We start from the raw sequence: 56,077 nt of genomic DNA, 5'->3' as shown, positions 1-56,077 counted from the left end.
CCGACAGCCCATGGTACAAGGATTCCTACAAGCTCCTGCAGAGCAACGGGCTTGCGCCGCGCGAGAATGCCGGCTCGTGGATATCCAAGGCCGGGAAACTGATCACCGGCGCCTGATGCAGGCGTAACGATGCTTTCTAGGCTGTCGATCCGCGATATCGTCCTGATCGAGAAGCTGGATATTGACTTCCAGCCCGGTCTCTCGGTGCTGACGGGCGAGACCGGCGCCGGAAAATCCATCCTGCTCGACGCCCTGTCGTTGGCGCTTGGCGCTCGCGGTGACGCTTCCCTGGTGCGCCACGGCGCGGCACAGGGCCAGGTGATTGCCGTGTTCGACGTGCCGCCCAACCATCCGGTGCGCGCGCTGCTCGCCGAGAACGCCATCGAGGACGACGGCGACATCATCCTGCGCCGCTTGCAGACGGCAGACGGCCGCACCCGCGTCTTCGTCAACGACCAGCCGTCCAGTGTGACGCTGATGCGCGAAGTCGGCCGCGCGCTGGTCGAGATCCACGGCCAGCACGACGAACGCGCCCTTGTCGATCCCGGCGCGCATCGCGACGTGCTCGACGCCTTCGGCGGCCATCTCGGCGCCGTCCGGTCGACGGGCGAGGCCTGGCGGCACTGGCGTGCCTGCGAGCAGGAGCTTTCGCGCCATCGTGCCAAGGTGGCGGCGGCGGCGCGCGAAGCGGACTACCTGCGCGCAGCGGTCACGGAGCTGACCAAGCTCGATCCGCAGCCGGGTGAGGAGACGGAGCTTGCCGACTTGCGCGCCCACATGATGCGGGCCGAGAAGATCGCCTCCGAAATCCACGACGCGCAGGACGTGCTTTCGGGTCCGTCCTCGCCCTTGCCGCAACTGGCCAGCCTGCTCAGGCGGTTGCAGCGCAAGGCCGGCGAGGCCCCCGGGCTGCTCGACGAAGTGGTCAAGTCGCTGGATGAGGCGATGCTGTCGCTCGACGCGGCGCAGTCGGGTGTCGAGGCGGCTTTGCGCGCCACCGAATATGATCCACAGCGGCTGGAAAAGGCGGAAGAGCGATTGTTTTCGCTGCGCGCGGCATCGCGCAAGCACAGCGTTGCCGTCGATGATTTGGCGCAATTGCGCGACACGATGGTTGCCGATCTTGCCGATCTCGATGCCGGCGAGGAGCGCCTTCATGGGCTGGAAAAGCAGGCGGCCGCAGCGCGCGAAGCCTATGACATCGCCGCCGCGCGGTTGTCCTCGCTTCGCCATGCCGCGGCGGTCGGCCTGACCAAGGCCGTGATGGCCGAACTGCCGGCGCTGAAGCTCGAACGCGCCGCCTTCATCGTCGAGATGAAGAGCGAGGCCGAGAGCCGCATGGAAGAGGGCATCGACCAGATCGAGTTCTGGGTGCGCACCAATCCCGGCACGCGACCCGGGCCGATGATGAAAGTTGCTTCCGGCGGCGAGCTTTCGCGCTTCCTGCTGGCGCTGAAGGTGGCGCTGGCCGACCGGGGCTCGGCGCCAACGCTGGTCTTCGATGAAATCGACACAGGGGTAGGCGGCGCCGTCGCGGATGCCATCGGCCAGCGGCTGGCAAGATTGTCCAGGCGCGTGCAGGTGCTCTCGGTCACCCATGCGCCGCAGGTGGCGGCCCGCGCGGCGACGCACTTCCTGATCTCCAAGTCCGGCAGCACCGACAAGGTCGCGACCGGCATCGCCGAAATGGACCGGGCGGCGCGCCAGGAAGAGATCGCGCGCATGCTGGCCGGCGCCACCATCACCGACGAAGCGCGCGCGGCCGCCGAGAGATTGCTGCGGGAGAATACGGCGGCTGCCTGAAAGCTCGTTTCCCGTGAAGGCGAGTCAGGATATGGCTGCATCCTGCTGTTCAGGAATGATTTTTTCGCAGGCCGGCTCCCTCCTGCCAAATCCTGATTTATAGTGGCGCCCAACCAAAGTGCGCCGCGCCTTGGTTATTGTTTTGCGCATGTCGTTGCCCCAAAATCGCACCGTATTTTGGGCGGCGTGCATTGGTCAGGGAAGCCGTGCGATGTCTGAAAGACCAGTCGATTCACTCAGTGAGAGCGAAGCCGAAGCGGAGCTGAAGCGCCTGGCGCAGGAGATCGCGGAGCACGACCGCCGCTACCATACCGAGGACGCGCCTGTTATCACCGACGCCGCCTATGATGCGCTGACCCGGCGCAACTTCGCCATCGAGCAGCGCTTTCCCGCCCTGGTGCGCGAGGATTCGCCATCGCGCAGGGTCGGTGCCGCGCCGGCGGAGGGCTTTGCCAAGGTGCGCCATGCGGTGCCTATGCTCAGCCTCGCCAAGGCCTATACCGACGAGGACGTCGCCGATTTCATCGAACGCGGCCGGCGTTTCTTCGACCGCGACAAGGATCTCGACATCGCTTTCACGGCCGAACCCAAGATCGACGGCCTGTCGGCGTCGCTGCGTTACGAGAACGGCGTGTTCGTGCAGGGCGCAACGCGCGGCGATGGCGCTGTCGGCGAGGACATCACCGCCAATCTGAGGACCATCGCCGATATTCCCGGCAGGCTGAAAGGCTCGGGCTGGCCCGAAATCATCGAGATACGCGGCGAGGTCTACATGACCTATGCCGAATTCGAGGCGCTGAAGCAGCGCTCAGCGGCCGCCGGCGGCCAGGACTATGTCAATCCGCGCAATACGGCGGCTGGGTCGCTGCGCCAGAAGGATCCATCGGTCACCGCCAGCCGGAACCTCAAATTCTTTGCCTATGCCTGGGGCTACACGACAGCCGACCCCGCTCCGACACAATACGATTCGGTGCAGAAATTCGCGGAATGGGGCTTCAAAGTCAGCCCGCTGATGGTGCGGGCGAGGTCGGTCGGCGAACTGATCGCGCATTATCACCGCATCGAGGAACAGCGTTCTTCCTTGGGCTACGACATCGACGGCGTCGTCTACAAGGTCGACCAGCTGGAGTTGCAGCGCCGGTGGGGCTTTGTCACCGGCGAACCGCGCTGGGCCATCGCGCACAAATTTCCGGCCGAACAAGCGATGACGACCGTGCAGAAGATCGACATCCAGGTCGGACGCACCGGCACGCTGGCGCCTGTGGCAAGGCTTGCGCCGGTGACCGTCGGCGGCGTCGTAGTCGAGAACGTCACGCTGCACAACGAAGACTATATCAAGGGTTTCGACAGCAACGGCCAGCCGATCCGCGACGGCATCGACGTGCGCATCGGCGACACCGTGGTGATCCAGCGGGCAGGGGATGTCATCCCGCAGATCGTCAGTGTCGTCGTCGACAAGCGTCCGCCGGATGCCGTACCTTACGAATTCCCACATACTTGCCCGATCTGCGGCTCGCCGGCGACGCGCGAAATCAACGAGAAGACCGGCAAGGAGGATTCCCGCAGGCGTTGCACGGGCGAACTGATCTGCCCCGCGCAAGCCGTGGAAGGGCTGCGCCACTTCGTGTCGCGCGGGGCCATGGATATCGAGGGACTAGGCGCGGAAAACATCGACCTGTTCTTCAATGCGGGCCTGGTCAAGACGGCCGCCGACATCTTCACGCTCAGGGATCGGCGTCCCGCCGTCACCAAGGCGCTGGCCGAGCGGCGCGAGGAGCAGGCGAGGCAGCGCGAGGCGGCGTCGGGCAAGACGCGCAAGAATGTGCGCAGCGTCGAGGACCGCAACTATGAAGGGTTGGACAAGCTCTTTGCGGCGATCGATTCGCGCCGCGAACCCGAGCTCGACCGCTTCATCTTTGCGCTTGGGATCCGCCATATCGGCGAAACGACGGCGGCCGTGCTTGCCCGGACGTTTTCGACAATCGAGGAACTGATCCGCGTCGGCAAGGAGACCGCGGCGGCTGACGATCCGCATAGTGTCTTCCCGTCGATCAACGGCATCGGCGATACGGTGATCAACGCGCTGGCCGATTTCTTCGGCAATGAGCGCAATGACGACGTGCTTGAGGCGTTGCTTAAACAGGTCAGGCCGAAGCCGTATGTCGTCACCGTCTCGGCCGACAGCGTGGTCGCGGGCAAGACCGTCGTGTTCACGGGCTCGCTGGAAAAGATGACGCGTTCCGAAGCCAAGGCGATGGCCGAACGGCTGGGCGCCAAGGTGGCGGGCTCGGTTTCGGCCAAGACCGATCTGGTGGTGGCGGGGCCCGGCGCGGGCTCGAAACTCAAGCTTGCCAGTGAACTCGGCATCGAGGTCATAGACGAGGACGCGTGGCTGCAGCGGATCGGCAAGGCATGATGTCAGGCGAATTCAAGGGGTTCGGCCAGAAGGCTATTCCGTTCCTGAAGGCGCTTGATTTCCACCAGAGCCGCGAGTGGTTCGTAGAGAATCGTGACCTGTTCGAACAGGAATTGCGCGATCCGCTGGGCGATCTGGTGGAGACGCTCACACGCCGTTTCGGCGAGGCCGGGCTCGGCCTCAAGGGCGACCGCAAGAAATCACTGTTCCGGATCAACCGGGACGTGCGCTTCGCCAAGGACAAGCGGCCTTACAACCGGCATCTGTCGGCGATCCTGTCGCCCGACGGCACCAAGATGGAGCAGGGCGTGTTCTATGTCCATGTCGGGCTGGAACGCTGCTTCGCCGACATTGCCTGGTGGCAGCCCGCCCCGGAACTGTTGCTCGCCATGCGCAAGGCCATCGCGGCAAGGCCGGACAGGTTCCGCGCCCTGGTGGCCGCCTTGAAGAAGAACGGTCTTGAGTTCGAGACGGAGGGCCGCATGAAGCGCACGCCGCGGGGCTTCGAGCATGTCGGTGATTCCGATCTGGCCGAGGCCATCCGCAACCGTCATTTCTACGTCCAGCATGTCATCGATCCGGCGGGGATCCACACGGCGGCGCTGGTCGACGAGCTGGTCGATTTCACCATGTGCGCCAAGCCGCTGCTCGACTGGGGCAGGGCCATAGAGGGCAAGGTGGCGCAGGGCTAGGATTGGTCCTGGCAATCATTTCCGCTGATTGTTGGGCTCAACCGAATTCGTGTGACAAGGCGGACCACGCTACCTAGATCAGGCCATTCTCCTGGGAGTTATCCATGGTGTCGGACGCAATCTCCGGGCACGGCGCAAAGAGCGATTTCTGGCAAGGCGTGCGGCTTTCCATGCCCGTCGTTGTGGCGTCGGCGCCGTTCGCGGTGCTGTTCGGGGCGCTGGCCGTCGACAATGGCTTCTCGGTGTTCGAAGCCTTCCTGATGAGTGCGCTAATCTTCGGCGGCGCCAGCCAGATGGTCGGCATCGAGCTGTTCGGCCAGCATGTCGCGCCGTGGCTAATCGTGCTGTCAATCTTCGCCGTCAATTTTCGCCATGTGCTCTATTCCGCCGGTATTGGCCGGCGCATAGCGCACTGGCCCGTGGTCAGCCAAGCGCTCGGCTTCTTCATCCTCACCGATCCGCAATTCGCCGTCGCCGAGGCGAGGGCGCAGTCCGGCGAGACGGTCGGCTTCGCCTGGTATCTCGGGCTCGGCCTGCCGGTCTATGTATTCTGGGTGATCGAAAGCGCGCTCGGCGCGGTGTTCGGCAAGCTCATCCCCGACACGCATGCGCTGGGCATCGATTTCCTGCTGCCGATCTATTTCCTTGGCCTGGTGATGGGCTTCCGCAAGCGGCCGTTGTGGCTGCCGGTGGTCGTCGCCAGTGCGTGCGCCTCGATCGTCCCCTACAAGACGGTAGGTTCACCCTGGCACGTCTCGATCGGCGCCATCGCCGGCGTGCTGCTGGCCGTCATCCTGCCGCCCCACCACTCAGGCGTGAAGGCACGGCCATGAGCACGACGTTCTGGATCATCATCGCCGGCGCGATCGCCACTTATCTTACGCGGATCGGCGGGCATCTGGTCATCTCGCGCTTCGACAATATCCATCCGCGCGTCGAGGCCGGCCTCAACGCGGTGCCGGCGGCGGTGCTGACGACATTGGTGGCGCCGGAACTGTTGAATGCCGGACCGGCGGAATGGGCGGCATTGGTTGTCACCGCCATGGTTTCGCTGCGCGGCGGGCTGATGGCGATGTTTTTGGCTGGTGCGGCGATGCTGATCCTGGCGCGGCAGTTCGTGGGGTAGAGTTCCGGGCGCGATCGTTCGAACGCTGTCGCCGCCTTAGACGCACTCAAATCTTAGCGCCATGCGGTAACGGCGCCGTTGCCTTTTGCAGCCAGGCCAGCGTCTCGCCGTCGAGCATCGGGCCGATCTCGGCCAGCACGCGGGCGTGGTAGGTGTCGAGCCAATGCAGCTCGTCGCGGGTCAACAAATCCGAGCGCACCAGCCTGACATCGATCGGCGCCAGGGTCAGCGTCTCGAAACCGTGCATGGCGATGTCGCCGCCGTCGATCTGCTCGGCCGGCGTCACCAGGATGAGGTTCTCGATGCGGATGCCGTAAGAACCTTCCTTGTAATAGCCCGGCTCGTTGGACAGCATCATGCCTTCGAGCAGCTTTTCGGTGCCCGTGCGGGCGATGCGTTGCGGGCCTTCGTGCACCGCCAGATAAGAGCCGACGCCATGGCCGGTGCCGTGGGCGAAGTCGCAGCCGTGCTTCCACAGCGCCATGCGGGCGACGGCGTCGATTTCCGAGCCGCGCGTGCCGGCGGGGAAACGCAGCGTGGAAATGCCGATCATGCCTTTCAGCACGAGCGTGAAGCGTTCGCGCATTTCCTCGGTCGGCTGGCCGATCGGCACGGTGCGGGTGATGTCGGTGGTGCCGTCCTGATATTGGGCGCCGGAATCGAGCAGGAACAGCTCGCCGGCCTGGAGCTTGCGGCTGGTGGCGCGTGAGACGCGGTAGTGCATGATGGCGCCATTCGGGCCGGCGCCCGAAATGGTGTCGAAGGAGACGTCGCGCAGCGGCATTTGCGTTTCCTCGCCGGTCTGCCGGCGCGTCTCTTCCAGCCGGGTGACGACCGCGATCTCGTCGAGCGAGCCGGGCTTCTGGCGGTCGAGCCAGCACAAAAGCTTCGCCACCGCCGCGCCATCGCGCCGATGCGCGGCGCGCGAGCCGTTGATCTCGGCCTGGTTCTTGGTGGCGCGCGGGATGCGGGCCGGGTCGGGAGCGGCAATCACCTCGCCGCCGTTGTCCTCGACCAGCATGCGCAGCCTGTAGGCGGCCAAAACGGGGTCTAGCGCGATTTTCGCGCCGCTCTTGGCCAGCGCCACGACCGCGGCCTCGAATTCACCGGGCTCATGGGGCTCGGCAAGCTGGGTGAGATACGCCGCAACCTGGCGCGAGAATTTTCGGCTGTCCATGAATAGCCGGTGCCGTCCGTCGGCAGCGAGGACAGCGAAGCCGAGCGCCAGCGGCGTGTGCGGTACGTCGCCGCCACGGATGTTGAAGGCCCAGGCAATCGAGGAGGGATCCGTCAGCACCGCATGGGTGGCGCCCTCCTTGCCGATCGCCGCCGCCAGCCGCGCCAGCTTGTCCTTGGCGAGCTCGCCGGCAAAACCGATGGGATGGAGTTCGATGGGAGCGACCGGTGGTTCCGGCTGATCCTTCCAGATTATGTCGATCGGGTTCGTCTCGAGCGGCACCAGCACAGCGCCGGTCTTTTCGGCCGAGGCCCGCAGCGCCTTGACCTCGCCGATCGTGTGCAGCCAGGGGTCGAAGCCGAGCCGCGCGCCCTTGCCGAGGTTATCCTTGAGCCAATTTGCAGGCGGATTGTCGACCAGGCTCTCGATCGAGAAGATACTGAGATCAACCTCGCCGCGCACCTGCAGCGTGTAGCGTCCGTCGACGAAGATGAAGGCGCGGTCGCGCAGGATGATGGCAACGCCGGCGGAGCCGCTGAAGCCGGTCAGCCATTTCAGCCGCGCCGAGCGGTCGGCGACATATTCGCCCTGATGCTCGTCGGCGCGGGGAACGACAAATCCATCCAGGCCGTTTTCCGCCAGCCATTGGCGCAGCAGCGCCACGCGCGGTCTGCCGACGGCCGGATTGCCAGCGGAATCAAAGGTCTGGAACATGGTGGCGTCTCCCTCGATAGTGCCCGACCGTAGCGCATGGAGCTGGAAACCGGAATCGATTTTCAGCAGGGCCAGACGGGGCTGCGTCACCGTTTGAGATGGATCGTCACCCAGCCTTCGCGGTGCAGCGTTCTGACATGGCGAAAACTCTGGCCGACATAGGCGGAGATCACCGCGTCGCGCTGCCGGTCGAGAATGCCTGACAGCACCAGCGAGCCGCCGAGGCTGATGTGTCGCGCCATTTCCGGAGCAAGCCGCATCAGCGGCCGCGCCAATATGTTGGCGATGATCAGGCCGAAAGGCGCACGCCTGGCAAAGATCGGATGGTGGAATCCGGGCGCGGTCACCGTCTCCACCAGCGCCTTTACGTGGTTGAGCCGTGCATTGGCGGCGGCAACGCTTACCGCCACCGGATCGATGTCGGTCGCAAGCACGGGAATATGGAAGAGCTTGGCCACAGCGATGGCCAGCACCGCGCTGCCGGTGCCGAGATCGAGCGCGTTGCGCGGCCGCTCGCGCCGCGTCACCTTTTCCAGCATTTCCAGGCATCCGGCGGTGGTGCCGTGGTGGCCGGTGCCGAAGGCCAGCCCCGCTTCGATCTCGATGGCAAGCTCGCCACTGTGGCGTTTGCGGCGATCATGCGCGCCATGCACGAAGAAACGGCCGGCACGCACCGGTTTCAGCCCTTCCAGCGAGCGCGCCACCCAGTCGATATCGGGCAAGGTCTCGCGCTCGACCGGCCTGGACAGGGCTAGCCCTGCCAGAATGTCCTTCACCCGCGCCTCGACCGCATCCACATCGCCGTCGGCATAGAGAGAGACTTCATGAATGTCCGCGTCCTCATCGACCTCCAGCACGGCTATCGGCAAGCCTTCGTCCTCAAAGGCGGCATCGAGGGCGGCGAAAATTCTGGTGGATTCGATCTTGCCGGCGGTGAAATGGAGCCGCGTCTGGGTCATGGATTCGCATCAGCCCTTGGCCGCGAGGCGTTTGAGCTTTTCCACCGCGGTGTCGGCGCTTTCGCCATAGGCGATCGTGCCGGCGAAATCGCCCTTGCCGTTGAGCAGCAGCACCGAGGCGGTATGGTCCATCGTGTAGTCGCCGTCGCCGGTGTCGACCTTCTTCCAGTAGATGCCGAAGGACTTCGCCATGGCGTGGACTTTGTCCGGGTCGCCCGATATGCCGGTGATGCGGTCAGAGAAATTGCTGACATAGGCGTTCATGACCGCGGGGGTGTCGCGCTCCGGATCGACCGAGACGAAATAGGCATGCAGGTTCTTGCCATCGTCACCAAGCGTCTTCAGCCAGCCGGACAGTTCGAACAGCGTGGTCGGGCAGACCTCTGGGCAATGGGTGAAGCCGAAGAAGACGACGCTGGGGTGGCCCCGGAAGGCGGCTTCGGTGATCGGCGCGCCTTTCTGGTCGACCAGCGTAAAGGCGGCACCGAAAGGCTCGCCGCCATAGTGGCCGCGATACCAGTCGAAGGTCAGCCAGCCTATGCCGGCCGCCATCAGGACGAGAATGCCGACCAGTATTGAGCGCATCATCAGTAGGATTCCGTCTTGTAATTTCATCGGCATGCCGGCCATGGCCAGGCAGCCCTTGGTTCGGCGAACAGTCTTAGCGGTTCGACCGGGTACACGCAAAGGTGCCGCGTTGACGCAACCGGCCGTGACCTATCCCGGCGTTTTGATCGGGACCGGCGGCTTGCAATGCAATGTCCTTCGCCCCACCTGAGACCGGCAAACTCGAACCTCGGAGGCTATCTTGCAACGACTGATTGGGCGAAATCTGATCGGCGGCGCTCTGGCCGCGTGCCTTGTCCTTGGCGCCGGTGCCGCAGTCGCCGATGAAGTCGGCAAGGTCGGCGTCGACTGGCTCGGCAACGACATCATCGTCGAAGCGATCAAGGACCCGAAGGTGGACGGCGTCACCTGCCACGTGTCCTATTTCGACCGCGGCATCATCGACCGCCTGCACAAGGGCAACTGGTTCGAGGATCCTTCCGATTCCTCGATTTCGTGCCGCCAGACCGGTCCGATCACCATCGGCGACATCGACATGAGCGAAGGCGGCGAGGAGGTGTTCAAGCAAGGCATCAGCCTGATCTGGAAGAAGCAGGTGGTGAACCGCATCTACGACAAGGCCAACGAGACGCTGATCTACCTCTCGCATTCGCGCCAGGTGCAGAACGGCTCGGCCAAAATGTCGGTCACCACCGTGCCACTCTACGGCCAGAACGTGGTGTGGACCAAGGGCAAACCGAAATAGATGGATCCGTTTTTCCGTGCAATTGACCCGACCGACAATTGCTCCCGACTTGCGGGAGCTATTGCCCTGACGTAAAGCCGCCCGTATGGACCGTTCCGAAAATCTCGTGCTGAAAGATCCTGAGCCGCGTATCCATCCGACGGCGGAGCTGAAAGCATGCAAGCTCGGCCGCTACGCCTCGATCGGCGAGCGGGTGGTGCTGCGCGAAGTGAGCGTCGGCGATTTTTCCTATTTCGACCGGCACGCCGAGGCGATCTACACGAACATCGGCAAATTCTGCTCGATTGCCGCCAACAGCCGCATCAATGCGCTGGATCATCCGATCGAGCGGCTGACCCAGCACAAGGTCAGCTACCGGCCCAACGAATATTTCCGCTGGCTGGGCGTCGATGCCGCATTCCGCGAACGGCGCCAGGCGAAGGCCGTGAGCATCGGCCATGACGTGTGGATCGGCCACGGCGCCGTCATCATGCCCGGCCTCACCATCGGCAATGGCGCCGTCATCGGTGCCAATGCCGTCGTCACGCATGACGTGCCGCCCTATACGATCGTCGCCGGGGTGCCGGCCAAGCCGCTTCGGCCGCGCTTCGCAGCCGATATCGCGGCGCGGATCGAGGCTCTCGCCTGGTGGGACTGGCCGGTCGAAAAGCTCGCCAGCGCCGTTCCCGACATGCAGGCCATGACCATCGAGACCTTCCTGGACCGCTGGGAAAATCACGCCGCGTGAGTGACGCCGGCGCGGCTGAAGAGCACGCGCATTTGCGCCAAAGGCGCGCTTCAGGGAACCACTGTGCGAGCGCTCCGGACTGAACCCCTTCCGTCATGCGGGGGTGGCGCAACGGAAGGGGCTGGAGGTAAACCGCTGTGAAGCGGAAGGAACAGGCCTGTTTTGCCTGCACCGTTACTGTGACACCAAACCGATAAAGTGTGTTGTCCTTCCGATTCCCTTGATGCGTGCATTCGATTGCGGCGGTTGTATTTCTTTCCGATGGGAACCCGATATGGCCGCCGGTTGTTCCTTCCGGCGTACCGCACGGCGCGGCGCTGTTTGAGGGACCCCATGATCGAGAAGCTCTTCACCAAAATCGCCAACCGGGTAGCCCACCTTGCGGGGCTGTCGCCGACATTCGCACTCTGCTGCCTGATCGTCATCATCTGGGCAGTAAGCGGCCCACTCTTCGCCTTCTCGGACACTTGGCAACTGGTGATCAACACCGGGACGACGATCATCACCTTCCTGATGGTGTTTCTCATCCAAAACACCCAGAATCGAGACGGCGCGGCAATCCAGGCCAAACTGGACGAGTTGATCCGGGTCAGCGAAGCCAAGAACACCTTCATCGGTATCGAGCATCTGACCGAAGCCGAGGTCCAGGAGATCCGTGCCAAATGCGAGCGGGCAGCGAAGCGGCATGACGAGAAAATCGCGGCCGTAGCTGCCAAGAAAGCCGTGGCGTCAAAGAGCAAACCGAAAAAGCAGGTGGCTCGAAGCACCGGCTGAAACCGGTTAACCCCCAAGGGTTCCGTCGTTGCTCGAATGCGACCCGATCCGAACACCGGCTCTCATTTTTCGGACATGCTCATTGCTTCATGAATGCCGCGAAGGCATCCTTGTGGTCGGGGTGCCAGCGCGACAGAGCAGGGCGGTTTTCGATGATGTCGCCGATCGCCCAGGCCATGCGTTTCTCATCCAGCGGACGCGTCACCTCGTTGTCAGGGCACAGGATGTAGAAGTCGCGCTTTGTCAGGGATTCCAGCATGAAATCAATGACCTGTTCGCCGGTCCAGGCGTCGGCCGGCTTCTCGGTCGCACCCTCGGTCAGGCCGGTATAGGTGAAGCCCGGGATCAGCAGATGCGCCGACAGATGGGCACCCGGTTCGTTGCGCAGGGCATGCGCCAGTCCCTCGGTAAAGGTCTTCACGCCGGCCTTGGAGACGTTGTAGGCAAGGTTTCCAGGCGGCGTGGTGATGCCTTGCTTGGAGCCGGTGTTGACGATCAGGCCCGGCTGGCGGGCCGCCAGCATGCGGGGCACGAAGGCTTCGACGCCATGCACGACACCCCAGAAATTGATGTCCAGCAGCTGCTTCCAAGCGTCGCGGTTCTCCCACGGCTTACCCGGGTTGTTGCCGACACCAGCATTGTTCATCAGCAGCGACACATTGCCGAAGGCGCCAAAGGCTCTTTCGGCGAGACGATCCACGTCTTGTGCCTTCGAAACATCGGCGGCGACGGCCAGCACGGCATCGTCGCCGGCGATCGCGGACACAATACGGGCCGCATCCTCAAGACGCGGGCCGGCGACATCGGCAAGCACGATCTTCATGCCCATGAGAGCCAGCCGCTTCGCGGCGGCAAGACCAATGCCGCTGGCAGCGCCGGTAATGACTGCGGCATTGCCCGAACCAAGCGCGGGCAAAGCGGTCTGGAGTTCTGCGTCGGTCAGCATGGGCGGCGGATTCCTTCTTGCGATGGCGCCGAACTTAGCGCCGGAGCGGGCTGGCGCAAGCCTCCACGCGCCTGGCTGCGCTTCAGCAGCCGGCATGGGCCGGGTTGACCGGTCCAGCCGAGACTGCGCATGGTGCCTCGCAAAAAGGAGATTTCCCGATTGACGGACTGGATCGAAATCCTGAAGCAGCAGACCACCATCGGCGATCAGATGAACCGCGAAGTGCCGCAGATGCTGGCAAACCCCGAGATCAACGAAGCACAGGTGAAGACGCTGTTTTCCGCCTTGGAAAAACAGGCGGATTTCGTCGAGAAGCTGCGCATGGCGCTGGAAAAGTTCGGCCATGACTTTGCGGTCATCAAGGCGGCGGAACGGCTGGAAGAGCGCTACGCCGATCTTGCCGCGTCGGTGGCCGAGAAGCTGAAAGCGATGCGCGAATAGATCCCTATTTTTCGATCACGCGTGCGAAACGCCGGTCCGGCACAAGCCAGACCAGGGCAACCAGTACATAGATCGCGACGCCGATCCACTGGCTGATGAAGGTCAGCGGGATGGCGCAGAGATAGGCGACAAGCGAGATCTTGCCCTTGCGGTCGTTGCCGATCGCCCTGGCAAAGGCCGTATCGTTGCCGTGCAATCGGTGAAGCGTCACGACGAGAATGAAGTAGGCGATGGCGCACAGCGCAAGATCGGCGCCGTAGACGGCGACCGGCACCGGCGCGAAATGGTTTTCGCCCATGAAGGCCGTCGTCACCGGCATCAGCGACAGCCAGAACAGGAGATTGAGGTTCGCCCACAACACGCGGCCGTCGACCCGCTGCACGGTGTGGAACATATTGTGCAAATTGTTCCAGTAAAGGCCGACGTTGATGAAGGACAGCACGTAGCTGAAGAAGATCGGCCATAGCGGCAGCAAGGCCGAGAGATCCTCGCCGTGCGGCACCTTCAGTTCAAGCACCATGATGGTGATGATGATGGCCACGACGCCGTCGGTGAATGCCTCGACCCTGCCTTTGCCCATGATTTGCGCCCTATGTCCGGTGTCGATCGTTGAAGATGGTAAATCGTTAGCTGATGTTGTCAGGCCGATAAACGCCATCCGGGGAATTTCTCAACTATATCAGGGGAAACTCTCCCGCCAGGCCGGCTCGCGGCAATGGTTTGCTGTGGCAAATTGTTGACTTTTCTTGCCACAGTCCTCCATCGAAGACAGCCTCGGCTGAATCACATAAGGCCGAGCGATCGAATGGAGTGACTGATGAGATTTCGATTTCTGCTCTGCCTCGCGACCATTCTGGCCGCCATCCTCGGCACGTCGGCCGCCGCGTTCGCCTACAGCGCCCACACCACCACCAACCTCAACGTGCGCTCCGGGCCCGGGGCGGGATATGCCAAGGTGGGGACGCTGCCAGTCGGCTACAGGGTGAACGTCACCGGCTGCCAGCCGGGTTGGTGCAGAATCCATGGCGGCGGCCTCAGCGGCTGGGCCAGTTCCGGCTATCTCTCGCGGGCCCATGTCGTTCGCCCGCCAGTGATCATCGTGCGCCCGCCGCATCGTCCGCCGCACTGGCAGCATCGGCCGCACCGTCCTCCGCACCATCGCCCGCCGCACAAACCGCGTCCCGGGAAGTGCAAGATCGCACCGGGTTTCTCCTGCAAATAGCGGATTTTAGCGGGGTCACACGACAGGATGTCGTGACGGATCGGAACCATCGGCTCCGATTCGGGCCTGTTCAGGCGGCGGGTTTCGGGGCAACGTCCGTCATGCTGTCAGGAGCCCGCCGGCCGGCCGGAACGTCGGGAGTAAGGGCGCGTTAAGGTCGCGATCCCTGAACCGATGAAGAGGTTTGGCCATGGCCATTCGTGACTTGGCGCATACGCGCAACGAAGCAGGCGGCGAGGCTCTCGCAATTCCGGTGGTTGCCACAATGATCGCCGTTCTGTTTGCCGGCAGCACGGTGCTGACGCCGCTGTACATCATCTACAAGCAGCAATTCGGCTTTTCACAGATCACGCTGACGCTGGTCTACGCGGTCTATGTCGTCGGCAATCTCGGCGCCCTGCTGATGTTGGGCGGCGCGTCGGATGTCGTTGGGCGCCGGCCTGCCGCTCTCGCGGCCATGATCGTCGCCGTCGCCAGCGCGCTTGTCTTTCTGTTCGCCAACAATGTCGTTCTGCTCGATGTGGCGCGCGTCCTGAGCGGGCTTGGCATCGGTGTCGGCGCGGGGACCGGAACGGCATGGATCGCCGAGCTTCTCCCCGGCGCTGACAAGGCGCGCGCCAGCGTCATTGCTACCAGCACCAATTTCCTGGGCCTCGGTTTCGGCGCACTCGTTTCGGGACTGTTGGCGCAGTATGAACCGTGGCCCTTGCGCCTGGTCTTCATCGTTTATCTGGCGGCGCTTGTATTCGTCTTCATCCTGGTCTGGCGTACACGCGAAACGGTGGCGGAGCCTGGCGGCCTCGGGCAGATTTCCATGCGGCCGCACTTTGCCGTGCCGGATGAAATCCGCGCGCGCTTCGTCGCGCCGGCGGTGACCGGTTTCGGCGCCATGGCGCTGGTCGGCTTCTATGCCGCGGTGGCGCCAAGCATCCTGGCGCAGCAACTGCATGAGACGAACCATGCTGTCGCCGGTGCGCTGTTCTTCGAATTGGCGATCGTCACCGCGCTCAGCATCGTAGCGCTGAAGCAAATGCAGAGCGGCAAGGCCATGCTGACCGCGCTGGCGTTGATGATTCCCAGCATCCTCATGGTGGTGGCGGCGCAGATGCTGGCGTCGATGGCGCTGATGATCGCCGCCACCGCCTGCTGCGGCGTGACGGCCGCACTCGGCTATCGTGGCAGCCTGCAGGTGGTGAACGAGATCGCACCGGAGGATCGCCGCGCCGAAGTGGTATCCAGCTTCTTCATCTGCTGCTTTATCGGCAATGCCTTGCCCGTCATCGGCATTGGCATCATCTCGACCTATGCCAGCCCCATCGCGGCCAGCCTGGCGTTCGCCGGCATGATCATCGTGTTTGCGCTGGTCGCGCTGGGCTTTGGGTTGAAAAACAGGCCTTGAGAGCGGCCAGCTTCAGCCGTTCGGCGTCTCTGGGGAAAAATGCGCGCGCTGGCGCGGCACGCCGAGCCCGGTGTCGGGCGGCTCGCCGGCGGCCGGCCGGTTCTCGATCATGTGCAGGGTGCGCCAGCCGCCGAGACGGTAGTAGGCCGCGGCCAGCAGCAGGGAGGTGATCGAGCCGGCGGGGAAACTCCACCACAGCGCCTCCTCGCCGATCACATCCCGCATGAAATAGGCAAAGCCGGTGCGCACGACCAGTACCGAGATCACCAGGATGACCAGCGGCGGCATCACGGCGCCCGTGGCGCGCACGGTGGCGAACAGCACGATGGTGACGCCGAACAGGATGAACGACCAGGACGCGACGTTGTTGATGTGAGCGGCGATGTCTATCGCCGCGCTGTCGCGGCTCAGGAACAGGCTGAGGATCGAGCGATCGAAGACCCATAGAAGTGCCACGAGAGCACCGGTCAGCACCAGGTTGAAGCCGACGCCTGACGCTGCGATGCGGCTGATGCGGTCCCAGCGGCCGGCGCCGACGTTCTGCGCCGCCATCGAGGACACGGCCGCGCCGATGGCGAGCGCGGGCATCTGGATGTAGGTCCATAACTGCGCGGCGATGCCGTAGGCGGCGGCCACCTGCGAACCGTAGGAATTGACGATGCCCATCACCGTCAGGGCCGCGGCCGAAATCACGATCATCTGCAAACCCATCGGAACGCCCTTGAAGACGACGACGCGCAGCAAGGCGGGGTCCGGCCGCAGCAGCGCCAGATTGGCGCCGGCCAGACGCAGCGGATGCTTGCGGACATAGAGCACGATCAGGATGGCAATGACGCTCACTGTCTGGCCGACAAGCGTCGAGGTCGCCGAGCCGGCGATGCCGAGCTCGGGGAACGGCCCGATGCCGCGGATGAGCAGTGGGTTCAAGATGATGTCGAGCACGACGGCGAGCGCCATGAAAAAGAACGGCGTGCGCGAATCGCCGGCGCCGCGCAGCACCGTCATGACAAAGGACAGAAGGTTCATCATCGGCACGGCGACGAAGATGATGCGCAAATAGGAGCGCGCCAGCGGCAAGGCGTCGGGCGGTGTGCCGAGCGCGCCCAGAATGGTGTCGACCCAGATCCAGCCGCAGACGGCGAACAGCACCGAGACGAAGAAAAAGAAGGTGGCGCTGGTGCCGACGATGCGGCGTGCCTCGGGGAGATCGCGGGCGCCGACCGATTGCGCCACCAGTATGGTGGCCGCCATGCCGATGCCGAATACCGTGCCGAGGATGAGGAACAGCACCAGATTGGCATTCGAGGTGGCGGTAAGCGCGGATTCGCCGAGGAAGCGGCCGACCCAGACAGCGTTGACCGAGCCGTTGAGCGATTGCAGCACGTTGGAGCCGAGCACCGGCAGGGCGAACAGCAGGAGCGTGCGCGGAATGGGGCCGCTGGTCAGGTCACCGGTGCGCCGGCGCGCGGGCATCTTTTCATCCATGGCGGGCATCCGGCAAAGCTGGTTCTTTTGAGTCCGGCACGCAGGATACCGCAGGCCCGACCGGGATGCACCCTTGCGAAAGGAGCGACGGCGGGCAAGGCACGCCGTCGTGCATCCGATCAAGCTTGTCGGGCAGGAGGCGCCAGGCGGCGCCTGCTGCAAGATGCTTACTTCCTGGCGAGGCCGGGAAGCGTGACCTGATAGACAAGGAACATGGTGTCGACATCGGCGCCGTCCTCGGCCTTGTAGGGCGCGCCGACCTGGAAACCGTCCTGGGCGAGGAAATCGTTGTCGTTGGCGACGAACAGGAAATAGTCGTCGGGCAGCTTCGGATCGAGCACGCTCGCCAGCGACATCGCTTCCCACTTTTCCGAGAGGTTGTCCTTGTCATTGGGCGCGCCATTGTGCAGGCCGAAGCGGGCAAGCTCGGCCTTGTCGTTGATGTCGATGAACGGCGTCAGCCTTGCCGGCGTCACCGACGGATCGAGCACGCCCTTGGGCGCCACCGGCTTGTCGGCGGCATCGAAGGCACCGCCGGCGATGTCGGTCGCGCCGGAAAGGTCGACAATGTCGATCTTGCGATACAGCGACTCCTCGCCCTTCAGGCCCTGGCCGTTGCCGCTGTCGCGCGCCAGCATCAGGAAAGCGGTATCCGACAGCGCCACGATCTCGCTTTGCGCAGCCACCTTGGTCTTGCCCTTGGCGTCCTTGAACACCGGCAGCGGCACGACATATTCATGTGCCAGCTTGAGATGGGCAAGATCGGAGGCGTCATAGATCAGCGCCCTGGTGTTCTGGCGCGTCGAGGCCGAATCGCCGCCGTCCTGCCGGGTCGCCGACTGCAAGACCGCGATTACGAACTTGCCGTCCGGCGTCATTGCCATGCCTTCGAGGCCCTGATTGTTCTGGCGGCCGGTTTCGGGATCCTTTGGGTCGGGTTCGGCAGCACCTGGGCCCGGATTGTCGGAAGCAAAATTGGCCGTGCCGTGGCGCATCGGCACGAGCGCGGCCGGAGGCTGGGTCGCCGACATCAGACGGCCGTCGGCGGAGAAGCGGTAGATGTCGGGACCGTATTCGTCGGAGACGAGCATGGTGCCGTCGGGCAGCCGCACGATCGCCTCGTTGTCGAGCGCGAGCTTGCCATTGTCGGCCTGCGGCAGGACAGGCATGTCGCCGGCGGCGGGACGCACGCCGTTCAGCGGGTCGAGACCGCTGGCGTCGGCGCCCTTGTCGTCGGTCAGGAGCATGGTGTCGGCGAGCGTCGCCTTGACGCCGGTCTGCTCCTGGCCGGCCGCGGGCGCGGCACCTGGCGCCACCGGGGCGAACTCGATGTTGATCGTGTTGAGGCGCGGCCGGTAGTCGGTGGTACCGACGACGTTATAACCGCGGTCGGGCAGCAGCCACAGCGAGCCTCTGTAGGTGCCGGCATCATGCGTCCAGCCCGCGGTGTCGATCGACATGCCGGAGCCGGAGCCGAAGGTCTCGCCGAACCTGTCGCGCTGGCCGGCCGGGATGCGGCCAACCCCCACCAGCCCCTTGTTGACGAAACTGGCGCCGCCGACGCTGGCCGAGCTGTCGGCGAAGGCGGGCAGCGAAACGGCCGAGGCCGCCAGCGCGGCGACCAGCAGCCGCAACGAGAATGAGCGTAGATGCGTCATGGAATCCCCTTGATGACAAAGCGCCGGGACGGCGGAATTCTGAGGTTGCCTGGCGGCGGCGAGGCTGCCGCCCTGGAGGGCCGCTTGTGCCCTCGGCAAGCGGTCTAAGGCGCGAACATGATGCTTGCATGACAGTTGGTGACGCATTCGCGTCGGCCCGCCGCGACGCTGCTGGGGAAGTGCGGCCGCGCCAAAAAATCGATCGTTCCGACACAGGTTCGACAGCGTCCAGGAGCTGTTCGTAGTACTAGACACTCATGTACAGTACGTATATGGTTCCGGTTTCGAACAGTCCGTGGAGGAGGGAAGCCTTGAAGTCTCACTACCGCGCAGTCGTCATCGGGGGAGGAGTGGTGGGCGCTTCGGTGCTCTATCACCTGGCGCGGTTCGGCTGGTCGGATGTGGCGCTGATCGAGCGCGCCGAACTGACGGCGGGGTCGACTTGGCATGCGGCGGCGGGGTTCCACGCGCTCAATGCCGACCCCAATGTCGCCGCGCTGCAGGATTACACCATCAACCTTTACCGCGAGATCGAGGCCGAATCCGGCCAGGACGTCGGGCTGCACATGACTGGCGGCGTCAACATCGCCAGCGATCCGGCGCGCTGGGAGTGGCTGAAATCGGCCTGGGCGGTATTCCAGTCGGTCGGCATCGAGACCGCCCGGCTGGTGACGCCTGACGAGATCATGGCGATCTGCCCGATCGTCGACGTCACCGGCGTGCTTGGCGGCCTATACGATTCCAACGAGGGCCATCTCGACCCTTACGGCACGACGCATGCGTATGTCGGTGCCGCCAAGAAGCGCGGCGCCGACGTGATCCTGCGCAACCGCGTGGTCGAGCTGAAGGCGCGCGCCGACGGCCATTGGGATGTCGTCACAGAGCAACGCACCATCACCGCCGAGCATGTCGTGAATGCCGGCGGGTTGTGGGCCAAGCAACTCGGCCGCATGGCCGGGGTTGAACTGCCGGTGACGCCGATGGAGCACCATTATTTCGTCACCGAGGACATTCCGGAAGTCGCTGCCCTCGACAAGGAGATCGGCCTGGCCGTCGATCTCGACGGCTTTTCCTATCTGCGGCAGGAGCGCAAGGGCGTGCTGCTCGGCGTCTACGAGCAGAACCCGAAGCACTGGAACATGGACGGCGCGCCGTGGGATTACGGCATCGAGCTCATCCCCGAAGACATCGACCGCATCGGCCCGGAACTTGCCAAGGCGCATGAGCGCTTCCCTTGCCTGGCGACGGCAGGCATCCGCAAATGGGTCAACGGCGCCTTCACCTTCACCCCGGACGGCAATCCGATCGTCGGGCCGGTCCGCGGCCTGAAGAATTACTGGGTCGCCTGCGGCGTCATGGCCGGCTTCAGCCAGGGCGGCGGCGTCGGCAAGTCGCTGGCCGAGTGGATGATTTACGGCGAGCCGCAGGCCGACATTTTCGGCATGGACATCGCCCGCTACGGCGCCTTCGCCGCAAACCGGGAATATCTCAGGCAGACGACGCGACAGTTTTATTCTCGTCGTTTCGTCATGACCTTTCCCAACGAACGGCTGCCTGCGGGCCGGCCGCTGAAACGCCCCGGCGCCTATGACGGCATGAGTGCGGCGGGCTGCGAATGGACGGCCTCCTGGGGGCTGGAAATCCCCGCCTATTTCGCGCCGATGGGATTCCGCGAGGAGACGACGCTCAGGCGTTCCAACGCCTTCGACATCGTCGGTGACGAGGCGCTGCAAGTCCGGCGCGCCGCCGGCCTCATCGATATCTCGGCCTATGCGCGCTACGCGACCTCGGGACCGGGCGCGGAGGCTTGGCTCGACAGGCTGCTGGCCTGCAGGCTGCCGAAGGCGGGACAGGCGAGGCTGGCGCCGATGCTCGGGCCGGACGGGCGGCTGAAGGGCGATCTCACCGTCTTCAACTGGGGCAATGGCGACTACTGGCTGATGGGCTCCTACTATCTGCGCGAATTCCACATGCGCTGGTTCGAAGCGCATATGGCTGAAGGCGTTTGCGTCACCGATATTTCAGATGCGATGTCGGGCTTTCTGGTCACCGGCCCCAATGCCAGAAAGATCGTCGAGCGCACGACGCACCAGGACATCTCCGCCAAAGCCTTGCCATTCATCGCATGCGGCGAATTCGACATCGGCATGGTGCGGGCAAGGATGGCTCGCCTCTCCATCGCCGGCGAACTCGGCTTCGAGATCAACTGCCCGGCCGCCATGCATGCCACATTGCGCGAAACGCTGCTTGCCGCCGGCGAGGATCTCGGCCTCGCCGAGATTGGCTATTACGCACTCAACGCGCTTCGGCTGGAAAAGAGCTTCGGCATCTGGTCGCGTGAATTCACGCAAGGCTACACGCCCGGCCAGACAGGGCTCGACCGCTTCATTGCTTTCGACAAGGGCGATTTCATTGGCCGCGAGGCGGCGCTGAAGGAACGCAAGGCCGGTGTTGCACGACGGATCGTGACGCTGGAAGTCGATGCCATCGACGCGGACGCCAGCGGCTTCGAGCCGGTCTGGCACGGCGCTCGGCGCGTCGGCTTCGTCACCTCCGGCGGCTTTGGCTACACGATCGGCAAGAGCGTCGCGCTGGCGTTGGTGGATGACGATTTTGCCGAGGAAGGAACGGCGCTTTGCGTGCACATTGTCGGCACCGAGCGGCCGGCGCGTGTCATTCCGGCTTCGCCCTACGATCCCTTGGGCAAGGCGATGCGGCAATGAGGAGGTTTCCGGATGATCGATGACGCGGCACGCGAAGGCAGGCGCGAGCGCCGGCGAGGACGCATCGGCGAGGCCGGCAGCGAGAGCAGCCGCCGGCCCAATTACCGCTCTCTGAAGAACCCATTCCTGCCGCAGCCAATCTTTTCGGACGACCACGTCGCTTCGATCCACGACACGGCGCTGCGCGTGCTGGAAGAGCTGGGCATCAAGGTTCTGCTGCCGCAGGCGCGCGACCTGCTCGCTCGCGCCGGCGCTCTGATCGACCCCGAAACCGACATGGTGCGGATCGGCCGCGACATCGTGGCGGCCGCACTGGCCTCGGCGCCAAAATCGATCCAGACCCATGCCGGTGACCGCTCCCGCGATCTGACGCTGGAACTCGGGTCGATGACCTTCCTGGCAGGGTGCGGCGCGCCGAACGTCACTGACCTCGAACGCGGCCGCCGACCAGGCACACTGGCGGCCTTCGAGGAGTTCATCAAGCTGGTGCAGCATTTCGACGTGCTGCACATGCTGGGACCTTGCGTCGAGCCGCAGGACATCGACAACCGTTTTCGCCACTACGCCGTCAACCGGGCGCAACTGACCCTGTCGGACAAGCTTCCCTTCATCTTCGCGCGCGGCACCCCGCAGGTCGACGATAGTTTCGACATGATCAGGTTGGCGCGCGGGCTGTCCGAGGACGAGTTCCGCTCGGGCGCCCATTGCTACACCGTCATCAACACCAATTCGCCGCGCCAGCTCGACATCCCGATGGCGCAAGGCATCATCGACTTCGCCAGGGCGGGCCAGGTCCTGATCATCACGCCCTTCTGCCTGGCGGGTGCGATGGCCCCGATCACGGTGGCCGGCGCGCTGACGCTGCAGCATGCCGAGGCGCTGGCCGGGTTGACGCTGGCGCAGATCGTGCGGCCGGGCGCTCCTGTCGTCTACGGCTCCTTCTCCTCCAATGTCGACATGAAATCGGGCGCGCCGGCCTTCGGCACGCCGGAGCATATCAAGGCGACGCTCGGAGCCGGCCAACTGGCGCGCTTCACCGGCCTGCCGTGGCGTTCGGGCGGCGGCAGCGCGGCCAACATCTCCGATGCGCAGGCGGCGCATGAGACGCAGTTTGCGCTGTGGGGCTCGGTGCTGGCAGGCGCCACCGTGTGCATCCATGCCGCCGGCTGGCTGGAGGGGGGGCTGAGCGTTTCCTTCGAAAAGCTGGTCACCGACATCGAGGCGTTGCAGACGGTGGCTGAACTGTGCGCCGCCACGCCCGGCGACGACGATGCCATCGGCTTCGAGGCGATCGCCGAAGTGCAGCCCGGCGGCCATTTCTTCTCGGCAGGTCACACCATGGCGCGCTACCGCACCGCTTTCTACGAGCCGCTGGTGGCCGACTGGTCGAATTTCGGCAACTGGACGCAGGCCGGTTCCAAGACCGCAACCGAACGCGCCACCGGTATCTGGAAGCGCATCCTCGCCGATTTCGAGCCGCCGGCGACGGCCATTGCCACGTCGGCTGTGCTCGATGAATTCATCGCGCGCCGCACCGAACAGGGCGGGGCGGCGCCGGTCTCGTGAGATAGCTTATTCCTCTCATCGTCCTGAATTGTGGGTGCGATCCGGAACCTGCTGCACCTCTCATGCATTCATGGCACGGCCGGTGCCTGCTCGCATTGCGAGCCATTGAGGGAGGACGACCACATGGGTTTCGACCAGTACCACGAACCGCCCGAAGAATTGTCGCAGGAGGTGCGAACCTTCGCCCGCATGATCACCTCGCTGATCGAGGAAGCGGAAGCGATCTCCTGGTATGAACAGCGCATGTCGGTGGAGAAGGACCCGCAGGCCCGCGCCATCATGAAGAACGCGCAAGGCGAGGAGTTCAAGCATTTCGGCATGGACCTCGAATTCCTGCTGCGTCAGAAGCAGGACTGGCGCGCGGAACTGAAGGAAATCCTGTTCACTACGGGAGATATCGTCAAGGCCGGCGAGGCGGGCGAGAAGAAGGTGGATTGAGCGGTCCGGCCCGGGTGACTACCGAAAGTTCCGTTCACTTCGGACGTCCACGCTATTGGAATTCATTCCAATCAATTTTGGCTGTGAAATCGCAAATATAATTAGGGTCAAAATCTACTTCGATTTTCACAAGAAAACCTCAGGATTTTTGACCAGCTCCTTACGCGAGTGAGTGTCCATTTTTTCTCACACAGCCGCGACAAACCCATCCAGCACGCGTTTCTGGCCGGCCTTGTCGAAGTCGATGGTCAGCTTGTTGCCTTCGATGGCCGCGATGTTGCCGTTGCCGAATTTCTGGTGGAAGACGCGGTCGCCGACGTTGAAGGGGGACGGCGTGTCGGCGACGGATTTGGCGACCAACTCGCCATCGATGGTGCGGCCCTTGATGCTCGTGCGGCCGGCGCCGTAGCCGCTGTCGGTCTCGCCATAGCCGATGCGCTCGACCTGGTGGCCGGAGCGCGAGCCCCAGTTGCGATCGGTCGCTTCGGTGCGGTTCTGCTGCGCCCGCTGCCAGCCCGGCGTGGCGTAGCTGTTGGAGAAGGCGCCGGATTTTTCGGCGCCGACATTGTCGAAGCGCGAGGCGCCATAGGGGTTCTGTCTTCCTGCCCCCTGGCCGCCCCGGCCGGAAGCGAACGAGCCGCCGCCATAGGAATTGCCGTAGCCGCCATAGGAGTTGCCGCTTTCGGCGACTTCGACATGGGTTTCAGGCAGTTCATCGAGGAAGCGGGAGGGAATCGTCGATTGCCACAGGCCGTGGATGCGGCGGTTGGAGACGAACCAGATGTGCAGGTTCTTCTTGGCACGGGTGACGCCGACATAGGCCAGCCGGCGCTCCTCCTCCAGGCCGGAACGGCCGCCTTCGTCCAGCGCGCGCTGGTGCGGGAACAGGCCTTCCTCCCAGCCCGGGAGAAAAACGGTCTCGAATTCGAGGCCTTTGGCCGAATGCAGCGTCATGATGTTGACGGCGTCGAGTTCGGCGTTCTGCTCGGCGTCCATGACCAGAGCGACATGTTCGAGGAAGGAGCGCAGCGATTCATACTCCTCCATGGAGCGGATCAGCTCCTTGAGGTTCTCCAGCCGGCCGGGCGCTTCGACCGAACGGTCGTTCTTCCACATGTCGGTGTAGCCGCTCTCTTCCAGGATGGTCTCGGCCAGTTCGGTGTGCGGCGTGGTTTCCAGCGCCTTCTGCCAGCGTTCGAAATTGGCCGCGACCTCGCGCAATGCGGCGCGCGGTTTGGGCTTCAATTCATCGCTCTCGGCGAGCTTGGCGGCGGCTTCCAACATCGGTACGCGCAGCGCGCGGGCCGTGTCGTGGATCTGGCGGATGGTGGTTTCGCCGAGGCCGCGCTTGGGCACATTGACGATGCGCTCGAAGGCGAGATCGTCGGCGCCTTGCGCGACGACGCGGAAGAAGGCAAGCGCGTCGCGGATCTCCATGCGCTCATAGAAGCGCGGGCCGCCAATGACGCGGTAGTTGAGACCGAGCGTGACGAAGCGGTCCTCGAACTCGCGCATCTGGAAGGACGCCCGCACCAGGATCGCCATGTCGTTGAGATTGTGCTTCTGGCGCTGATAAGCCTCGATGGTCTCGCCGACAGCGCGCGCTTCCTCCTCGGAATCCCAGGCGGCGTGGACGTTGACCTTGCCGTCCTCGGGATCGTCGCGATCGGTGAACAGCGTCTTGCCGAAGCGGCCTTCATTGTGGGCGATGAGGTGCGAAGCGGCGCCGAGGATATGCGCGGTGGAACGATAATTGCGCTCCAGCCGGATGATGGTGGCGCCGGGAAAATCCTTGTCGAAGCGCAGGATGTTGTCGACCTCCGCGCCGCGCCAGCCATAGATCGACTGGTCGTCGTCGCCGACGCAGCAGATGTTTACTTTGTTTTCGCTCACGGGCTGTTCCGCGCCTGCCGGCGCGGGCCCGACCCCTCTTTTCTGCGCGCCTTCGGTGTCGCGGGAGGGGCCTCGCGAAGGCTCGGACGCCCGGTCGGGCTTGCGGCCTTCGGCCGAATGCAAATCCGTAGACGTCGCGCTACGCCCGCTATTTGGCCGCTGTGCCAGGAGTCGCAGCCACATGTATTGCGCGGTGTTGGTGTCCTGGTACTCGTCGACCAGGATGTATCTGAACCGCTTGTGATACTCCTTCAGCACGTCCGGATTGGCGCGGAAGATGCGGATAGGGTGGCAGAGCAGATCGCCGAAATCGCAGGCGTTCAGCGTCTGCAGGCGCTCCTGATAGGCCTTGTAGAGCTCGCGGCCCTTGCCGTTGGCGAAACTACGCGCATCGCCCTCGGCAATGTCGTCCGGGCCTTGCCCCTTGTTCTTCCAGCCGTCGATCATCTGCGCGAACTGCTTGGCCGGCCAGCGCTTGTCGTCGAGGCCCTCGGCCTGGATCAATTGCTTGATCAGCCGCACGACGTCGTCGGTGTCGAGAATGGTGAAGTCGGATTTCAGCCCGGCAAGCTCGGCGTGCCTGCGCAAGAGCTTGACGCCGATCGAGTGGAAGGTGCCGAGCCAGGGCATGCCCTCGACATTGCCTTCGCCGATCAGGATACCTATGCGCTGCTTCATCTCGCGCGCGGCCTTGTTGGTGAAGGTCACGGCTAGGATCTGCGAGGGAAAGGCTTTTCCGGTCGCCAGGATGTGGGCGATGCGGGTGGTCAAGACGCGCGTCTTGCCGGTGCCGGCGCCGGCCAGCACCAGAACGGGACCTTCGGTGGTTTCCACCGCCAGCCGCTGCTCGGGGTTCAACCCCTTGAGATAGTCGGGCGCGTTGTTGTGGCCGCCGCGGGCAGCCATGGCGCGCGCGGCGATGCCCGACGGGGCGGTGGGCCGCGCATCGGGTTCATCGAAAAAGGGCATGTCTTCGGAAAAGCCGGACATCGCCCCCGAATGTAGTGATTCGGTGGAGAAAGACCAGAACTGTCTACGTTTTGTTCCACTCCTGATTGTTTCCGGCCTGCTTGACAGGCAGGGCGGGTGAGGGAAAGCTGCGCAAAGGGCAGGGAGGGGATCCTGTTGCCCACGGCCGCCTCGAGGCGCGCAACAGTCGAAGGAGTATCATCTTGGCTGTCACCATCACCTCCCTCATTCTCCTCCTCATCGGCCTCGCGCTTGGCGCCGGCGGCATCTGGTTGGCTTCACTGGGAGGCAGCTGGTACTACATCATATCAGGCATCGCCTTCCTCATCGCAGCATGGCTGCTCTACCGGCGCAGATCCACCGCGCTCTGGCTCTACGCCGCGATCGTGCTGGGCACGCTTGCCTGGGCGGTCTGGGAAATCGGCTTCGACTGGTGGGAACTCGGGCCGCGCGGCGGCATCATCGTGCTCGTCGCGTTGTGGCTGCTGACGCCGTGGGCGAGGCGGGGCCTTGTTGGTCCCGATGGCCGCGCGCCGCTCATTCTCGCCGTTTTGGCGTCGCTGGCGGTCGCCGGCTATTCAATGACGACCGATCCCAAGGATATTGCCGGCAATCTCGACACCGACAAGGTGACCCCGGCGGCCGATCTAGGCGGCGACATACCTGCCGGCGAATGGCACTTCTACGGCCGTACGCCCTATGGCCAGCGCTATTCGCCGCTCGACCAGATCACGCCGGAGAACGTCGCCAACCTGCAGCCGGCCTGGACTTATCGCACCGGCGACGTGAAAGGTCCCGACGATGTCGGCGAGACCACCTACCAGGTGACGCCGCTGAAGATCGCCGATACGCTCTACATCTGCACGCCGCACAATTTCGCCATCGCCATCGACGCCGCCACGGGCAAGGAGAAGTGGCGCTACGATCCCCAGGTCAAGCTCGACAAGGACCGCCAGCACCAGACCTGCCGCGGCGTCTCCTACTACGCCGACGCCAAGATCGGTGCCGGGCAGCCTTGCGCCGCGCGTGTCTACCTGCCGACTTCGGACGCGCGGCTGATCGCGCTCGACGCCGCCAACGGTCAGGTCTGTCCGTCCTTTGCCGAAGGCGGCACGCTGAACCTTCTGACCGGCATGCCTTATCCCAAGTCCGGCTATTACTATTCGACCTCGGCGCCGCTGATATCAGGCGGCAAGATCATCGTCGGCGGCGCGGTCAACGACAATTATTCCACGCAGGAGCCGTCCGGCGTCATCCGCGCCTTCGATGCCTCCACGGGCGCGCTGATCTGGAACTGGGATTCCGGCAATCCCGACCAGACCACGCCGCTGGCGGCAGGCCAGACCTACACCGCCAATTCGCCCAACATGTGGTCGACGCCGAGTGCCGACGAAAAGCTCGGCCTGCTCTACATACCGCTCGGCAACCAGACGCCGGACCAGCTCGGCGCCGGCCGCAGCGCCAACGTCGAGAAATTCTCCTCCTCGATCACCGCGCTCGACCTCAATACGGGGCAATTGAAATGGGTGCGCCAGACCGTGCATCATGACCTTTGGGACATGGATGTGCCGGCGCAGCCGAGCCTTGTCGACATCACCAAGACCGACGGAACGGTCGTGCCGGCGCTGGTCGGGCCGACCAAGCAGGGCGACCTCTACGTGCTCGACCGGCGCACCGGCGAGCCGGTCATCCCGGTCAAGGAAGTGCCGGCGCCCGGCGGCGCCATCGAAGGCGACCACACATCGCCCACGCAGCCGGTGTCGGACCTTTCCTTCAATCCGCCGCCGCTGACCGATGCCGACATGTGGGGCATCACCATGTTCGACCAGCTGGCGTGCCGGATTGCGTTGCACAGGCTGCGCTATGAGGGCCGCTACACGCCGCCATCGCTGCAGGGCACGCTGGTCTATCCCGGCAATTTCGGCGTCTTCAACTGGGGCGGCGTGGCGGTCGATCCGGTCCGGCAGGTGCTGTTCGGCATGCCGACCTATCTCGCCTTCACCTCCAGGCTTGTGCCCCGCGCGGACGTGCCGCCGCCAGGCGACGCCAAGGGCAGCGAGCAGGGGCTGAACCGAAATGACGGCGCTCCTTATGCGGTGGTGATGGGACCGTTCCTGTCGCCGCTCGGCATTCCGTGCCAGGCGCCGCCATGGGGCTATGTCGCCGGAGCCGACCTCAGGACCGGACAGATCGTCTACAAGCACAGGAACGGCACGGTCTATGACATGACGCCGCTGCCTTTGCCGCTGAAGGTCGGCGTGCCCGGCATTGGCGGGCCGATGATCACCGCCGGCGGGGTGGCTTTCCTCGGCGCCGCGGTCGACGACTACCTGCGCGCCTACGACCTGACCTCAGGCAGGCAGCTCTGGCAGGCGCGCCTGCCAGCCGGCGGGCAATCGACGCCGATGACCTACACGGTGGCTGACGGGCGCCAGTTCGTGGTCATCGTCGCCGGCGGCCATGGCTCGGTCGGCACCAAGCCCGGCGATTATGTAATGGCATACGCACTGCCGAAGTAAGGAACGGGTTCGGTCCCGCAGGATCGCGCCCTAGCTGATTCCGAGATGGCTCTTCAGGCTTGGCACCGAGCCGAGCACTTCATTGGTGAGGTCAGGCCCGGCGGCGGCTTCGGCCTGTTGGATCAGCGCGGCGCCGGCCTGCCTGATCTGCGCCATATCGAGGCCGGAGGCCTTGAGCGCGGCGACGCCGTTGATCAGTGCGCCGGCCTTTTCGCCGAGAACACCGCCCAGCGCGCCTTGCAGTGACGACAGCAGGCCGCCACCGCCGGCCGCGCCGGCGGCCATGACGTCATATTGGCGGGCGAGATCGTCGGCGCCGGGAATCTTGGCGAAGAAACCCGAAACGTTGGTGTCTTCCGCCTCGTGCTCCAGCACCGAGAAGATGGTGCCGACGACTTTCTCGGTAGTTGCCTGGTCGAGGCCCGCCTTTTGCGAGACGGTGTTGACAATATCCTGGACGTTCATGGTCTCACCTCAAATTTGGGAATTTCGGGTCCGTGCAGTGGTCCCGGCCGATGCGAAGCTCGATCATCGACCGCCTGCCTGCGTCCGCAAGCCTGAAGCGTAATGCCTGAGCAGAGGCCAGGGCAAGGACGAACGCGCTGGTGAGGATCGGCATGGTCATCGGCGGCGCTCCTTCTGGTCGAGACGGGATGGCACGGCGCATCGGTAGCACGCAGTTTCCCTTATTGTTGTGGCAGGTGCCTGCAGGATTCATGGCGATGACCAAAATGTGATGTGGGCGCCGACATTGCCGGCTGCGGCCGATGCTTGCCGCTGCGCTCATCCAGGCTGGACCGGGCCAGCCGCGCCCCTATGTAGCTCCGGTGTTGAAGCCTGAAGCCGAGGAATGCGCCATGACCAAAGCAGCCGCCACGAGACCCGCAAAGCCTGGGATCACCCAGGCGATGATCGACGCCTATGACGAATACACGCATCTGACACTCGATCGCCGCCGCTTCATGGAGCAGCTGACCCGGCTTGCCGGGTCAGGGGCGGCGGCCGCGGCGATCGCACCGATGCTGGCGGCGAATTCCGCCCAGGCGGCCATCGTCGCCGAGAACGATCCCCGCGTGAAAGGCCAGGACATCACCTATCCCGGCGCCGGCGGCGAGATGAAGGGCTATCTGGTCAAGCCGGCGGACCAGGCGGGCAAGCTCGGCACCGTCATCGTCATCCACGAAAACAGGGGGCTCAACCCGCATATACGCGACGTCGCCCGGCGCGTGGCACTGGAGGGGTTCGTGACGCTCGCTCCGGATTTCCTGTCGCCGCTCGGCGGCACGCCCGCCGACGAGGACAAGGCGCGCGACATGTTCACCAAGCTGGATCCGGCGCAGACCGTCGCCAATGGCGTCGCGACGGTGGCTTTCCTCAAGGCCGACAAGGACGGCAACGGCAAGGTCGGTGTCGTCGGTTTCTGCTGGGGCGGCGGCACGGCCAACATGCTCGCCGTCAACGCGCCTGATCTGGCGGCAAGTGTCGCCTATTACGGCATGCAGCCGAAGGCCGCGGACGTTTCCAAGATAAAGGCGGCGCTGCTGCTGCACTATGCCGGATTGGACGAACGGACCAATGCCGGCATCGACGCCTTCAAGAAGGAACTCGATGCCGCGCATGTCGAATACACGGTCTATGTCTATGAAGGCGCCAATCACGCCTTCAACAATGACACTTCGGCAGCGCGCTATGACAAGAAGGCGGCTGATCTCGCCTGGGGCCGGACCGTCGCCTTCCTGAAGGAGAAACTGGCTTAGCGGAGGATCTACTGCGTGCTCGCAGGCCTATGCAAGGCGACGCCGGCCACCACCAGCGCAATACCGATGCAGTCGCTGATGCCGGGGATCTGGCGCAGCACGAGGATGCCGATCAGCGTCGCGGTGACCGGCAGCAGCGACAGCATCAGCGCGAAGCTCGACCGCGGCAGCCGCGCCATGGCGAGCTGGTCGCAGATATAGGGGATGACCGAGGAGCAGATGCCGACGCCGATGGCCGCCAGCAGCAGCGGCGCGGAGAAAAAGGCGGGCAACGCGTCGGTGAGGCCGATCGGCAGCACGACCAGGAAGGCCACGGCCATGGCGGCGCCGAGCCCGGCAATGCCGCCGCCGGCGCCTGAAGCGGCGACGCGGTGGCCAAGCACGATATAGCCCACAAACAGCGCGCCGTTGAGGAAGGCCCAGAACAGGCCGATGGGATCGCTGGACCATTTGACGTCGATCAGCAGCAAGGTGCCGGCCACGGCGACGGCAAGGGCAGCGAGATTGCGCGCGCTTCGGAGACCGACCAGCGCGACGCCGATGGTGCCGACGAATTCGATCGCGGCCACCAGCGAAATCGGCAGGCGGTCGAGCGCCAGATAGAAGGAGCAGTTCATCACTGCCAGACAGGCGCCGAAGGCGAGCAGCAGCAGCCGTGTCGACCAATCGGCCTGGGCGAAGGTTCGCCACGGACGCGTCAGCGGCGCGAAAATCAACGCGGCGGTGGCGATGCGCAGCCAGGCCATGCCCAGCACGCCGATCTGCGCAAACAAAAGCACGGCGACGGCAGGGCCGAGATAGTGGAACACGGCGCTGACGCAGAACCACACATGCGGCGGCAGCGATGTCGCCAGGCTGGTGAAGGCCGCACCTGCGGGCGTGGTTTGGACTTGCGTCCGATCGTTCATCGGATCAGTATCGCAGGTATTTTTTCCGTCTGATATGGGTAGTGGTCGTTCAGGGACCTCGGTCGCTTTCCGGATGCAAGGAGTTTTTGATGAAGCGCCTTCGAAACGAAAATCTCGACCTCGACGCGGTCGATCTGAAGATACTGCGCCTGCTGGAAAAAGATGCGCGCGCCAGCACGGCCGAGCTGGCGCGCGCCGTCGGCCTGTCGGCGCCGAGCGTGTCCGAGCGCATCAAGCAGCTTCAGGAGAGCGGCGTCATCGAAGCCTATTGCGTGCGGATCAATCCGGCGGCGCTTGGCCTGAACCTGTCGGCATGGCTGCGCATCAGACCGGTGCCGGGGCAGCTCGCCGTCGTGGCCGAGATCATCCGCGACCTACCCGAGATCGCGCAATGCGACCGGGTAACCGGCGAGGACTGTTTCATCGCGCTGGCGCATGTCGGCTCGGTGGCCGAGCTCGAACGGGTGATCGACCGTATCATTCCCTACGCGATGACCAACACGGCGATCATCCAGTCTTCGCCGGTGGCGGCGCGCTCGCCGCTGGCGGCGATCAGGCGACAGGGTTGAGGTCAAACCCCTGGAATGTCGTCAACGGAAGTGGCCGCTCTACCCGCAGCGTCAGGCGTGGCCGCGCTTCATGCGGGCCTGCTTAAGGATGACGCGCCAGCGGATCATGTCGAAGGGGATCGGCTCATTGTTGTTGGCGATGTGGAAGATCTCGTTGTTGACGTTCTTCAGCGAGCGCCAGAAATCATAGTCGGTAATGCGCGGATCGGCGGCGAGCCTGTCCACCTCGACTTTGATATCGGTTTTCATGCACGTCCCCCGAATCGGCTATGCCCCGCCGCCCGTGTCGCTACTTCGATGCGGATCGTTTTCGAACGGCCCGCTGAGTCGCGCAACGGTCCAATCGGCTTGTTCCCGTTAAAACCTCGGTAAGGTTAACGCGGGCCCCGAGCTGGTTCAAGCCGTCTTGCGTTTGATGCCGATCGAGCGGCCGGCGCGCTCGGGCATCGGCAAGGCTGCGTGGGCGGCGCGCATCGCTTCGATCTTGGCCAGCACGTCGGCGGGAAAGGGGGCTACCTTGGGGCCGGACATGTCGACATGCAGTGCAAGCTGCTCGGACGTCGCGGCGAGCCAGCCGTCGGCATGGCGGATTTCCTGGTAGAACCGCAGCCGCTTCTCGTCATGGTCGATGAGCTGGAAGGAAACTGTGACCTTGTGGTCGAGATGCAGTTCCTGCACGTAGCAGACATGGACTTCGGCGGTGTAGATGGTGAGGCGGCGGTTCTTGACATAGTCCAGCCCCATGCCCATCGCCTCAAAGGCTTCATCCGAACAGCGGTCGAACAGGACGTTGTAGTAGGCCATGTTGAGATGGCCGTTATAATCGATCCAGTCCTTCTCGATAGCCATTGGCTGAGAAACAAAAGGGGCGGGGATCGGCATGGCAACTTCCTTGTTCTGGTGCTGGACAGAGCGTGGTTGTAAGAGCGGTTCATCGTTTCACGGAAACGTCGGACCGCCTCTTTGATACAATTCCCCAGGGAAAGCGCTAGGCGCTTTTCCGGGGAAAACCGCTTCACACTTTTCCTGGAATTGCGTTAGGCATCATCCATAAATGCATGACAAGCATGGACACTGGTCCATTCGCGGAGGAATTCATGGCCCTGAGCGACCTCAATCCGGTCGAGCGCAACGAAGAAGGCATCGCCGCCGTGCTCGGCATCCTCAAGCAACGGTTTGGCGAGCGCTTTCAGACCGGCCAGGCGGTTCGCTCCCAGCATGCGCATACGACAACCTACATCCCGACGCAGGCACCGGACGGCGTCGTCTTCCCGGAAACGACCGCCGAGGTACAGGAGATCGTGCGCGCCTGCGCCGCGCACCGCGTGCCGGTGATCGCCTTCGGCGTCGGCTCCTCGCTCGAAGGCCACACCAACGCGCCGGGCGGCGGCATCTCGGTCGACACTTCCCGGATGAACCGGATCCTATCGGTCAATCCGCAGGATCTCGACTGCACGGTCGAGCCCGGGGTGACTCGCGAGGATCTCAACCGGCATCTGCGCGACACCGGCCTGTTTTTTCCAATCGATCCCGGCGCCAATGCCTCGCTGGGCGGCATGGCGGCGACACGGGCCTCAGGCACTAACGCGGTGCGCTACGGCACGATGCGCGAGAACGTGCTGTCGCTGACGGCCGTCATGGCAGATGGCGAGGCGATGACCACCGGCAAGCGGGCAAAAAAGAGCTCGGCCGGCTACGACCTGACACGGCTGCTGGTCGGCTCGGAAGGCACGCTCGGCATCATCACCTCGCTGACCTTGAGGCTGCAAGGGATTCCGCAGGCGATTTCCGGTGGTGTCTGCCCGTTTCCGAGCGTCGAAGCGGCTTGCAACGCCGTCATCGCGACGATCCAGATGGGCATTCCGGTGGCGCGCATCGAACTGGTCAACGCGCTGCAGATGCGGGCGATGAAGACATATTCCAAGCTCGACTATCCCGAAAGCCCGTGCCTGTTCGTCGAATTCCATGGCAGTGATGCCGGCGTTGCCGAGCAGGCCGAGACCTTCGGCATGATCGCCGAGGAGAATGGCGGCGGACCGTTCCTGTGGACCAGTGTCGCCGAGGAGCGCACCAAACTTTGGAAGGCCAGACATGACGCCTATTGGTCGTCGCTGACGCTGCGGCCAGGCGCCAAGGGCCTGTCGACCGACGTCTGCGTTCCGATCTCGCGTTTTGCCGAATGCGTCACCGAAACCGAGGCCGACATCGCCGAAATGGGGCTTGTCGCGCCGATCGTCGGCCATGCCGGCGACGGCAATTTCCACGTGCTGGTGCTGATGGACGTGGACGACCCGAAGGAAATCGCGCTGTCGGAGAAATTCGTGGCGCGGCTCAACATGCGGGCCATCGCCATGGAGGGCACCTGCACCGGCGAGCACGGCATCGGCCAGGGCAAGATCGGCTTCCTGCGCCATGAGCTCGGCCACGGCGTCGACATCATGCGCACGATCAAGCAGGCGCTCGATCCGCTCGATATCATGAACCCGGGCAAGATCCTGCCGGCTGCCGAGTAGACTCCGTCATCGGCTCGTCTTGACCCCACCTCCAATCGGGCCGAGACTCCGTGTGCTGAAGGCCCAGAAGACGGGCAACCCAAGCGGAGGAGTGGTGTCATGGCGATTTCACGCAAGGAAGAAGCGCGCGCGCTGAGTGCCGACGAACACGAGCTGGTGGAAAAATCGCACCATCCGGCGGTCCAGGACCTTTCCGACGCCGATCTGTCCGGCCTCGTCAAACGCCTTCGGGAGCGGCGCGACAAGGCGCAGACCGAGGCGCATCGACGCCGGCGCGAAATCCGGGGCAAGGGCACACCGAAAGGGGCTGTCGCTTCAAAGGCCGATGGCGGCTCTCAGTTGAAGCTTGCGATGCTGGCGACGGCCATGCGGCGGTTGAATGGCGAGGCCGAACGGCGCCGCCAGTTGACGGCGCGCGTCTCATTGGTCGACAGCGCGCGCAAGGCGCTGGCCCTGAAGCAGAAAGCGCCGACGGATGGTCCAGCGTTCAACGCGCGCACTGCGCACAAGGGCATGCGAGCGGTGGCAAACCAGAGGACGCCGAATCTGGTTCGGCCGGCTGAGCTCGGCCGACAACGCAAAGCGGCCAAGGTGGCGCAGGCAAAGCGCGACGCGCGTTGAATTCGCACTGATGACGCCGATGATCGCGTGCTGATCTCCGCAGCACGCCGAAGCACGACAAACGCTTCTCCGCCGGCACGTGGTCGACAGGCCGCTTTGCTGTGTGCGTCGTTTACCGAGTGGCCAACTTCTCTGGCGCTGCTTCGGCAAGCACCTGCAGCATCGGCCGTGTAGGTGCGAAGAATGTCGTGCCGGTGTGAGGGGTGGAGAAATCAAGCAGCCGGTCGTAAGCGCCGGGCGGGTCGCCGATATACATGCGCTGCAGCATCTTCTCGATCACCCAGAGATACCTCGAATAGCCGATGAAGTAAGTGCCGAATTCCCGTTGCCCCGGCCGGCCGAACGGCATGTTGTCGCGCAATATGTCATGTTCGGTGCCGTCGGCATCCTCGATGGTGGCGAGCGACTTGTGCGATTTGCGCGGCGCTTCGTCATCGTCGATTTCGATGTTGTCGATCTTGGTTCGGCCGATGATCGCCTCCTGCACCGGCGTGGGGATTCGCGCCCACGCCTGGAGCTCGTGCAGGTATTTTTGAACGACGACATAGCTGCCGCCGGCAAAATCGGGATCTTCGTCGCCAACGAGCGCCGAGGCGGGCAGATCGAGGCCGGTGGGGTTGGCTGTGCCGTCGACGAAACCGAGCAGGTCGCGGGCATCGAAATAACGGAAGCCCGAGACTTCGTCGGCGACGGTCACGCCGGGACCAAGCCTGTCCAGCAGGATACGCTCGAACTCGAAGCACATGTCGGGCCGCTCGGAGCGGATATGGAAGAGAAGGTCGCCCGGCGTGGTGGGCGCGGCGTGAACCGCTCCCTTGATCGGCGCGAACCGCTTCAACTCCGCCGGCCGCCGGCCGGGGCTGAGCCGGTTCCATAGATCGTGGCCGATGCCGGCGATGCAGGACAGGCGGCCGCCGAGGTCGCGGAACCCGACAGTCTTGACCATGTCGTCAAGGTCGCCGAGCACGGAACAAACCCTTGCGAGAACCGGCTGTTCATCGGCTATGGTGACGACAAGGAAAATCGCTGATTGCGAAAGCGGCGCGTCGACGCTCTGCGCATCGATCGGCACACGGTCCCAGTTCTTCCCCGACATCCCCAATTCTCCGCTTTTCCAGGATTGTTTCAGACGATCCCGGATCGGAAAACGCCGCGACCGAAACAGGGCGAGGACGCCCAAAGCAAGGTATCGCGATCAAGAGCGACCGCGCAACATCGAACGCCGTCCATGGTTGTCGCCGACGACGATCGAATTGCCTCTTTATCGACACGCGGATGCAGGTAGAGTGCGGCTGATTTCAACCAAACCGTTCGGAACTGATGCTCGCACGCCTGTTCGTGATCTTTGGTGGCCTGTTCGTGCTGGTGCTGTGCGCGGCGCTGGTGGGGCCGTATTTTGTCGACTGGTCCGGCTATCGGGCGCAGTTCGAGCGCGAAGCGAGCGCCATTCTCGGCCGCAAGGTGACCGTGCAGGGCGACGCCACGGCGCGCTTGTTGCCGTTTCCGTCGGTAACCTTCTCCAATGTCGCCGTTGCCGGCGGCCCCGCCGGCCAGCCGGCGATGACCGTCGAGACGTTTTCGATGGATGCGGAACTGGCGCCGTTCCTGCGTGGCGAGGTGCTGATTTTCGACATGCGGCTGGTGCGGCCGAAAGCGACGATCGACATCGCCGCCAATGGTACCGTCGACTGGGCGATGCGGCCGTCCTCGCCCTTCAATCTCAACCAGATCTCGATCGAGAAGCTGACGGTGACGGAAGGGCAAATCGAGTTGCGTCATGCCGCCGGCGGACGCAGCCACACCATGTCCGAGATCAATTCGACCATTTCGGCCAAATCGCTGGCGGGCCCGTGGCGCATGGATGGCACGTTGAGGTTCGACGGCCTGCGCACGACGGTTGCCGCCACGACCGGCAAGGCCGAAGCCAACGGCCAGATGCGGTTTCGGCTCAAGGCCGATCCCGACGCGTATCCGCTGGTCATCGAAACCGACGGCAACGCCGGCATCGTCAACGGTGCCGCCATCTACTCCGGACAGTTCAAGATTTCCGGCGCCGATAAGAACTCAGCCCAGTTGCGGGGCACCGATGGCGAGACGGTGAAGGTCGGCACCGGCAAGTCCAATCCCGGCTTTCGGGTTAACGGCAAGTTCGCGCTCGATCACCAGAAGCTCGGCATCGATGAATTCCGCTTCGAGACCGGACCCCTCGACAATCCCTATACCGCCGACGGCAAGGCCTCGATCGATCTCGGCCAGAAGCCGAGCTTCGCCATCGAGGCCAATGGCGCGCAGGTGCAGTTCGACGAGGCCGTGGGTGCGGCAGGCGCCGGCCTGACACTGGATCAGCGCATTGCCGGACTGGAACAGGCCTTGCTCGACCTGCCCAAGCCGACTATTCCCGGAACGGTCGAGGTCAGGTTGCCGGCCGTGGTGGCCGGTGACACCACGGTTCGCGACGTTCATCTTTCCGCCGAGCCGGTCGATGGCGGCTGGTCGGTGAAATCGCTCGCCGCGACACTGCCCGGCCGCGCCACGCTGGAGGCCGACGGCCTGCTCAGCGTCGAGAACCATTTCGGCTTCACCGGTTCGCTGCTGCTGGCGGTGGCGCAGCCTTCCGGCTTCGCTGCCTGGTTGTCCAAGGACGTCGACGAGGCGATCCGGCGTCTGCCCGCCGCCGGCTTCCGGGCTAAAGTCGATCTCTCCGAAAAGCGCCAGGCCTTCAGCGATCTCGAACTGGTCCTGGGCAAAGCGATGTTTTCCGGCCGCATCGATTCCAGCCAGCCCGACGACGCCAGGCCCTCGGTGCTGATGCGGCTGGAAGGCGGCGATCTCGATGTCGACGGGCTAGCGGCCTTCGCTTCGATCTTCATCAGCGACAAGGGCGCCAACCGATTTGCCGACCGCGACCTCGATTTCCAGATCAAGGCGGGACCGGTCAGTGCCGGAGGCTTGACCGCCGACACGGTCGACACCGCGCTCAGGCTGCGCGACGGGCTGCTTGAGATCGACCGACTGTCGGTGGGCGGGCTGGCCGGCGCGTCGATCAGCGCCACAGGCCGGATCAAGGATTTTCCGGCGAGCCCGACCGGCAAGCTTGACGCCTCCGTGGTCGCCGTCGACCTGAAGCCGCTGATAGACGTGGCGGCGCAACACTATGCCGACAACGCCGTGCTCAAGGGACTGGCTAGCCGCGCCGCAGCCTATCCCGACCTGTTCCAGGATTCGCGCGTCGATCTTGTGGTGAGTGCTGCCGACAATGGCGACGGCACAACAGGGCTTGCTGTGAGCGGGCAAGGCAAGGCCGGCGGATCGTCCTTTTCCGCCTCGCTGTCGGGGAAGGGAGCGGTCGACAAGCTTCTTGAAGCGCCTGTGGCGCTGACCTTCAATGCCAGGAACCCCGACGCCACAGCGCTGCTGGCACTTTACGGCTTGCCGGCACTGCCGCTCGGCATGCTCGGCGAGGCAAGCACCGACATCCAGGCCAAGGGCACGCTGGGCGGCGGCCTGGCGACGAGCTTCAGCCTTGCCGGCAACGACTTCAACGCCGGTTTCGACGGCACCGTAGCCGACACGCCGCAAGGTCCGGTCGCGAAGGGCAAGGTCAGCCTCGATGCGGCCGACATCGAGCCCTGGCTGATGACATCGGGCATAGGTTTGCCAGGCATGGGGACAGGCACGTCGACGTCGCTCACCGCGCAGGCCGATTACGGCAACGGCCTACTGGTGCTCTCCGGCCTCAACGCCGCCATCAACGAAGCTGCGGTGTCGGGTGACGTGAACATCGACATCAAGGAGGGGATTGACGGCAAGGATGGCGCGCCGCATCTGGCCGGCTCGCTGGCGCTCGACGAACTCGATCTCGACCCGATGGCGGTGGCGCTGTTCGGCGATTCCGCGTTCACGGACAAGAGCGGAGACAATAAAGGCGGTGTGTGGCCGTCGGCCCCTTTCAGCCAGAAATCCAGCCTTCCATTCACGGCCGATCTCGACTTGACCACGGCTTCCCTTGCCGCAGGGCCATTCGCGACCGCCTATGACGCGGCCTTGTCGCTGAAGCTCGACCGGGAAGGCATCCGCGTGTCCGATCTCAAGGCGAAATTCCTTGGCGGTGCGCTGACAGGCCTGTTCGAATTGAAAAACAATGACGGCACTGGGCTTTTCACCGGCCAGATGAAGCTCGCGGGCGCCGATTTGCCAGCCGTGCTGCCGGATGCCGGCATCGACGGCAAGGGGGATGTCTCGGCGGCGTTTTCGACAAGCGGCAAATCGGTCGACGCGATGATTGCCGCTCTGTCGGGTTCGGGCACGGCGGCGCTGAAGGGCATCACGGTCGCCGGCGTCAATCCGGATGCGTTCAGCACCTTCCTCGCCAAGGCCGACGCGATCGGCCGCGATATCGATGCAGCCAAGACAGCCGGCTTCGCCCCTGCTATCGCGGCAGATGGCAGTTTCGCGGCAAAGGATACCGACATCGCCTTCACCATTGCAGGTGGCACGCTACGGGCGCCGCCGATCAGCCTCGAAAATCCTTCGGCGACCTTGTCCGCCGACATCACGGCGGACCTCAATGCCGATACGGTCTCCGCCAAGGGCGCGGTCACCTACCGGCCCGGCGACGAAGCGCTCGTCGGTTCCGAACCGGCGATGAATTTCAGCGTCGAGGGGCCGTTCGGCGCCGTCAAACGGCAGTTCGACAGCGAACCGCTGGCGCAGTTCCTGACCCAGCGCGCGCTCGAGAAGGAGCAGCAGCGGGTCGAGGCGATGCAGGCCGCGTTGCTGGAGAAGCAGCGGCTGCGGCGCGAGGTGCGCTACTACGCTGCGTTGCAGGACCAGCGCGACAAGGCGGCCGAGGAGCAGCGACAGCAGGAGGAGGCGGCGCGGCTGAAGGCCGAGGCCGACGCCAAGGCGAAAGCCGAGGCGGAAGCTCAGGCGCGGGCCGAAGCAGAGGCCAGGGCCAAGGCGGATGCCGAGGCAAAGGCCAAAGCCGAGGCGGATGCCAAGGCAAAGGCCGAGGAGGCGATGCGGACCGCCTCGCAGGAGAAGGCAAGGCTGGAAGCAGAGCGCAAGGGCGCCGAGCAGGCGCCGAACCCGGAACCGGCGGCACCGCCGGTGGCCAATGACAATCCGCCTCCGGCCAAACCGCAGTTCAATCCGTCTACGATCGACAATTTGCTGAAGTCTTTGCAGTAGGGCAGTAGGGCAGTAGGGCAGTAGGCAGTAGGCAGTAGGCAGGGGATTTCCCTCGATCGTTCAAATAACGAGCAGTTCGGCGCTGTCGGCGACGTAGCGGGCGTGACGAAAATCGCGGATGGCGGCAAGCTTGCCCTCCTGCCAGACAAGCAGGATGAAATAGGCTGGTCGCGCAGCCGGATCGTTGCCGTCGTGAACGAGGACCACCGGCCTGTCCTCGACGAATCCCGGCACGAAACGCCAATCGCGGAGGCGGGAATAGTTGTGGAAATAGGTGGCCACTTCCCTGGGTCCGGTAAACCGCGTCCTGGCCACCAGCTCCAGGCGAACTTCATCGGCGAGCATGTCGCGCACGGCGTCGAAATCACGGGCGTTGAAGCGATCGATATAGGCTTCGAGCAACAGGCGTTCGGAGACGCCCAACCTGGGAACCGGCCCATCCTCGGGCTCGGCGGCGAGCTGGCGCAAGCGGCCGCGGCCACGATGCAGCGCCGCCTTGACGGCCGGGACGCTGGTGTCCAGCGCGGCGCTGATCTCTTGCAGCGAATAACCCAGAACGTCCATCATGATGACGCTGCTGCGCTGCGCGACGGGCAGGCGCATGAAGGTGTGCAGGCCGGCGGCAGCGGCCTGACGGTCGAAGGTGGCGTTGGCCGGGTCGACGATCATGTCCGGATCCTCATCGGAAAAGGCCTTTTCGCGGGCTCGCCGGCGCAGAAAGTCGAGTGCCGTGTTGTGCGCGATGCGGAACAGCCAGCCCTCCGGATTTGCGATCTGGCCGGCGTTCGGCAAAGCCTCGAACGCCTTGGCCAGCGCTTCCTGCAACACGTCCTCGCCGTCGAAGACGGAACCCGTCATGCGCGCGCAATAGCGGTGCAGCTTTGGGCGCAAGTCCCCAAGCAGGCGTTCGATGAGCGCGCGGTGCCCGCCAGGAATGAGGATGTTCATACGCCCGCCGTTCTCCACATCGCTTGACCGCGCCTAGTGGTCCAGCATCCGGTAACTGCCCACTACCGTCATCGCCTCGCGATGCGGAGGCTCGATGCAGCGATCCCTGATGCCGTTCTGAAAAGTCGCGAATGCCGCTAGCCCCGGAAGGGTGCCGGCCTGCTCCTCGGTTGCCGCCTCGACCAGATGGAAGAAGGTACCGTCGCCGGACCGCCATGTCATGTAGCGAAACCCTTCGGGCGATTTATCCCGCAATTCCTGGAACACGGCCTTGACCAGCCGCTCGTTCTCGTCGACCAGCTCCGGTTTGGTCCTGTAACGTATCAAATGGTGTTTCATCTTGTCTGTTCCTTTGCCGGCCCTGCACCTTGCAGGTCGCTCATGTCCGAGACGAAGCGGCGGAGCCAAAGGATTCGGGGTTTCCGGAATTTTTTTATGCGGCCCCTTATGTCCCATCTTCCCGATGGTAGCCGGGCTTCGCAAAAGTTGAATGGACGACGGCGCGTTGCTGACGGCTGTCGCGATCTCATCGTGCGCTCACCGTCGATCGAGGACGGTATGTCGGGCCTGTGGTTGGGCCAACAACGCCCAGGACATGCGCGGCAGTTATTCGACCAGAATGCGCGCTTCCCTCGCGGCTTCGACAAAAGCATCCCTGGCGGTATCGGCCGATACGCCGCCGTTCATGGCCTGTCGGCACGCCCGCAGCGCAGCCTTATGCTTGATGCTTCCCGCATCGCGCCAGTGATTGGTAAGAAGGTCGAGAGCTTGTTCGGCATTGGACAGATTTCGAACGTCGCCAGTAACGCCTGTGGAAACCGGGACTGCCTTGGAAAACCAGATGTTGTACATGGCATAGCCTCCATTCAGCTAGGTTGCGAAACTTGTCTCTGGAGCGTGTCGCGGTCCTTTCGGGCGAGCACGCTCCTCAGCATGGGTTCGATGCGCGAAAGCTCGTCGAGATGCACGGCCGACAAGTCGGCGAGGCAGGCATCGGCCCGCTCGGTCAGTTGCAGCAGCACCTTGCGCTGGTCGTCCTTGTCCTGATCCCTGACGATCAGCCCGGCCTCGCACAGGCGGTTGACCAGTTCGACGGCGCTATGATGACGGATGCGCAAGCGTTCGGCGAGGTCGCCGATGGCTACCGGGCCTCCGCCCGGAAAACCCTTGATGGCGAGCAGTGCCTGATGCTGGCGCGATGTCAGACCGGCGTCTTCGGCCTGTAGCTGGCTGAATTCCAGGAAGCGGCGGATCAGATAGCGGAACTCCGACAGCCGCTGGTAGTCGGCCTGGCTGATGGCGGGGCGGGGTTTTTGCGGATGCGACATATCAGACATGTGTTGTCATTCCAGCCAAAGCTCAAACGATTTCGGGCCAAGTCCGCTTGAATATTTATATCGTATTACGATACATAGCCGCCGGCAAAGCCGTTTTGACGGTTTGCCGATCCTCCAACAGCGACACGCCACGGAAAGCAGGCAGGCAATGAAGACCGAACAGGGCAGTCCCGGACATCTGCGCGATTTCACCACCGACGCCAGGGTGTTGCTGATCGCTGGCATCGCGGTGGTGGTGGCGACGGCCGCGCTGTTTGCCGGCATCATCCTGCTGAAATTGATCCGGCTCGCCACCAACGTCGCCTATTTCGGTCAATTCACGCTCGCCGATCTGAGGCTGGAGGACACGCCGCTTGGCTATGCCGCCGTCGCCGTGCCGGTGATCGGCGCACTCATTATCGGCCTGATGGCGCGCTACGGCAGCGAGAAAATCCGTGGCCACGGCATTCCAGAAGCGATCGAAGCGATCCTGCTCGGGCGCTCGCGACTGGACGCCAAGGTCGCAGTGCTGAAGCCGCTGTCGTCGGCGATCTCGATCGGCTCCGGTGGACCGTTCGGCGCCGAGGGCCCAATCATCATGACCGGCGGCGCCATCGGCTCGCTGATCGCGCAGATGCTGCCGGTCAGCGACAATGAGCGCAAGACGCTGCTGGTGGCGGGCGCCGCCGCGGGCATGACCACCGTGTTCGGAACGCCGATCGCCGCCATCATGCTGGCGGTGGAGCTGCTTCTGTTCGAATGGACGCCGCGCAGCTTCATTCCGGTGGCGGTGGCTGCCATCGTGGCGGAGGTCGAGCGCACCATGCTGCACATGCCGGGACCGATCTTTCCGTTTCAGGGCGGCATGGCGATTTCCTTTGCCGGTCTTGGCGGTTGGGTCCTGATCGGTATTGCGGCCGGCCTCCTGTCTGCCTTGCTGACGCAGATGGTCTATGCCTGCGAGGACGGTTTCCAGAAACTGCCGATCCACTGGATGTGGTGGCCGATGCTCGGCGGCCTCGTCGTCGGCATTGGCGGCCTGATCGAGCCGCAGGCGCTCGGCGTCGGCTACGACAACATATCCAACATGCTGGACGGCCGCACGATTGCGACGGCAGCACTCCTGTTGTTGGTGGTGAAAGCGGTCATCTGGTCGGTGGCGCTGGGCTCGGGAACGTCGGGCGGCGTGCTGGCGCCACTGCTGATCATGGGCGGCGCGATGGGCGCGGTGCTCGCCGGCTTCCTGCCGGCGGCCGATCCCGGCTTCTGGGCGCTGCTGGCGATGGCGGCGACCATGGGCGGCACGATGCGCGCGCCGCTGACGGCGACCTTCTTCGCGGTCGAATTGACCGGCAACACGCATGTGCTGGTGCCGCTGATCGCGGCCTGCGCCGCCGCCCATGCGGTGACGGTGCTTTTGATGAAACGTTCCATCCTGACCGAGAAGATCGCCAGGCGAGGGCATCATCTGGTGCGCGAATACCGGGTCGATCCGTTCGCGCTGACCAGGGTGCACGAAGTGATGACCACGCAGGTCCAGAGCGTGCCGGCGACGATGACGCTGCATGGCGCAGCGGCATTCCTGACTGCGCCGGAGACGCGTCATCCGAGCTTCCCGGTCATTGACGGCAACAGGCAGGTGCTCGGCCTCATCGATCCACCGGCGATTCTGCGCTGGCGGCGTGCCGGCAAGCACCGGACGACGACGCTCGGCGACTTGCTGGCCGGCAGCAAGGTGACGCTTGCCTATCCCGATGAATATCTGGAAGGCCTGTCGGACAAGCTCCTGACGGCCAACGTGTCGCATCTGCCGGTCGTGGCACGCGACGACGGAACGCTGGTCGGTTACGTCGGCTGGAAGGACCTGATGCGCGTCAGATCCAGGAAGCAGGCGGAAGAGCGCGATCGCACGGCCCTCCTGGGGTTCGGCACCCGCCGCGGGAAACAGGAAGGCACTGCCTGACGGAGCCAGGCGTCAGGCGCGGCCGCGCTTCGCCCAGGCCAGTACATGGATCCGGAGCGCCGAGGACAGATTGGTGTCACGCGGCCGGTTTTCGTCGACTTCCGCGACCAGCGCGGCAAGGGTCAGATTGCGCGCGGCGGCGATGGCGACAAGGTCGTCAAAAAACGGCTTTTCGAGCGAATAGCTGGTGCGGTGGCCACGGATCGTCACCGAGCGTTTTTCGACCGGGCTCACCTGGAGCTCATTTGGGGTCCGGATCGGGCGACGGTTGACGCCGATGGCCCGCGACGAAGAACTCGGCCTTTTCGGCAACCAGGCGGTCGCGTTCCTTCTCTGCCCCGGAGCGGCCGTACAGGGCGCGGTTCTGGCTGGCAGTGCGTTCCTTCTCCAGCCTTGCCTTCTGCTTGCGAGCCTGGCGCAGATTGACGATGTCGGCCATGACGCGCGACCCGAAGGCTTATTTCTTGCGGAAGGCGTCGAGCGAGACGACTTCGGCGCCCTTGGCGGCATCGGCATCGGCCGCCTTCTTCGAGGGTTCGGCGGCCTTCTTCTCCGCCTTCGGCTTTTTCTCGGAGACGATGGCGAGCGGTTCGGACGCCGGCTGGGAAGCTGGTTCGTCATCTGACTGGCCTTCGGTCTTGACGTCGAATTCGAGTTCGAAGTTAACCGACGGATCGTAGAAGCCGCGCACCGCCGAGAACGGGATTTCGAGTTTTTCCGGCACGTCCGAGAAGGAGAGCCCGACCTCGAAACCGGTCTCGGTGACCTTCAGGTCCCAATACTGGAACTGGATGACGATGGTCATCTGCTCCGGATAGCGCTCGCGCAGCCGCGAAGACACGCGCACGCCCGGCGCGCCGGTCAGGAAGGTGATGAAGAAATGATGGTTGCCGGGGAGGCCGGTGCGCGCGACCTCGGCCAGGACCTTGCGCATGACGCCGCGCAACGCCTCCTGGGCCAGAATGTCATAGCGGATGTGGTCGTCGGCCATGTGGCGGTCGGGTTCCGTTGAATCGTCCGCATAGCTGTAATCAAGCTTGAGCGCGGCGTAAACCGCATATAGACCGCCGCCGCGAGGAAGCGAGGACGATTGCCGAGATTTGATCGCGGAAGCCGGCTTGCGTCACCCGCAAATGTCACGCGTTGGCAAGCGCGGCGTGTTTCTTGACGCTGGTCGGGGAGGGGCGCTTGCCGAAAGCGCGCAGGAAGGTGCGCACGCCATTTGTCGCCGATTGCACGACCTCGTCCTCGGCCGGGGTGCCGCCGAGCATGAAGGTCGTCTGCAATTCAGCATTGACGAGGCCGAGGAACTGCCGCGCCGCGACGTCGGGGTCGTCGATCGCGAGGTAACCGCCATAGGCAAGGCGGGCGAAGCGGGCGGCGATTGCCGGCCAGGTCCGCCCCGGGCCCTGTTCGCGCCATTCGGCGAACAATTCAGGGTAGCGTTCGCCTTCGGTCTGGATCAGCTTGCGCAGGAATTTTCCGTCGCGGTTGCAGATGCAGTTCTGGTTCAGGCGCACGGCAAAGCCGATCAGATCCGCTTCCAGATCCCTCGGCTGGTCCGGGAACGTGGCGATGGTGGCGAAGATGCCGGCATTGCAGCGCTCGGTGAGATCGCGGACTACGGCGATGAAGAGCTTTTCCTTGTCGCCATGGTGGTTGTAGACGGTCTGGCGCGAGACACCCGCCTCGGCGGCGATCAGGTCGATATTGGCGCCGGCAAAGCCCTCGCGGCAGAACACGGAAGCGGCGGCGTCGACCACCGAGATGCGCTTGGCCTCGTGGCTGCGTGGCGGGAAACTGTCAGGAGAAACACCCGGTCTCATGAAAATCTATATAGAGGTGATTGACGATTTAGACAAGACTGTCTAAATTTGTGGACACGCTATAAGGGGTTCACCTCTGGACAGGCGAACAATTCGCTCTCGGAGAGTCGGAATCCCACGGGATCGAACGTCCTGGGGTCAGACGTCGCCTTGCGGCGGCAACCAGATTCGAAAGAAGCCAACATCATGAGTCCCAAATTCCTCCGCATCGCGGTCGTGCTCGGCCTGTTGTCCGCCATCGGGCCCTTCGCCATCGATATGTATCTGCCCGCATTGCCCTCGATCGGCGCGGATCTCAACGCCGGCACCGCAGCCGTGCAGATGAGCCTTTTGATCTTCTTCCTGTCGATGGGCTTCGGCCAGATCGTCGTCGGGCCGATCTCCGATATGGTCGGACGCAAGCTGCCGCTCTATGGCGGTCTTGCGCTGTTCATGGTCGGCGGCGTCGGTTCGGCATTGGCGCCGACGATCGAATGGCTGATCGCCTTCCGTTTCCTGCAGGGCCTTGGCGCCAGCGCCGGCATGGCCATTCCGCGCGCGATCGTGCGCGACCTGCACACTGGCAACGAAGCCGCCAAGCTGATGTCGTTGCTGATGCTGGTGTTCTCGGTATCGCCGATCCTGGCGCCGCTGACCGGCAGCCAGATCATCGAGAGTTTCGGTTGGCGCGCCGTGTTCTGGACCGTTACGGCCGCAGCGGTGCTAGCAACCATCCTGCTCGCGACCTCGCTCAAGGAGACGCGGCCGGCTGAAGAACGCGCCGGTTCTTCCTTTGGCACCGCCCTTTCAGGCTACCGTTTCCTGATGGGGGACCGCAATTTCCTCGGCCTGGTGGCGATCGCGGGCTTCGGCATTGCGAGCTTCTTCGTCTATCTGTCGAGCTCGTCCTTCATCCTGATCGACCATTACGGCCTGTCGCCTTCGGTCTATAGCGTGTTCTTCTCGATCAATGCCGTCGCCTTCATCGGCATGTCGCAGCTCACCGGCCTGCTTTCCGAGCGTTTCGGGCTCAAGCGGGTGGTGTGGGTGGCGGTGACCGGCTACGCCACGACGATGGTGGCACTGTTCGCTGTCATGGCTTCCGGTGTGGACCGGCTGGATGTGATGGCGGCGCTGCTGTTCGTCGGCTATGGCTTTCTCGGCCTGGTCATTCCGACCACCTCGGTATTGGCCATGGAGGAGCATGGCGAGATCGCCGGCACGGCTTCGGCGCTGATGGGCACGCTGCACTTCGCCATCGGTGCGCTCGCCATGGGTGTCGCCGGCATCTTCTTCGATGGCACACCGTTGCCGATGGTCGCCGGTATCACGCTCTGCGCGGTGATCTCCTTCACGTTGGCCAAGATCACCCTCGGCCGTTCGCGCGCGGTTGAAGCGCCGGCGGAGTAGGCAATCGCCAATAAATTGAAAGAGGCTGGGAAATTGAAAGAGGCCGGGCCGATCCCGGCCTTTTTCATGCCAATCCCGTTTCGTCCAGCATGAAGCGCAGCCGTGTCTCGACAGGCGCCAGGGGCAGCCGTACCAGTTCATAACCGAGTTCGGCATAGACGCCGACCAGCGCGTGACAGGTACGCTCGGCTTCGTCGAGCGTTTGCTTGCGCTCTTCATCCTGCGTGAAGATTTCGGGCCAGGGCGGGGCAACGAAGACACGAGGGTTGTAGCGGCAACGCTTCGCTGCGATGCCGACGTGATCGGGAACCGGCAGGCCGCAGAGGCGGAGATAGCCCAGCGTGTCGGGCACGCCACGATCGAAGAAGACCGGTCCTTCCTGTTCGATCGCAGCTCGGTAGGAGCGCATCTCCCACGACAGCATCAACTCGGCAAACAATGCGCGATCGCTCCACGGCAAGGCGGGGCCGCCAATGGCGGACTGGTCGCGAATGATGCCGCGTCCGGCCTCGACCGAGGTGGCGAACCCTGCACGGCGCAAGGCTTCGATCAGGGTGGTCTTGCCGGAGCCCGGACCGCCTGTCAGCACGAAGAATCGGTCGGAATTGTTTTGCATTCTTTGCCCATGGCGAAGGAGGCACGCGGCTCCACTGCGTCGCCTCCCATGGGCCGAGCGAAGTCTGGCCGGCGCGAGCCTGCCGTTGCGCGTGATGCAGATGAAAAAGGGGAGAAGTGGAGGTTTCTGTTGCCAGGTACCTCCGAACCCCGCCTAGAAGTGCGAACCCCTAGGGCTTGATTTGAAGCTATCGCACTGCATTAAGCAGCGAGACGTGCTTCCGCATAGTTGTCGTTGGCAACTATAAGTTTAGCCCGATGACGGTGGTACAATGCCGGGCAAAAGTACGATCTTTACACCTTCGTCGATCCTATTTCGCCCCCAGCAAAAGCCGCTCCGTCTTCCAGAGCGGTTTTTGGTGGAGGCGCCGGGTACCGCCCCCGGGTCCGAACGGCTTATTTCATCGCCAGTTTATCGCCATAGTCGGTCAAGCCGACGAAGCGAATATAAGGGTCCGTCGCCAGAAATGAAAGACCGCAATGGTGCTTTGTCCCTGTGTCAAAATGCGACGCGGCAGGGTTGACTTGGGAACGGTCTCAACCGAAGCTTTGCCGCGGTGAGGAGTTACCGACCGAGCGCACGAGTTGCGGAGCGCGCCACAGCCCTCATCGATCGGATCCGTGGCGCCGACGAGGGGAATTTTGATGGCCGACTATCTTGCAGACGTGAAGAAATACGACGCCGCGGCAAGTGCCGAAATTGTCGAGAAGATCGTCAAGCATCTGGGCATCGCGCTCAGGAACCGCGATTCCTCGCTGGTGTCCTGTACCGATCCCAAAGAACTCGAGCGCGTCCGGGAAAACTGGGTCGGCAAGAAGCTCGGCGTCGCCGATGCGGCGAAGGCAGATGCTGCGATCGAGAAGACCTGCAAGGCGATGGCCGCAGACAACACCAAGAATCGGGTAACTTTTTACTACCTCGTTGCCAAGGACCTGGGAAAGCTCGGTTCGCTCTGAGAATTCCGTGCTCGCGCGGCTGCTGAAGCGCGCCGCTGGTTTGTAACGGGCACGGCTTGTGCTGCCCCTCATCTGGCTGCCGCCATCTTCTCCCCGTATAGAGACGGGGAGAGGAATGCTGTCACCGATGGTTTCGCCAATTGCCGGCGTTGCAAGACGGACACCGAGGCTGCGGCCAGTTTGCTTGGATGTCGGCGCAGACGCCGAACAGTGATGAGGCAAGCGTCGCCTGCGCCGTTTTGATGTGTTCGGCCGCCTGTCTAGCAGCTATAATGCTCGCACAATCGAATCGAGCCGGACCGATGCGCCAGTATCTCGACCTTCTGCAGCACGTGCTGGATCATGGCGCCGACCGCGGCGACCGCACGGGCACGGGCACGCGCTCCGTGTTCGGCTACCAGATGCGCTTCGATCTGGCGCGCGGCTTTCCCGTCACCACCACCAAGAAGCTGCACCTGAAATCGATCATTCATGAGCTTTTGTGGTTCCTGGCCGGCGAAACCAATATCAAATATCTGACCGACCATGGCGTTTCCATCTGGGACGAATGGGCTGACGAGAATGGCGACCTTGGTCCCGTCTATGGCAAGCAGTGGCGTTCCTGGCCGGACGGCCATGGCGGGTCGATCGATCAGATAACCAATCTTGTGAAAGAGATACGCCGCAATCCTCAATCGCGGCGGCTGATCGTTTCGGCCTGGAATCCGGCCGAGGTGGAGGCGATGGCGTTGCCGCCATGCCATTGCCTGTTCCAGTTCTACGTCTCGGAAGGCCGGCTTTCCTGCCAGCTTTACCAGCGTTCCGGCGACATCTTCCTCGGCGTGCCGTTCAACATCGCCTCCTACGCCCTGCTGACGCTGATGGTGGCGCAGGTGACCGGCCTGAAGCCCGGTGATTTCGTCCATACGCTCGGTGACGCGCATCTTTATTCGAATCATTTCGAGCAGGCGCGCGAGCAGCTGCGGCGCACGCCAAGAACGCTGCCGACCATGTGGATCAACCCTGAAGTGAAGAATCTCTTCGCCTTCCGCTTCGAGGATTTCCGGCTGGAAAACTATGTCGCCGACGCGACGATCAAGGCGCCGATCGCGGTCTGAACCGCCGGCGCAGTCGTTGCCGACCTGATGTCTCGAGGCCGTGGCGATGGTGGTGCCTCGCCGGTACGTCGTTTTGATATCTTTTCGACAAGATCGGTCGACCTTACCCTCAGGCCAGGAGATTTCCGGGGGAGGCGTCCATGCGACTGTCAGCAGCGGTATTTGCGCTCGTCTTTGTCTTCGCTTTCAATGCCCACGCATTTGCCGAGTGCGGGTGTGAATGCATCAACAACAGCATGAAGCCGTTCTGCGACGATCCAGCTGCGAAGCTGCCAAACTGTCCCCGCGCGACTTGCAAGCCCGCTGACGCAGAGGGGAATGACCTTCCCGCAAGCACCATATCAAGCGAGACGCGGTATGTCTGCAAAGTGCGGATGGTGAAGACGCCGGAAGGCTCGTTTCGACACACACTTATCTGCATTTAGACATTGTCTCGCCTCTCCCAATAGATCACGGCGGCGACAGCTATGTCGCCCAAAAGTGACCGCGGTTTTGGGGGAACGACGCGCTTTAGAAGATTTCAGCCTTGGTTCCGTCGAGGGCAACGGGCGCCGATTTTCTTGTGACGTCTTCGTCTGCCTTTCGCTGTATCCGTGCTGGTCTATCGCAGGTCGCGATGACGCCGCGCATTCAATGGCGACGCTGGGCGAAAAACCTTTCCTTGTTATATTCATCCGGATATATCGGATGGCAGGCTTCGAGCAGGCCGAATGTCAACTCAGGGAGAGTTTCATGACGCGCAACGGTTTTGCAGTGGCGGCGGTCGCCATTGGTGGCTTCGCGGCGGCGTGGACGGCAGCAGTGCCGGCGGCGCGCGCGCAAGACGAGGTCGTGGTGTTTGCGGCCGCCAGCCTCAAGGACGCGCTCGACGCGGTCAACAAGGCCTGCGCGGCAGATGTCGGCGAAGCGGCGACCATCTCCTACGCGGCGAGTTCGGCGCTCGCCAAGCAGATCGAAAGCGGCGCGCCGGCGGACGTCTTCATCTCGGCCGATCTCGACTGGATGAAGTATCTTTCCGACAGGAAGCTGACCAAGCCCGATACCGAAGTGAAGCTGCTCGGCAACCAGATCGTGCTGGTGGCGCCGAAGGATTCGGGCGTTGAAGCCAAGATCGAAAAGGGTTTTGATCTGGCCAAGCTGGTCGGCGACGGCAAGCTCGCCATGGGCGACCTCAAGGCTGTGCCGGCTGGCAAATACGGCAAGGCCGCGCTTGAATCGCTCGGCGTCTGGTCCTCGGTCGAGGGCAAGGTGGCGCAGGCCGAGAATGTGCGTGCGGCACTCAAGCTGGTCTCGACGGGCGAAGCGGCTCTCGGCATCGTCTATGCCACGGACGCGCATGCCGAAAAGGGCGTCAAGGTGGTTGGTGTTTTCCCCGAGGATTCACATCCGCCGATCATCTATCCGGTTGCCCAAACGGCTGATTCGAAGGACAAGGACACGCCTGCCTTCCTGAAGTGCCTGCGGACGGCAAAGGCATCGGATCTATTCAAGGAGCAGGGTTTCACGGTCCTTGCGCCCGTCAACTAGGATAGCCACCTGCGCATGAACTGGCTGCTGGACCTCACTCCCGACGAATGGAATGCGGTCCGGCTGTCCATCAAGGTGGCGACAGTGGCGATGATCGCCAGCCTGCCGCCGGGCATAGCGATAGCGCTGCTCCTGGCGCGCGGCCGCTTCTGGGGCAAGACGCTGCTCAACGGGCTGGTGCATCTGCCGCTGATCCTGCCGCCCGTGGTGACCGGCTATCTCCTGCTTCTGACCTTCGGCAAGCGCGGGCCGGCCGGCGCATTCCTGGCCGAGCATTTCGGCATCGTTTTTTCCTTTCGCTGGACGGGTGCGGCTCTTGCCTGCGGCGTCATGGGTTTTCCGCTGATGGTGCGGGCGATCCGATTGTCGATCGAGGCCGTCGACCGCAAGATGGAGGCGGCGGCCGGAACGCTCGGCGCCAGCCCGCCATGGGTGTTCGGCACCATCACCTTGCCGCTGATCTTGCCTGGGCTGATCGCCGGCGCCATCCTCTCCTTCGCCAAGGCGATGGGCGAGTTCGGGGCGACGATCACCTTCGTCTCCAACATCCCGAACGAGACGCAGACGCTGCCGTCGGCAATCTACACGTTCACCCAGGTGCCGGGCGGCGATGCCGGCGCGCTTCGGCTGACGCTGATCTCGATCGTCATCTCGATGGCCGCCCTGGTGGCCTCGGAAGTGCTGGCGCGGCGCGTCGGCCGGCGGATGGACATCGAATGACGGTCGTTGTCGACATCCGCCATCGGCTCGGCGATTTCCCGCTCGACATCCGCTTCGAGAGCGCCGGGCGGCTGACGGCGCTGTTCGGGCCCTCTGGCTCGGGCAAGACGACGCTGATCAATATGATTGCCGGGTTGATCCGGCCCGATCAGGGACGCATCGAGATCGATGGGCGTGTGCTGGTCGACACCGCCAAGGGCATTTTCGTGCCGAAGCACAGGCGCCGGATCGGCATGGTGTTCCAGGACGCGCGTCTGTTTCCGCATCTGAGCGTGGCGAGCAATTTGCGCTACGGCCGCTGGTTCACGCCGGCGGCGGAGCGTTATGCCGAGATCGACGCCGTCGTCGAATTGCTCGGCATCGAGCCGCTGCTGGCGCGGCGGCCGGCAAAGCTCTCGGGCGGCGAGAGGCAGCGCGTCGCGATCGGCCGGGCGCTGCTCGCCAGCCCCCGGCTGTTGCTGATGGACGAGCCGCTGGCCTCGCTTGACGAGGCGCGCAAGGCCGAAATCCTGCCCTATGTCGAGCGCCTGCGCGACGAGACCAAGATCCCGATCGTCTATGTCAGCCATTCGATCGCCGAGGTGGCGCGGCTGGCGAGCGACGTGGTGATGCTGGCGCGAGGCAAGCTTGCCGCCAGCGGCCCGACCACGGCTGTCATGCAAAGGCCGGACCTTCTGCCGGCGGAGGAGCGCGGCGAGGGCGGCGCGGTGCTGGACACCAGCGTACTGCAGCATGACGAGGTTTTCGGCATGACGGTGCTTGGCTCGAACGCCGGCGAGATACGTGTGCCCAAGCTGGCGGCGACGGTGGGCGCGCCGGTGCGCATACGCATCCGCGCGCGCGACGTCATGATCGCCACCGAACGGCCGTCTCGTCTCAGCGCGCTCAACATCCTGGCCGGCACGATCGTCGCGATCAGACCGGGCGAGGGGCCGACGGTCGAGATCGGTATCGACTGCAACGGCGCGACCGTGCTGGCACGGGTCACCGAACAGTCGCGGCAGGTTCTGAAGCTGCGGCTCGGCGGACAGGTCTTCGCCGTGATCAAGACGGTGAGTTTCGACCAGGCAAACACCGGGGGCGGGCTCCCCGCGGAGGCGGACGGCTGAGACGGCGAGCGGGTCTCTGCGCTATATCGATTTGGAATAGCGAGGCGGCCAGGGACGCTCTAACATGGCGGGCGTGATCGCGGAGGAAGACAATGCCGTCGCTGAGCTTGCGGATAAATCTCGACCCCGACGGGCGCATCGGGCCGGGCAAGATCGAATTGCTGGAGCAGATCGCCGCCTTCGGTTCGATCTCGGCCGCCGCGCGCGGTATGGAGATGTCCTACAAGCATGCGTGGGACTTGGTCGAGGACATGAACCGGGTGTTCGGCAAGCCGCTGGTGGCCGCGCAGACCGGCGGCCGCAAGGGCGGCGGCGCACAATTGACGGCGGTGGGCCTGGCCGTGGTCAGCCGTTTCCGCGCCATCGAACGCGCGGCGGCTTCGGCCGCCGCGACGCATATGGAGGCGTTGCAGGCGGAGATTGAGGAGGGGTAGGGCAGTAGGGCAGTAGGGCAGTAGGGCAGTAGGGCAGTAGGGCAGTAGGGCAGACCAACTCGGGCGCGTCGAATTTTTCGTGTGCTTTCTTGTGTTCCGGCTCCTGATGTCTCGTTCACTTACTGCCTTACTGCCCTACTCCCCTACCTTCCTCAGCACGTACGTATCCATGATCCAGCCCTTTTCCCCGCGGGCCTGCTCGCGGATTTTCTCGATTTCGGCGCCGACGTCGCGGAGGCGGCCGGAGACGATGATTTCGTCCGGCGTGCCGAGATAGGCGCCCCATTGGATGAAAAGATCCTGGTCGGCGAGCGTGTTGAAGGCGCATTTGCCGTCAAGCATGACGACGGCGCTGCCGGCATTTTGCGGCATACCTTCTTCCGTCAACCGGCGGCCGGTGGTGATCAGGATGGAATCGCCGATGCGGTTCAGCGCTGTCGCGTGGCTGGCGGCGAGCGCCTGGATGGCGGTGATGCCGGGAATAACCTCCAGTTCGAAGGCGACGTTGCCCCTGAGGCGTACGCGCTCCAGGATGCGCAGCGCGCTGTCGTAGAGCGAGGGGTCGCCCCAGATCAGGAAGGCGCCGCAACCATCCTCGGCGATCTCTTCGCGGATCAGGTCTTCATAGATGGCGGCGATTGCCTCGTGCCAGTCATCGACAGTCGAGCGATAGGAAGGCGCCGGTTCGGCCCGCACGGGCACGTCGAATTCCACGCGGCGTGAATTCGGGTTGGTGACGAAGCGGTCGCAGATGTGACGGCGCAGTTCGGCAAGATCGTTCTTCTTCGCACCCTTGTCGGGGATGAACAGCACGTCGGCCCGATTGAGGCCGTCTATGGCCTGCACGGTCATATGGTCGGGATTGCCGGCGCCGATGCCGATGACGAGAAGCTTGCGCATGAAGCGAACTCCTGCCCGATCGCAACCCTTTAGTCCAGACTGGCGTGGCGCGGATGCGGAAGGGCTTTGAAACGCCACGTTGAAACCGCTAGGGTCATCGCGACATTCTCGCCGAGGGGCTTTCATGTTGCGATATGTTCTGACGGCGGTGCTGGCCTTGTCGGCCGCACCCGCGTTCGCCAATGATTCCGTTGCCGAGCTCGGCACAGGCGGTCTGGTCCTGTCGCGCAGCGATGCCGTGGCGATGCAGAGCGAGGACCTCTTCATCTCGCCGGAAAAGGTGACCGTGGATTACGTCTTCCACAACAACACCGACAAGGACGTCGAGGCGATCGTCGCCTTCCCAATGCCCGACATATCCGGCGATCCCGAGGAGATGCCGGCGATCCCCGAAAACCAGAGCGACAATTTCCTCGGCTTCGAGGTGACGATCGACGGCGTGGCGGCGAAGCCTGAGCTCGAGCAGAAGGTGTTCGCGCTCGGCATCGACATCGGTGCCGACCTGAAGGCGCAGAACGTGCCTTTCAACCCATTCGGTGAAGCGGCAAAGGCGGCGCTCGCGAAGCTGCCGCAAACGGTGGCCGACGATTGGGTCACCCGCGGCATCATCATCGAGGACACTGTCGATGACAGCGCTGGCGCGAAACCCAACTATGCACCGTTCTGGCAATTGCGCTCGACCTATTGGTGGCGCTCGACCTTTCCGGCCAACAAGGACGTCCACGTTTCCCACCGCTACAAACCGAGCGTCGGCGGCAC

Annotated in this window: 54 protein-coding genes and 1 other RNA gene (2 of these 55 running past the window's edge); 30 read left to right on the top strand and 25 right to left on the bottom strand. The window is 63.9% G+C overall.

Annotation, left to right across the window (positions count from 1 at the left end):
• The 6 genes from FJ979_RS02885 to FJ979_RS02860 all read left to right on the top strand — a co-directional run.
• Positions 1–116, top strand: the 3' end of a protein-coding gene (locus FJ979_RS02885) for an outer membrane protein assembly factor BamD (RefSeq protein WP_140495233.1). Its footprint begins 754 nt before the window's first position; 116 of the gene's 870 nt are visible here — the last part of the coding sequence; the start codon falls outside the window, past its left edge; the stop codon is at positions 114–116.
• 13 nt (positions 117–129) lie between these two features.
• Positions 130–1,803 (top strand): DNA repair protein RecN, encoded by a 1,674-nt coding sequence (gene recN, locus FJ979_RS02880; protein ID WP_140580004.1) that lies wholly within the window; start codon positions 130–132, stop codon positions 1,801–1,803.
• A gap of 211 nt (positions 1,804–2,014) precedes the next feature.
• Entirely contained in the window at positions 2,015–4,219 is a 2,205-nt protein-coding gene (ligA, locus tag FJ979_RS02875) for an NAD-dependent DNA ligase LigA (protein WP_140521206.1), read from the top strand.
• The gene (locus FJ979_RS02870; RefSeq protein WP_140580062.1) at positions 4,219–4,911 is read left to right on the top strand and encodes a TIGR02453 family protein; all 693 of its coding nucleotides are present in this window, start codon (positions 4,219–4,221) and stop codon (positions 4,909–4,911) included. Before ligA ends, FJ979_RS02870 begins: the two co-directional genes overlap by 1 nt.
• A 104-nt stretch (positions 4,912–5,015) precedes the next feature.
• Positions 5,016–5,744, top strand: a complete 729-nt coding sequence (locus tag FJ979_RS02865) for an AzlC family ABC transporter permease (protein WP_140580003.1) — start codon at positions 5,016–5,018, stop codon at positions 5,742–5,744.
• The gene (locus FJ979_RS02860; protein ID WP_140521204.1) at positions 5,741–6,037 is read left to right on the top strand and encodes an AzlD family protein; all 297 of its coding nucleotides are present in this window, start codon (positions 5,741–5,743) and stop codon (positions 6,035–6,037) included. Before FJ979_RS02865 ends, FJ979_RS02860 begins: the two co-directional genes overlap by 4 nt.
• 46 nt (positions 6,038–6,083) lie before the next feature.
• On the opposite strand, the gene FJ979_RS02855 is transcribed toward FJ979_RS02860, so the two are convergent.
• From FJ979_RS02855 to FJ979_RS02845, 3 genes are all read right to left on the bottom strand, one after another.
• Positions 6,084–7,928 (bottom strand): aminopeptidase P family protein, encoded by a 1,845-nt coding sequence (locus tag FJ979_RS02855; protein ID WP_140580002.1) that lies wholly within the window; start codon positions 7,926–7,928, stop codon positions 6,084–6,086.
• Between the two features lie 86 nt (positions 7,929–8,014).
• On the bottom strand, positions 8,015–8,887 hold the full coding sequence (locus FJ979_RS02850) for a 50S ribosomal protein L11 methyltransferase (protein ID WP_140580001.1): 873 nt from the start codon (positions 8,885–8,887) through the stop codon (positions 8,015–8,017).
• Positions 8,888–8,896: 9 nt separating this feature from the next.
• Positions 8,897–9,475: an SCO family protein gene (locus tag FJ979_RS02845; protein WP_140495247.1), complete on the bottom strand. Its 579-nt coding sequence runs from the start codon at positions 9,473–9,475 to the stop codon at positions 8,897–8,899.
• Between the two features lie 220 nt (positions 9,476–9,695).
• Between FJ979_RS02845 and FJ979_RS02840 the strand changes: the two genes are divergently transcribed.
• The 3 genes from FJ979_RS02840 to FJ979_RS02830 all read left to right on the top strand — a co-directional run bounded on the left by FJ979_RS02840 (position 9,696) and on the right by FJ979_RS02830 (position 11,700).
• A complete protein-coding gene (locus FJ979_RS02840) occupies positions 9,696–10,199 on the top strand; it encodes a CreA family protein (protein WP_140630936.1) in 504 nt (167 codons plus the stop codon).
• Positions 10,200–10,284: 85 nt separating this feature from the next.
• Positions 10,285–10,926 (top strand): DapH/DapD/GlmU-related protein, encoded by a 642-nt coding sequence (locus FJ979_RS02835; protein ID WP_140580000.1) that lies wholly within the window; start codon positions 10,285–10,287, stop codon positions 10,924–10,926.
• Between the two features lie 333 nt (positions 10,927–11,259).
• Complete coding sequence (locus FJ979_RS02830) at positions 11,260–11,700, top strand: low affinity iron permease family protein (RefSeq protein WP_181165307.1); 441 nt, start codon at positions 11,260–11,262, stop codon at positions 11,698–11,700.
• A 79-nt stretch (positions 11,701–11,779) separates the two neighbouring features.
• Here FJ979_RS02830 and FJ979_RS02825 read toward each other — a convergent pair whose 3' ends face one another.
• Entirely contained in the window at positions 11,780–12,646 is an 867-nt protein-coding gene (locus FJ979_RS02825; RefSeq protein WP_140557548.1) for an SDR family NAD(P)-dependent oxidoreductase, read from the bottom strand.
• 159 nt (positions 12,647–12,805) lie between these two features.
• On the opposite strand from FJ979_RS02825, the gene FJ979_RS02820 reads away from it, so the two are divergent.
• Positions 12,806–13,087 (top strand): hypothetical protein, encoded by a 282-nt coding sequence (locus FJ979_RS02820; protein ID WP_140557550.1) that lies wholly within the window; start codon positions 12,806–12,808, stop codon positions 13,085–13,087.
• Positions 13,088–13,091: 4 nt separating this feature from the next.
• Here the strand turns inward: FJ979_RS02820 and FJ979_RS02815 are convergent, their stop codons facing one another.
• On the bottom strand, positions 13,092–13,667 hold the full coding sequence (locus FJ979_RS02815) for a TMEM175 family protein (protein WP_140495258.1): 576 nt from the start codon (positions 13,665–13,667) through the stop codon (positions 13,092–13,094).
• A 237-nt stretch (positions 13,668–13,904) separates the two neighbouring features.
• On the opposite strand from FJ979_RS02815, the gene FJ979_RS02810 reads away from it, so the two are divergent.
• On the top strand, positions 13,905–14,309 hold the full coding sequence (locus FJ979_RS02810) for an SH3 domain-containing protein (protein ID WP_140557552.1): 405 nt from the start codon (positions 13,905–13,907) through the stop codon (positions 14,307–14,309).
• A gap of 190 nt (positions 14,310–14,499) precedes the next feature.
• Positions 14,500–15,708: an MFS transporter gene (locus FJ979_RS02805; protein WP_140557553.1), complete on the top strand. Its 1,209-nt coding sequence runs from the start codon at positions 14,500–14,502 to the stop codon at positions 15,706–15,708.
• A gap of 12 nt (positions 15,709–15,720) precedes the next feature.
• Here FJ979_RS02805 and FJ979_RS02800 read toward each other — a convergent pair whose 3' ends face one another.
• Together FJ979_RS02800 and FJ979_RS02795 are read right to left on the bottom strand one after the other, a co-directional pair.
• Positions 15,721–17,193 carry an MATE family efflux transporter gene (locus FJ979_RS02800; protein WP_140579999.1) on the bottom strand — a complete coding sequence of 491 codons (1,473 nt, stop codon included), beginning with the start codon at positions 17,191–17,193 and terminating at the stop codon, positions 15,721–15,723.
• 167 nt (positions 17,194–17,360) lie between these two features.
• Positions 17,361–18,851: an esterase-like activity of phytase family protein gene (locus FJ979_RS02795; RefSeq protein WP_140557555.1), complete on the bottom strand. Its 1,491-nt coding sequence runs from the start codon at positions 18,849–18,851 to the stop codon at positions 17,361–17,363.
• Between the two features lie 311 nt (positions 18,852–19,162).
• Between FJ979_RS02795 and FJ979_RS02790 the strand changes: the two genes are divergently transcribed.
• The 3 genes from FJ979_RS02790 (at position 19,163) to FJ979_RS02780 (ending at position 23,578) form a co-directional block, all read left to right on the top strand.
• Positions 19,163–21,574, top strand: a complete 2,412-nt coding sequence (locus tag FJ979_RS02790; RefSeq protein ID WP_140557557.1) for an FAD-dependent oxidoreductase — start codon at positions 19,163–19,165, stop codon at positions 21,572–21,574.
• A 12-nt stretch (positions 21,575–21,586) separates the two neighbouring features.
• Positions 21,587–23,140, top strand: coding sequence for a trimethylamine methyltransferase family protein (locus FJ979_RS02785; protein ID WP_140579998.1), 1,554 nt, complete (start codon positions 21,587–21,589; stop codon positions 23,138–23,140).
• Between the two features lie 123 nt (positions 23,141–23,263).
• A complete protein-coding gene (locus FJ979_RS02780) occupies positions 23,264–23,578 on the top strand; it encodes a hypothetical protein (RefSeq protein ID WP_140495272.1) in 315 nt (104 codons plus the stop codon).
• Between the two features lie 186 nt (positions 23,579–23,764).
• On the opposite strand, the gene FJ979_RS02775 is transcribed toward FJ979_RS02780, so the two are convergent.
• A complete protein-coding gene (locus tag FJ979_RS02775) occupies positions 23,765–26,461 on the bottom strand; it encodes a UvrD-helicase domain-containing protein (RefSeq protein ID WP_140579997.1) in 2,697 nt (898 codons plus the stop codon).
• A gap of 182 nt (positions 26,462–26,643) precedes the next feature.
• Between FJ979_RS02775 and FJ979_RS02770 the strand changes: the two genes are divergently transcribed.
• On the top strand, positions 26,644–28,959 hold the full coding sequence (locus FJ979_RS02770; RefSeq protein ID WP_140579996.1) for a glucose/quinate/shikimate family membrane-bound PQQ-dependent dehydrogenase: 2,316 nt from the start codon (positions 26,644–26,646) through the stop codon (positions 28,957–28,959).
• A 30-nt stretch (positions 28,960–28,989) separates the two neighbouring features.
• Here FJ979_RS02770 and FJ979_RS02765 read toward each other — a convergent pair whose 3' ends face one another.
• Both FJ979_RS02765 and FJ979_RS32430 read right to left on the bottom strand, forming a co-directional pair.
• The gene (locus FJ979_RS02765; RefSeq protein ID WP_140579995.1) at positions 28,990–29,424 is read right to left on the bottom strand and encodes a hypothetical protein; all 435 of its coding nucleotides are present in this window, start codon (positions 29,422–29,424) and stop codon (positions 28,990–28,992) included.
• 4 nt (positions 29,425–29,428) lie between these two features.
• On the bottom strand, positions 29,429–29,584 hold the full coding sequence (locus FJ979_RS32430) for a hypothetical protein (protein ID WP_181181771.1): 156 nt from the start codon (positions 29,582–29,584) through the stop codon (positions 29,429–29,431).
• 232 nt (positions 29,585–29,816) lie between these two features.
• On the opposite strand from FJ979_RS32430, the gene FJ979_RS02760 reads away from it, so the two are divergent.
• Positions 29,817–30,716, top strand: coding sequence for a dienelactone hydrolase family protein (locus FJ979_RS02760; RefSeq protein WP_140579994.1), 900 nt, complete (start codon positions 29,817–29,819; stop codon positions 30,714–30,716).
• Positions 30,717–30,724: 8 nt separating this feature from the next.
• Here the strand turns inward: FJ979_RS02760 and FJ979_RS02755 are convergent, their stop codons facing one another.
• Entirely contained in the window at positions 30,725–31,624 is a 900-nt protein-coding gene (locus FJ979_RS02755; protein ID WP_140557565.1) for an EamA family transporter, read from the bottom strand.
• Positions 31,625–31,713: 89 nt separating this feature from the next.
• On the opposite strand from FJ979_RS02755, the gene FJ979_RS02750 reads away from it, so the two are divergent.
• Positions 31,714–32,193, top strand: coding sequence for an Lrp/AsnC family transcriptional regulator (locus tag FJ979_RS02750; protein WP_140579993.1), 480 nt, complete (start codon positions 31,714–31,716; stop codon positions 32,191–32,193).
• A 51-nt stretch (positions 32,194–32,244) separates the two neighbouring features.
• Here the strand turns inward: FJ979_RS02750 and FJ979_RS02745 are convergent, their stop codons facing one another.
• Positions 32,245–32,442 (bottom strand): hypothetical protein, encoded by a 198-nt coding sequence (locus tag FJ979_RS02745; RefSeq protein ID WP_140495286.1) that lies wholly within the window; start codon positions 32,440–32,442, stop codon positions 32,245–32,247.
• 147 nt (positions 32,443–32,589) lie between these two features.
• Positions 32,590–33,075, bottom strand: coding sequence for a thioesterase family protein (locus FJ979_RS02740; protein ID WP_140495288.1), 486 nt, complete (start codon positions 33,073–33,075; stop codon positions 32,590–32,592).
• Positions 33,076–33,290: 215 nt separating this feature from the next.
• On the opposite strand from FJ979_RS02740, the gene FJ979_RS02735 reads away from it, so the two are divergent.
• Positions 33,291–34,706 carry an FAD-linked oxidase C-terminal domain-containing protein gene (locus tag FJ979_RS02735; RefSeq protein WP_140579992.1) on the top strand — a complete coding sequence of 472 codons (1,416 nt, stop codon included), beginning with the start codon at positions 33,291–33,293 and terminating at the stop codon, positions 34,704–34,706.
• Between the two features lie 99 nt (positions 34,707–34,805).
• Positions 34,806–35,327 carry a hypothetical protein gene (locus FJ979_RS02730; protein ID WP_140495292.1) on the top strand — a complete coding sequence of 174 codons (522 nt, stop codon included), beginning with the start codon at positions 34,806–34,808 and terminating at the stop codon, positions 35,325–35,327.
• A gap of 112 nt (positions 35,328–35,439) precedes the next feature.
• On the opposite strand, the gene FJ979_RS02725 is transcribed toward FJ979_RS02730, so the two are convergent.
• Positions 35,440–36,423, bottom strand: coding sequence for a Dyp-type peroxidase (locus FJ979_RS02725; protein ID WP_140579991.1), 984 nt, complete (start codon positions 36,421–36,423; stop codon positions 35,440–35,442).
• Between the two features lie 224 nt (positions 36,424–36,647).
• Between FJ979_RS02725 and FJ979_RS02720 the strand changes: the two genes are divergently transcribed.
• Entirely contained in the window at positions 36,648–40,517 is a 3,870-nt protein-coding gene (locus tag FJ979_RS02720) for an AsmA family protein (protein WP_140579990.1), read from the top strand.
• 60 nt (positions 40,518–40,577) lie between these two features.
• Here FJ979_RS02720 and FJ979_RS02715 read toward each other — a convergent pair whose 3' ends face one another.
• From FJ979_RS02715 to FJ979_RS02700, 4 genes are all read right to left on the bottom strand, one after another.
• Complete coding sequence (locus FJ979_RS02715; RefSeq protein ID WP_140579989.1) at positions 40,578–41,465, bottom strand: sigma-70 family RNA polymerase sigma factor; 888 nt, start codon at positions 41,463–41,465, stop codon at positions 40,578–40,580.
• A gap of 33 nt (positions 41,466–41,498) precedes the next feature.
• Positions 41,499–41,804 carry a hypothetical protein gene (locus tag FJ979_RS02710; RefSeq protein WP_140495300.1) on the bottom strand — a complete coding sequence of 102 codons (306 nt, stop codon included), beginning with the start codon at positions 41,802–41,804 and terminating at the stop codon, positions 41,499–41,501.
• Between the two features lie 267 nt (positions 41,805–42,071).
• Entirely contained in the window at positions 42,072–42,317 is a 246-nt protein-coding gene (locus FJ979_RS02705) for a DUF982 domain-containing protein (protein ID WP_140495302.1), read from the bottom strand.
• A gap of 14 nt (positions 42,318–42,331) precedes the next feature.
• Positions 42,332–42,802 (bottom strand): MarR family winged helix-turn-helix transcriptional regulator, encoded by a 471-nt coding sequence (locus FJ979_RS02700; RefSeq protein ID WP_140516535.1) that lies wholly within the window; start codon positions 42,800–42,802, stop codon positions 42,332–42,334.
• A gap of 148 nt (positions 42,803–42,950) precedes the next feature.
• Between FJ979_RS02700 and FJ979_RS02695 the strand changes: the two genes are divergently transcribed.
• Positions 42,951–44,744 carry a chloride channel protein gene (locus tag FJ979_RS02695; protein WP_140579988.1) on the top strand — a complete coding sequence of 598 codons (1,794 nt, stop codon included), beginning with the start codon at positions 42,951–42,953 and terminating at the stop codon, positions 44,742–44,744.
• Between the two features lie 12 nt (positions 44,745–44,756).
• Here FJ979_RS02695 and FJ979_RS02690 read toward each other — a convergent pair whose 3' ends face one another.
• The 4 genes from FJ979_RS02690 to FJ979_RS02675 form a co-directional block, all read right to left on the bottom strand.
• The gene (locus FJ979_RS02690; RefSeq protein WP_140495308.1) at positions 44,757–44,978 is read right to left on the bottom strand and encodes a ribbon-helix-helix domain-containing protein; all 222 of its coding nucleotides are present in this window, start codon (positions 44,976–44,978) and stop codon (positions 44,757–44,759) included.
• A gap of 7 nt (positions 44,979–44,985) precedes the next feature.
• A complete protein-coding gene (locus FJ979_RS02685; protein WP_140495310.1) occupies positions 44,986–45,183 on the bottom strand; it encodes a DUF4169 family protein in 198 nt (65 codons plus the stop codon).
• An 18-nt stretch (positions 45,184–45,201) separates the two neighbouring features.
• Positions 45,202–45,735 carry an SspB family protein gene (locus FJ979_RS02680; protein WP_140579987.1) on the bottom strand — a complete coding sequence of 178 codons (534 nt, stop codon included), beginning with the start codon at positions 45,733–45,735 and terminating at the stop codon, positions 45,202–45,204.
• 145 nt (positions 45,736–45,880) lie between these two features.
• A complete protein-coding gene (locus FJ979_RS02675) occupies positions 45,881–46,570 on the bottom strand; it encodes a TetR/AcrR family transcriptional regulator (RefSeq protein ID WP_140495314.1) in 690 nt (229 codons plus the stop codon).
• A 186-nt stretch (positions 46,571–46,756) separates the two neighbouring features.
• On the opposite strand from FJ979_RS02675, the gene FJ979_RS02670 reads away from it, so the two are divergent.
• Positions 46,757–47,959, top strand: a complete 1,203-nt coding sequence (locus tag FJ979_RS02670; protein ID WP_140579986.1) for a multidrug effflux MFS transporter — start codon at positions 46,757–46,759, stop codon at positions 47,957–47,959.
• Positions 47,960–48,023: 64 nt separating this feature from the next.
• Here FJ979_RS02670 and FJ979_RS02665 read toward each other — a convergent pair whose 3' ends face one another.
• Both FJ979_RS02665 and ssrA read right to left on the bottom strand, forming a co-directional pair.
• Positions 48,024–48,575: an AAA family ATPase gene (locus FJ979_RS02665; protein ID WP_140579985.1), complete on the bottom strand. Its 552-nt coding sequence runs from the start codon at positions 48,573–48,575 to the stop codon at positions 48,024–48,026.
• 115 nt (positions 48,576–48,690) lie between these two features.
• Positions 48,691–49,051: a transfer-messenger RNA gene (gene ssrA, locus FJ979_RS02660) on the bottom strand.
• 168 nt (positions 49,052–49,219) lie between these two features.
• Between ssrA and FJ979_RS02655 the strand changes: the two genes are divergently transcribed.
• The 6 genes from FJ979_RS02655 to FJ979_RS02630 all read left to right on the top strand — a co-directional run bounded on the left by FJ979_RS02655 (position 49,220) and on the right by FJ979_RS02630 (position 54,418).
• A complete protein-coding gene (locus tag FJ979_RS02655; RefSeq protein WP_140495320.1) occupies positions 49,220–49,531 on the top strand; it encodes a DUF2853 family protein in 312 nt (103 codons plus the stop codon).
• Positions 49,532–49,833: 302 nt separating this feature from the next.
• The gene (locus FJ979_RS02650) at positions 49,834–50,628 is read left to right on the top strand and encodes a thymidylate synthase (RefSeq protein WP_140580061.1); all 795 of its coding nucleotides are present in this window, start codon (positions 49,834–49,836) and stop codon (positions 50,626–50,628) included.
• A 732-nt stretch (positions 50,629–51,360) separates the two neighbouring features.
• Positions 51,361–52,155, top strand: a complete 795-nt coding sequence (gene modA, locus FJ979_RS02645) for a molybdate ABC transporter substrate-binding protein (RefSeq protein ID WP_140564223.1) — start codon at positions 51,361–51,363, stop codon at positions 52,153–52,155.
• 15 nt (positions 52,156–52,170) lie between these two features.
• Positions 52,171–52,875: a molybdate ABC transporter permease subunit gene (modB, locus tag FJ979_RS02640; RefSeq protein WP_140495324.1), complete on the top strand. Its 705-nt coding sequence runs from the start codon at positions 52,171–52,173 to the stop codon at positions 52,873–52,875.
• Positions 52,872–53,984, top strand: coding sequence for a molybdenum ABC transporter ATP-binding protein (modC, locus tag FJ979_RS02635; protein WP_140579984.1), 1,113 nt, complete (start codon positions 52,872–52,874; stop codon positions 53,982–53,984). Before modB ends, modC begins: the two co-directional genes overlap by 4 nt.
• Positions 53,985–54,076: 92 nt before the next feature.
• Positions 54,077–54,418: a winged helix-turn-helix domain-containing protein gene (locus FJ979_RS02630; RefSeq protein WP_140495328.1), complete on the top strand. Its 342-nt coding sequence runs from the start codon at positions 54,077–54,079 to the stop codon at positions 54,416–54,418.
• A gap of 135 nt (positions 54,419–54,553) precedes the next feature.
• Here the strand turns inward: FJ979_RS02630 and cobF are convergent, their stop codons facing one another.
• A complete protein-coding gene (gene cobF / locus FJ979_RS02625) occupies positions 54,554–55,318 on the bottom strand; it encodes a precorrin-6A synthase (deacetylating) (RefSeq protein ID WP_140495330.1) in 765 nt (254 codons plus the stop codon).
• 124 nt (positions 55,319–55,442) lie between these two features.
• On the opposite strand from cobF, the gene FJ979_RS02620 reads away from it, so the two are divergent.
• Positions 55,443–56,077, top strand: the 5' portion of a protein-coding gene (locus FJ979_RS02620) for a DUF4424 domain-containing protein (RefSeq protein ID WP_140579983.1). It continues 376 nt past the right edge of the window; only the first 635 of its 1,011 coding nucleotides appear in the window; it begins with the start codon at positions 55,443–55,445; its stop codon lies off the right edge, out of view.

Source organism: Mesorhizobium sp. B1-1-6 (assembly GCF_006443035.1).
GTDB lineage: Bacteria > Pseudomonadota > Alphaproteobacteria > Rhizobiales > Rhizobiaceae > Mesorhizobium.
This window is presented reverse-complemented; position numbering and strand designations above follow the sequence as displayed.

Coding starts and splice junctions, on each gene's coding strand:
- FJ979_RS02715 (WP_140579989.1), bottom strand. CDS start 41,465: ATGAACATCCTCATTCCTGGCGGGCACCGCGCGCTCATCGAACGCCTG.
- cobF (WP_140495330.1), bottom strand. CDS start 55,318: ATGCGCAAGCTTCTCGTCATCGGCATCGGCGCCGGCAATCCCGACCAT.
- FJ979_RS02780 (WP_140495272.1), top strand. CDS start 23,264: ATGGGTTTCGACCAGTACCACGAACCGCCCGAAGAATTGTCGCAGGAG.
- modA (WP_140564223.1), top strand. CDS start 51,361: ATGACGCGCAACGGTTTTGCAGTGGCGGCGGTCGCCATTGGTGGCTTC.
- FJ979_RS02870 (WP_140580062.1), top strand. CDS start 4,219: ATGTCAGGCGAATTCAAGGGGTTCGGCCAGAAGGCTATTCCGTTCCTG.
- FJ979_RS02860 (WP_140521204.1), top strand. CDS start 5,741: ATGAGCACGACGTTCTGGATCATCATCGCCGGCGCGATCGCCACTTAT.
- FJ979_RS02835 (WP_140580000.1), top strand. CDS start 10,285: ATGGACCGTTCCGAAAATCTCGTGCTGAAAGATCCTGAGCCGCGTATC.
- FJ979_RS02725 (WP_140579991.1), bottom strand. CDS start 36,423: ATGTCGGGGAAGAACTGGGACCGTGTGCCGATCGATGCGCAGAGCGTC.
- FJ979_RS02735 (WP_140579992.1), top strand. CDS start 33,291: ATGGCCCTGAGCGACCTCAATCCGGTCGAGCGCAACGAAGAAGGCATC.
- recN (WP_140580004.1), top strand. CDS start 130: ATGCTTTCTAGGCTGTCGATCCGCGATATCGTCCTGATCGAGAAGCTG.
- modB (WP_140495324.1), top strand. CDS start 52,171: ATGAACTGGCTGCTGGACCTCACTCCCGACGAATGGAATGCGGTCCGG.
- FJ979_RS02655 (WP_140495320.1), top strand. CDS start 49,220: ATGGCCGACTATCTTGCAGACGTGAAGAAATACGACGCCGCGGCAAGT.
- FJ979_RS02680 (WP_140579987.1), bottom strand. CDS start 45,735: ATGGCCGACGACCACATCCGCTATGACATTCTGGCCCAGGAGGCGTTG.
- FJ979_RS02695 (WP_140579988.1), top strand. CDS start 42,951: ATGAAGACCGAACAGGGCAGTCCCGGACATCTGCGCGATTTCACCACC.
- FJ979_RS02685 (WP_140495310.1), bottom strand. CDS start 45,183: ATGGCCGACATCGTCAATCTGCGCCAGGCTCGCAAGCAGAAGGCAAGG.
- FJ979_RS02855 (WP_140580002.1), bottom strand. CDS start 7,928: ATGTTCCAGACCTTTGATTCCGCTGGCAATCCGGCCGTCGGCAGACCG.
- FJ979_RS02785 (WP_140579998.1), top strand. CDS start 21,587: ATGATCGATGACGCGGCACGCGAAGGCAGGCGCGAGCGCCGGCGAGGA.
- modC (WP_140579984.1), top strand. CDS start 52,872: ATGACGGTCGTTGTCGACATCCGCCATCGGCTCGGCGATTTCCCGCTC.
- FJ979_RS02810 (WP_140557552.1), top strand. CDS start 13,905: ATGAGATTTCGATTTCTGCTCTGCCTCGCGACCATTCTGGCCGCCATC.
- FJ979_RS02795 (WP_140557555.1), bottom strand. CDS start 18,851: ATGACGCATCTACGCTCATTCTCGTTGCGGCTGCTGGTCGCCGCGCTG.
- FJ979_RS02775 (WP_140579997.1), bottom strand. CDS start 26,461: ATGTCCGGCTTTTCCGAAGACATGCCCTTTTTCGATGAACCCGATGCG.
- FJ979_RS02700 (WP_140516535.1), bottom strand. CDS start 42,802: ATGTCTGATATGTCGCATCCGCAAAAACCCCGCCCCGCCATCAGCCAG.
- FJ979_RS02755 (WP_140557565.1), bottom strand. CDS start 31,624: ATGAACGATCGGACGCAAGTCCAAACCACGCCCGCAGGTGCGGCCTTC.
- FJ979_RS32430 (WP_181181771.1), bottom strand. CDS start 29,584: ATGACCATGCCGATCCTCACCAGCGCGTTCGTCCTTGCCCTGGCCTCT.
- FJ979_RS02800 (WP_140579999.1), bottom strand. CDS start 17,193: ATGGATGAAAAGATGCCCGCGCGCCGGCGCACCGGTGACCTGACCAGC.
- FJ979_RS02740 (WP_140495288.1), bottom strand. CDS start 33,075: ATGCCGATCCCCGCCCCTTTTGTTTCTCAGCCAATGGCTATCGAGAAG.
- FJ979_RS02720 (WP_140579990.1), top strand. CDS start 36,648: ATGCTCGCACGCCTGTTCGTGATCTTTGGTGGCCTGTTCGTGCTGGTG.
- FJ979_RS02650 (WP_140580061.1), top strand. CDS start 49,834: ATGCGCCAGTATCTCGACCTTCTGCAGCACGTGCTGGATCATGGCGCC.
- FJ979_RS02825 (WP_140557548.1), bottom strand. CDS start 12,646: ATGCTGACCGACGCAGAACTCCAGACCGCTTTGCCCGCGCTTGGTTCG.
- FJ979_RS02805 (WP_140557553.1), top strand. CDS start 14,500: ATGGCCATTCGTGACTTGGCGCATACGCGCAACGAAGCAGGCGGCGAG.
- FJ979_RS02830 (WP_181165307.1), top strand. CDS start 11,260: ATGATCGAGAAGCTCTTCACCAAAATCGCCAACCGGGTAGCCCACCTT.
- ligA (WP_140521206.1), top strand. CDS start 2,015: ATGTCTGAAAGACCAGTCGATTCACTCAGTGAGAGCGAAGCCGAAGCG.
- FJ979_RS02675 (WP_140495314.1), bottom strand. CDS start 46,570: ATGAGACCGGGTGTTTCTCCTGACAGTTTCCCGCCACGCAGCCACGAG.
- FJ979_RS02845 (WP_140495247.1), bottom strand. CDS start 9,475: ATGATGCGCTCAATACTGGTCGGCATTCTCGTCCTGATGGCGGCCGGC.
- FJ979_RS02750 (WP_140579993.1), top strand. CDS start 31,714: ATGAAGCGCCTTCGAAACGAAAATCTCGACCTCGACGCGGTCGATCTG.
- FJ979_RS02630 (WP_140495328.1), top strand. CDS start 54,077: ATGCCGTCGCTGAGCTTGCGGATAAATCTCGACCCCGACGGGCGCATC.
- FJ979_RS02815 (WP_140495258.1), bottom strand. CDS start 13,667: ATGGGCAAAGGCAGGGTCGAGGCATTCACCGACGGCGTCGTGGCCATC.
- FJ979_RS02850 (WP_140580001.1), bottom strand. CDS start 8,887: ATGACCCAGACGCGGCTCCATTTCACCGCCGGCAAGATCGAATCCACC.
- FJ979_RS02730 (WP_140495292.1), top strand. CDS start 34,806: ATGGCGATTTCACGCAAGGAAGAAGCGCGCGCGCTGAGTGCCGACGAA.
- FJ979_RS02670 (WP_140579986.1), top strand. CDS start 46,757: ATGAGTCCCAAATTCCTCCGCATCGCGGTCGTGCTCGGCCTGTTGTCC.
- FJ979_RS02760 (WP_140579994.1), top strand. CDS start 29,817: ATGACCAAAGCAGCCGCCACGAGACCCGCAAAGCCTGGGATCACCCAG.
- FJ979_RS02745 (WP_140495286.1), bottom strand. CDS start 32,442: ATGAAAACCGATATCAAAGTCGAGGTGGACAGGCTCGCCGCCGATCCG.
- FJ979_RS02765 (WP_140579995.1), bottom strand. CDS start 29,424: ATGAACGTCCAGGATATTGTCAACACCGTCTCGCAAAAGGCGGGCCTC.
- FJ979_RS02705 (WP_140495302.1), bottom strand. CDS start 42,317: ATGTACAACATCTGGTTTTCCAAGGCAGTCCCGGTTTCCACAGGCGTT.
- FJ979_RS02665 (WP_140579985.1), bottom strand. CDS start 48,575: ATGCAAAACAATTCCGACCGATTCTTCGTGCTGACAGGCGGTCCGGGC.
- FJ979_RS02710 (WP_140495300.1), bottom strand. CDS start 41,804: ATGAAACACCATTTGATACGTTACAGGACCAAACCGGAGCTGGTCGAC.
- FJ979_RS02865 (WP_140580003.1), top strand. CDS start 5,016: ATGGTGTCGGACGCAATCTCCGGGCACGGCGCAAAGAGCGATTTCTGG.